Raw genomic sequence first — 57,671 nt, 5'->3', positions numbered from 1 at the left:
CGCCGCCGCCCTCCAGACGGCCGACAGCGGGTCACCGGTCCACTGAGCACCGCAGGACCGCACCGGCGCCCACCACGTACGGCGCCGGCACCCCGACGAAAGGATGGGTCATGCTCGTAAAAGAGGCGGCCGTCTCCCGCTGCCCCTTCCGCCCCCCGACGACGGACCTGGTCGATCCGGTCCTCTACAGCAGCGGCGCCGCCCCCGCCGTCTGGCGCGACATGAGCACCTTGGACCGACTTCACTGGCAGCAGGTGGACGCAGACCGGGGCTTCTGGTCGGTCGTCACCTACGCCGAGGCCGACCAGGTCCTGCGGGACACAGACACGTTCACGTCCGAGCGCGGCACTCTGATCGACCTGCTCGGCACCGACGACCCGGCCGGCGGCCAGCAACTGGCCGTCACCGACCCACCGCTGCACACCCGCCGGCAGGCCCGGCTGAAGCGTGCGTTGACCAACAAGGCGGTGGACCAGCAGCGCGAGACGATCCGCTCGTTGGTGTTGGAACTGCTTGAACCGCTGGGCGAGGGCGGGGTGTTCGACTTCGGCCGAGCCATGATGGCCATGCCCATGTGGGTCACCGGCACCATGATGGGTCTGCCGCGCTCCGACTGGGAGTGGCTGACCCGTATCACCACTATGTGCATCGCCGCCGACGATCCGGAGTACCAGGATCCTGACGGCAAGGACGCCACCCTGAAGAAGGCACATCTGGAGCTGTTCTGCTACTTCCAGGACGTGGTCGGCCACCGCCGCGATCATCTCGGCGATGACCTGCTGAGCGTGCTGATGTCGACCCGGTTCGAGGGCCGCACGATGTCGCCGGGCGAGGTCATCTCCAACTGCTACAGCCTCCTGCTGGGTGCCAACGTCACCACGCCGCACGCACCGACCTTCGTCATGGCCGAACTGCCGGGCAGCGGAGTGCTGGAGGACTGGGCCCGCCATCCGGAGCTGAACAAGAGCGCGTACGAGGAGGCGCTGCGCTGGGCGTCGCCGGTCAATCACGTCATGCGCTACGCGACGAGCGACACCGTCCTGCGCGGCACACCGGTCGCAGCGGGCGAAGCCGTCGTGGTGTGGCTGGGCGGTGCGAACCGGGACGAGCGGGTCTTCGCCGACGCGCACACCTTCGACATCCGCCGCCGACCCAACAAGCACCTGGCCTTCGGCATCGGACCGCACTACTGCGTGGGCCACAGCGTCGCCCGGGTGACCCTGGGCATCCTCTTCGAGGAACTGCTCGGGCGCTACGAGAACTTCGCACTCGCCGCACGGCCCGAGCGGCTGATCTCCACATTCGCCTCCGGGTACAAGCACGTCCCCGTTACCGCGCGTCGTCGGTCGAACCCGGCGCGCTGATCGGCGCGACCCACTGGCGCCGTGGCCCACCCCTCATTCCCTCACGTCCCCTGCTCGGCCGCCCCGCCCGGCGCGGGAACGGCCCGTTCCCCTTGGAGGAAACCCATGCCGGACAACACCCTCACCGCCCCGGCCGACCTCGAACTGCTTCGCTCGCTGTGGCGGGAGGTTCTGGAGATCGAGGAGATGGCCGACGACCTCAACTTCTTCGACGCGGGAGGCGACTCCCTGCGCCTGGTGGCGCTCGTGGAACGCATCCGGCAGGAGACCGGACTGCGGGTACGCACCATGGACGTTCTCCAGGCCGCGACTGTCCGCGGACAGGCGGACCTGCTCGCGGGCCTGGCGAGGAGCTGACCCATGGCTCCCCACGACGACAGCGCCGAGCCACTGCTGCGAGTGTCCTTCAGCCTTGGCCCGGACACCGGCGCCCTACTGGAAGAACGTGCCGGCAAGCTCGGCGTCCGACCGCTCGCTCCGCTGCTGGCCGCCGCCGCCCTCACCCTCGGCCGGTGGACGGGCGCCACCGTTCTGCGGGCTCAGGTGTCGGCCGACGGCGCGCAGGAGCCGGCGGCAGGGCCGGACGAGGCGCTCGACATCGAGACAACCGGCTTCCTGAACACGGATGACTTCCTGTTGTCTCTGGACGCGGCGGCCGTCCGTCTTCCCGACCCGGCGGGCGGTCCCGTCCGCCTGGCGTTCGCGCCACAAGGCGGAGTCGTCCTCTGCCTGGCCGTCGACCTGTCCGACCCGGCGTTTCCCGGCACCGCAGAGGGCAGCGGACCGCAGTGGAGCGACGAGGACCTGGCCGACCTCGTAGCGGACATCCGCTGCGCAGCCGCCGACCTGGCGGTCTCCTCCGGCCGGCTGGAGGACATACGGTGTGTCGCGCCCGCACGGCGTGGCCGGCCGGCCGCCGGCCGACCGCTCCGGTATGCGGTTCCCGAGAGCCTCCCTCGACGCGCTCTTCCGTGAGGTGGCGGCACGCACTCCGGACGCCCCGGCCGTGCGGGACGAGACGGCGCAGCTGACATACGCTCAGCTCGCCGCAGCCGCTGCCCAGCAGGCGCGGCGATTGCGCGAGGCGGGGGTCGGTCCGGGGGACCGGGTGCTGATCGGTCTGGACCGGTCGGTCGCCGAGGTGGTGGCTGTCCTGGGCACCGTTTGGGCGGGCGCCGCGTATGTGGGCGTCGACCTAGGTGTACCCGCCGCGCATCTGGCCCGTATCACGGGCCGGTGCGCACCCGCCGCCGTGCTGGCGGGGCACAGGGCCGCCGCGCACCCGGCCCTCGAGGATGTGCCGGCGGTGGAGACCTGGAGCCCGCTGTGGGAGTCCTCGCCAGTTCCCGGGACCGAACCCGCCGCCTCCGATCCGGAACGGCTCGCCTATGTCGCCTTCACGTCCGGCTCCACCGGTGAACCGAAGGGGGTGTGCGTCCCTCATCGTGCGGTGACCCGCCTCGTCCACGGCGGGGAGGTCGCGCTCCTCGGCTCGGGCGACCGGATGCTGCGGCTGGCGCCGCTGGCCTTCGATGCCTCCACCTTGGAATTGTGGGCCGCGCTCCTGTCGGGGGCTGCTCTGGAGGTCTACCCCCCGGGCATTCCCGCACCGTCCGACCTGGGCGACTTCCTGCTGGAGCGGGACGTGACGGTCGCCTGGCTGACCGCCGGGCTCTTCCGGCTGGTCGTCGAGTTCGCCCCCGGGAGTCTGGGCGGCCTGCGACAGTTGCTGACCGGCGGGGACGTGGTGCCGCACGAACATGTGGCCCGCCTGCTGGCCAAGTACCCGGGCCTGACCGTCACCAATGGCTACGGGCCGACCGAGAACACCACCTTCACCACCACCTTCTCGTTGACCGGGCCGCAGGATGTCGCGGGACCGCTGCCGATCGGTGCCCCGGTGCCCGGCACCAGCGTCCATGTGCTCGGCCCGGATGGAAAGCGGGTGCCGCCGGGCGCCGTCGGCGAACTGCACACAGGCGGTGAGGGACTGGCTGTCGGGTACTTGGAAGACGAGGCGGAGACGGCCCGCCGCTTCGGGTACTTCTGTCCCGAGCTTCCCGAGCGCCTCTACCGCACCGGGGATCTGGTTCGCCTCGACCCGCACGGCCGCCTGCTGTTCCTGGGCCGAAGCGACGATCAGGTGAAACTGCGGGGCTATCGGGTCGAGCCCGCAGAGGTCGGTGCGGTCGCGGCAGCCCACCCCGGGGTGCAGGACGCGTTCGTTTTCGCCACCGCGACCGCCACCGACGGTGCGAACCGGCGTCTGGTCGCCGCCCTGGTGCCCGCGGACGGCGCCAGGGTGGACCCCCGCCAGGTGCAGGCCGCGCTCGCGGAACGGCTGCCCGGTTACATGGTCCCGGCGCTGTGGGCAGTGGTGGACCGACTGCCGGTGACACCCAACGGAAAGGTGGACCGGGCTGCCCTTACGGCGCACGCCGTACCGGTGTGATGACCTCGCTCCTGGCGCCGACGCCTGTTGATACCGGCGCGCGAGTTTGGCGGTGGCGGTTGCTCACCCCGGCAGCCGTCCATCGCCTGTTCCGCGAAGCCGGGCCTCCGGTTGCCGCAGGCCCCTGAGGGTATGGTTGCCGCACTGTGAAGGGCATGAGTATTGTTTCGCAGTTGAATTGTTGAGGGATCATGCGCGGAAGGCCAGCGGCGACGGGGAGGGGATGAACGATTCTTCGGTTCAATGTCCTCGGCCCTCTGGAGGTATGGGCGGGTGACGCTCGGCTCGACCTGGCCGGACTGATCCAACGCCGTGTCCTTGGCACCCTTCTGCTGGAGGCCGGCAAGGTCATTTCCGTCTCCCGACTGGTCGAGGCCGGTTGGCCCGGGGACCCACCGGCGACAGCGGCGCACCAGATACGAAAGGCCGTCGCCGACTTGCGCCGCCGTATCCCTGGCATCGGCCCGCTTCTGGCCACCGACGGCCCGGGCTATGCGCTGGTCATTGACGAGGACCAACTCGATCTGGGGCGTTTCGACGCCCAGGTGCGAAAGGCCAGGACGGCGCACGAGACACAGGGGCCGCGCGAAGCGGTGGAACTGCTGCACGCCGCGTTGGAATTGTGGCGCGGTCCGGTCCTGTCCGGTTTGGAAGGTTCCGTCATCGACGGCGCCGTCATGGCCGTCGAGGACCGTCGGCTCACCGCCCTGGAGAAGTACTACGACCTGCGACTCGATCTCGGTGAGGCCGCCGAGCTTGTCAGTGACCTGCGCGGATATGTAGGCCTGCACCCTTACCAGGAGGGCTTCTGGGGGCAGTTGATGCTCGCGCTGTACCGTTCCGGGCGGCGCGCCGAGGCGCTGGCGGAGTACGGCAGGGTACGCGAGCAACTCGCCGAGGAACTCGGCATCGATCCCGGACCGCAGTTGATACGTGTCTATGAGGCGATCCTCGTCGAGACCCCGGAAGCGGCCGGTCCCGCATTCGCCAGGCCAGCCGTGCCCGTGCCGCCGGCCCCCGAGCCAGTGGCCGCGCCGGGCGTCCCCCGCACCCTGCCGTGCGACGTCGCCGACTTCGTCGGCCGGGACTCGGAGCTCCAGTTACTGCTTGCCGACGCCAGGCGCAGGGACCGGGGCACCCGCGTTGTCGCCATCGACGGCATGGGCGGTGTCGGCAAGACCTCTCTGGCGGTACGCGCCGCTTACCAGCTGTGCGCGGACTACCCGGACGGACAGCTCTACATCGACCTGCGCGGCTACTCCCCGCAGGAGCGTCCCATCGGCATCGACACCGCCTTGGAAGTCCTCCTGTGCGCGCTCGGCGTGCCCCGCGACCGCATCCCAGACGACGTGGCCGAACGCACCGCCCTGTGGCACGCCACCCTGGCCGGGAAGCAGGTACTCCTCCTGCTCGACAATGCCGTCGACCAGTCAGTGGTCAGCCGGTTGCTGCCCAACTCTCACGGCTGTCTGGTGTTGGTCACCAGCCGGGCCCGGCTGACGGATCTTGACGGCGCCGAGTGGGTGCATGTCGACGTGATGCCACCCGGCGAGAGTGAGGCCCTCGTCGCGGAACTCCTGGGCGCTCAACGCATCGACACCGAACCGGAGGCCGCCGGTGAATTGGCCAGACTCTGCGGCCACCTGCCGCTGGCGATCCGCATAGCCACAGCCCGCCTGAGCAACCGTCCCCGCTGGTCGGTGCGTTACCTGGTGGAACGGCTGTCAGACGAGGGCCGCAAACTCGACGAGCTCAGCTCCGGCGAGCGAGGCGTCGCCGGTACCCTCCGGCTGTCTTACCAGGTGCTGTCCGCCGACTGCCGCGCGACGTTCCGGGCGCTCTCCCTGCACCCGGGCCGCGACGTCGACGTCCACTCCACGGCGGCTCTGCTCGGTCTGAGCACCCGGGAGGCCGAGACCCACCTGGAGAAGTTGCTCGATGCCCATCTCGTACAGCAGCCCGACGTGGATCTGTATGCATTCCACGATCTCGTGCGTAGCTACGCGCGCAGCATGTGCGGCCAACAGCCCAGGGAGAGCAGGGGCGCCGCAGTGGAACGGCTGCTCTCCTACTACCTGACGGCCACGGAGACCGCCTGCGAAACGATCTTCCCCGGACGGAGTTCTCGTATCACCGGACTGCACGCTTCCCCCGCCCTCCTGCCACGCCTTACAGGGGTCGACGAGGCACACGCCTGGTTCTCCCGTGAGCTGATCACACTCCTGTCCACCGTCGAACTGGCCGCGGACATGGGCTATGACCGGCACGCGGTGTGGCTGGCCCGCAATGTCGCCTTCTATTCCAATGCCCAAGGGAACCTGCACGAGTTCGCAGCACTGGGCCGTGTCGCGGTCGCCGCCGCTCGTCGTCTGGACGACCCCAAGCTGCTCGGCATGAGCCTGTCCAACCTCAGCGTGGCCTGCTGGAAGCTCGGCCTGCAGGACGAGGGCATTGCAGCGGTCGAGGAGGCGCTGGAATTGGCCGTAGCGCATGCCGACCGGCACACCCAGGCACACGGCGAAGCCACGCTGGGTCTCTATGCCAGCCTGCAGGGACGCTTCGAGAAGGCCCTGGCCCATCTGCGGGCGGCCATCGCCCTCGAACGCGACCTGGGCTCCCCGCGTGCCGAGGCCGAGAGCCTCACTGTCCTCAGCGCCCTCTATGAGAAGTGGGGGATGTTCACGGAGGCTGCGGAGAGCGCCGAGCGGGCCGTGTCACTGGTACGCAGGCTGGGCCAACACGAGACGGCTCTGGTGGCGCTGACCGACCTTGCCCTGGCCCACACCGGTCTGGGGCGGTACGCCACCGCTGAGCAACACCTCGCCGAGGCACGCGACCTATGCGGCGATGACAGAGAACCGGGCCAGGTCGCGGTCACTCTGGCCCTGTCCGCGGAGCTGGCCTACCGACGTGGCGAAACCGAACGCGCCTCAGCCTTCGCCGACCGGGCGTTGGCCCTGAGCGGACTGAGTGCTTCACCGCTGCGCCGGGCCAGGGTGGAGAGCATGCTGGGCGCGGTGTGGGAGCACAGGCAGGACTACACCACAGCCCTGCAGCTGCACACCCGGGCCCTCGAGACCGCTCGCTCCTTCGGATATCGAGTGGAGGAGGCGTACGCGCTGGCCGGCATGGCGCGGGTCGCCGTACTTCTCGGCGACGCTGAGGTCGCCGCCGGTCACCGGTCGGCCGCCGACGGACTGTTCGCGGAACTGAAGATACCGGTGGCCCGACGCCCCGCCACCGAACCAGTCGTGGTTCATGCCCTGAGCACGGTGTCGTCGTTCTCCCCGGCGCCACCCGCATGCGACGCACTGGCCGGCTCCGGTGCCGTTGTCGGTTACGACACCGTGCGGGACGCCGCTCGTGAGACAGGAGCTGTACCGCGGTAGCCGAGTCACCCCTCCTACTGCTCGCCGAGGCCGGAGTCCTCGCCTCCCTGCACTCGACAGGCCATGATCCGGGGCCCGGCAGCGGTCAGGGCAATCTCGGTGGTGGTGCTCCCGGACTCGTGCCCCATCAGGTCCAGCAGGGCGCGCACGGCCGAGCGTACGCAGGCCGCTTGCTCCTCGGAGTACGCCGACAGCCCATTCCGGCCTCGTACGGCGGTGATGGCGGTCACCTCGTGGATGCCGTTGATGGTCTGGGTGTTGACACGCAGCGGCGCTGCCGCGAGGAAGTGATCAGTGTTGTGCGTCGGGGACTGTCCAGGCCAGTCGGCGACGGCGTGCACTTCCTCAAGAAGGCTGTGCCATGTTTCCGCTTCGCTCATGGGATCGAAGGGAGTTCCCACCGGGTGCTGCTCCTCACTGGTGACGGGATGTGCCCACCGGGGCGGTCCAAGACGCGCCGGGCGGCGGCGAGTAAGGCGTCGGGGTCGACGTGCGGGAAGGAATGCCCACCCGGCAGCATCGTTACCGTGAACTCACCAGTGGTACAGCGCGCCCAGAGTGGCAACTGGTCCGGCGGGGGTGATCTCGTCCTCGGCTCCGCCGAAGACGTGCAGAGGACAGGTCAGCGGCACAGGCTCCGACACGTGGTACGACTCGGCCCAGCGCAGATCCATACGGACGACACGCAGGATCTCGCCGAGGAACCACTCGTCGTCGAGCAGCGCATGCGGCAACCCGCCGTTCCTGGCCAGCCAAGCGATCAGGGCGTCGTCGTCGCGTTCGGACATGGTCCGCAACGAGGGCGTCTGGGGGGCGCGGGAGCCGGAGATCAGCGTGGCGAGGGGGGCGCGCAGCCGGTGCTGCTGCACCCGGACGGCCAGCTCATAAGCGAGTGCGCCTCCGAAGCTGTGGCCGAACAGCACGTACGGCATGGTGAGTTCGGAGCGCACGGCCTGGAACAGGGCGTCAGCTACGGCATGCACGTTCACCGGTGTCGGTTCGTGCGCACGGGTGCCGCGTCCCGGCAACTGCACCGGTGCCAGTTCGACACCGGCGGGGAGCCTCCCCCGCCAGCTTGCGAACGCGCCGGCCCCGGCGCCCGCCTGGGGCAGGGCGATCAGTCGCACCTCGGGGGTGCCCACGGCGTGACGACCCGTGATCCACCCGTTGCCGGATGACACCATGCCTCCACCTTCTGCCGCGTTTGCCGCCCAGCGGCGGCCGTTGTCGTGCTCGAGCCTGTCAGCTATGACTTCTTCGGGCCAGGCACCAGCAGCGGCGCCTTTCCGGCGGTTCACCGGCAGGGGGACACCCGCTCATGATCCTCATGCGGTCTGCAGGAAAGTCCCACACACGTCATGCTCCGTGCGGGCGTCGCCGGGTAGCGTTAGCGACCTTGGGTCTCGCCTGTGCTTCTTCTCGGGTTCCGGTGCTGGGATGGTGCTGGGATGACGCGGCGTTTCCACAGGTCACAGGCTTGTGGCAGAGTTCCGCTTCAACGTGTAGTAGCTGACGTGTCACCACGTCGCTGATCTGGCAGACATGCAGGTCAGAAGGGGTCCGACTCTTCGGGGGCGGGCCCTTGGCTTTTTACCGCATCTCGGGCCGCGAGTGCCTTTGCGGTCCGGGCGACGGTGATCTGCGAGCCTGGCGGCCACGTGGGCCAGAACTGATCCACGGCTGAACCCACCGGTGCCCCGAGGCCGAAGGGCCCCTCAGCCGCCCGTCACCGCCCGGCACGCCTCTGCGTACCCCCGCACCAGCGGGCGCCCCCCGTCCTCCTTGCGCCAGGCCAGGACGTATCTGCTCGGGGCGATCCCGTGCACCGGCCGGGTGACCACTCCGCCCAGGGTGATCAGGGGGGCGTTGCCGGCGGCCACGAGGCAGATGCCGAGGCCCGCGACGAGGGCCTCGTACGTCTCCTCCGTGCCCGCGATCTCCGCGCCGATGCGGGGCGGGCGGCCGGACCGTTCGTCGAGGGCGAGCCAGAAGTCGCGCAGGGGGCCCGCGCTCGGTGGCAGGGCGAGGAACGGTTCGTCGGCCAGGTCGGCGAAGTCGACCTCCTTGCGGGCGGCGAGCGGGTGGCTGTCGGGGAGGGCGACCAGACGGGACTCCTCGGCGACCACGGTCCATCCGTAGCGCTCCTCGTCGGGCAGCGGCAGCCACACGAACGCGACCTCGGTCTCGCCGTCCGCCAGACCCGCGGTCGGGTCCTGCCAGCCCATCTGCCGCAGCCGTACGACCGCCTCCGGATGCGCGGCCGTGAAGCGGGAGCGGATCGCCGGGAGCAGACCGCCGCGGCCGGGGCTGGTGCTCATGCCCACCAGCAGCGTGCCGCGCCCCGCCGCCCGGGCCGTCGCCATCGAGGCGTCCGCCGCCGCCCAGGCCGCCAGTACCTGCCGGGCGTACGGCAGCAGTGCCTGACCCGCCTCGGTGAGCGATACGCCCCGAGGATCCCGCCGTAACAGCTCCACACCCAACTGCCGCTCCAGCGCCCGGATCTGCTTGCTCAGCGCGGGCTGTGACACGTACAGCCGCTCGGCCGCGCGAGTGAAGTGCAGTTCCTCGGCCACCGCCACGAAGTAACGCAGGTCCCGTACATGTACGTCGGTCGTCATAGCCATCGGTTATCACCGTGGGTCTTGGACGGGCAACCGACTTCGGCAGCAGTCTGGTCCGTGGAACAACCCGAGAACCCGAGAAGAGGAGTCGTGATGAACAAGGTCTGGCTGATCACGGGTGCGAGCAGCGGATTCGGGCGGGCGATCGCCGAGGCGGCCCTGGCCGACGGCGATGTCGTGGTGGGCGCGGCCCGCAGGCCCGAGGCGCTGGACGACCTCGTGGCCGCCCACCCCGACCAGGTGGAGGCGGTGCGTCTGGACGTGACCGACATGTCCGCGGCGGAGGCCGTCGTACGGGATGTGGTGGCCCGGCACGGACGGATCGACGTCCTGGTCAACAACGCGGGCCGGACCCATGTCGGTGCCTTCGAGGAGACCACCGACGACGAACTGCGCGAGCTGTTCGACGTGCATGTCTTCGGCCCTGCGGCGCTCACGAGGGCGGTGCTGCCGGCCATGCGCGAGCGGCGGTCGGGCGCGATCGTGCAGATGAGCAGCATGGGCGGGCAGATGTCCTTCGCGGGCTTCTCGGCGTACAGCGGGACGAAGTTCGCGCTGGAGGGCATGTCCGAGGGGCTCGCCGACGAGGTGCGGGAGTTCGGCATCAAGGTGCTGATCGTGGAGCCGGGGGCCTTCCGCACCTCGCTGTTCGACGCGAGCCGCGCGGGGGCCAGCGCCGACAGCGGCGTCTACGCCAAGGTGAGCGAGACCCGCGGATTCGTCTCCGGCGGCGACGGCACCCAGGCCGGCGACCCCGCGAAGGCGGCGGCGGTGATCCGCGCCGCGCTCGACGCCGAGGAGACCCCGCTGCGGCTGCCCCTCGGCGACGACGCGGTGACCGCCGTACTCGACCACCTCGACGCCGTACGGACCGACGTGGCCACCTGGGAGAAGACCACCCGGGCAACCGCCTTCGACGACTGAGGCCGCAGGCGGGCCAACGAGCGTCGCCGGCTCTGCCCCCCTGTCCCATCACCGCCTTCGGCGACCGAGACCACCGGCCACCGAGCGGCGCCCGTTCCGTCGCCCAAGCCGCAGCGCGGCTACCCGAGCGGTGCCGGTTCCGTCACCCAGCCCGCCGTCAGCGCCAGGCGGGTCTCCCGGTGTACGGCGAGGAAGGCGAAGGGGCGGTCGAAGGTGGCCGTGACCACGGTCGACGTGTGGCGGGGGGTGGGCGGCGGCCCACCCGGCGCCGCCGCGACCGCCGTCACCGCGGCCGCCTCGAAGCCGAGCGCGTCGAAGCGGGCCAGGACGGACTGCCGGGCGGAGCCGACGGCCAGGGGCGTGGCGCTGATGCCGGCGAAGTGCCCCTGCCGCGCGTCCCGAGCCGCGGTGAGGCCGAACAGTCCGTGCAGGTCCAGCAGATCGTGGTGCGCCCGCACCTCGAACGCCGCCGTGGTCACCTCCAGCGTCGGATGACGAGGCTCGGCACACGGCCGCTCCTCGACCCGCAGTCCCGGCCCCGCGGGCCCGTGCGGAAGCAACGACCCCCGTACGACCGGACACGTGCCGTCGAGCACGTCCGCCCCCGCCGCCATCACCTGACCCGGCGTCATGTGCTCGTCCCCGAGCAGGAGATGGACGTCGATGCCGTTGTCGCCGAGCACCTTCACCTCGGTGACCCGGCCCTCGGGTGCGGTCACGACGCCGACCCGGTCCAGCCGGACGCTCCGGCGGTTGAGCCCGCGCAGGGTCCGGCCCCGCCAGGGGCCCGCGGACGGCCGTACCGGACGCACCTCGAAGGGCCGCAGCCACGTGGTCCGCAGAGCCAACGCACTCGCCACCACCAGCTCGGTGTCGTCCCGTACCTCCACCGGCATCCGCTCGATCAGCCCACCCGTCCGCTTCGCGGCCCAGGCGTCCATCTCCCGCTGATCGAGAGCGGGATCGCCGGTGAGGGCCCCGAGCGCGTCGGTGGGCAGCCCTGCCTCCCACTCCTCGCGCAGCTCCAGCGTCCGCCTGGTCCACAGTCCGAGAGCCGAGTCCAGCGCCTCCGATCCGGCCAGTCCCGCGAGCAACTCCCGCGCCGCCGCGGCCGCTTGCTCCGCGGGCACCCCGAGCGCCCGCGCCAGCTCGGCCCGTGCCGGACCCCGCGCCCCGTCGGCCAGGAAGGCCAGCAGCGGCCACACCCCGGCGGCCGAGAACACGGTCCCCCCGGAAGACACCCCCGCCCACCGTGCCGTCAGCCCGTTCACCGCCTGGGTCGTCGCACCCGTGATCGGCATTCCACCCCCGCCCGCCCCGCGCATACCATGCGCCCTGTCGTACGTCAGTTCCCCGCCACTGCTGAACCAGGAGCACGGTACCCGTGTCCATACCCCCGCCCCCTGGGCCCCACCAGCCCGACCCCGCCCGGGGGCCGTCCCCCGCCCCGGACCCGTTCGGGCCGCCGCCGCAGGGACAACAGCCGTATGGGCAGCAGCCGTACGGGCAGCAGCCGTACGGACAGCCGTACGGGCAACCCTATGGCCCGCCGTACCAGACCTGGGGACAGGGCTACAGCCCCTACGCCCGCCCGTCGTCGGTCAACGGTCTCGCCGTCGCCTCCCTGGTGCTCGGCGTCCTGTGCTGCTTCCCGGCGGTGGGACTGGTGCTGGGTGTGATCGCGCTGGTGCAGATCAAGAAGAAGGGTCAGTCCGGCAAGGCCCTGGCGATCACGGGGTCGATCCTGTCGTCGCTCGGACTCGCCCTGTGGGTGACGGTGCTCGCCACCGGCGGGCTCTCCGACGCCTGGGACGAGTTCAAGAAGGGCGCGAGCGAGGGCACGACCTTCTCGGTGGTGAAGGGCCAGTGCTTCGATGCGCCGGGGGAGTCCCTCGAAGGCCTCACCTACGACGTCGATCAGGTGCCCTGCGCGGGTGAGCACGACGGCGAGGTGTTCGGCGAGTTCAAGATGACCGGCGGCGACGCCTTCCCGGGGGACCGCGCGGTCTCCGACGCCGCCGACGAGAAGTGCTACCCCCTCCAGGACGCCTACGTCATGGACACCTGGTCGCTCCCCGGCGACGTCGACGTGTACTACTTCGGCCCCACCCGGCAGAGCTGGCGCCTCGGCGACCGAGAGGTCAGCTGCATCTTCGGCAACACCGACGAGAAGGCCACCCTGACCGGCTCGCTGCGTGCCGACGAGACCACCCTCGACACGTACCAGATCACCCTCCTGAAGTCCCTCAACGCCATGGACACCGTGCTGTGGGAGGAGCCCGAGGACTACCCCGAGGACGACCTGCCCGGCTATCGGAAGTGGTCGCGGGACGTCCACGACAGCCTCAACAAGCAGATCAAGGCCCTGCGCGCGCAGTCCTGGCCCGCCGGTGCCGACAAGCCGGTCGCGGCCCTCGTGAAGGACATGGAGGACGCGCGCGACGAGTGGGCGAAGGCGGTCACCGCGGCCGAGGACGACGACGTGGACACCTTCTACCTCCACTACGACAAGGGCTACGCGTACGTCGACGGCCCCAGCACGGTCACCGCACGCAAGGCTCTGGGGCTCGCCACCAAGCGGCCGACGTACGACGAGGAGGGTGACGACGGCAGCGGTGAGCCGAGTGGCGGCGAACTCAATGTGTGAGCGCGGCCATAGCGGAGAGAAAGTGCCTGCGTAAAGACCCCCACCGGAACATGTCATCACATCGAGTGATTCTCTGGCCTTTGCTTGCATGGCCCAACCCACGGTTGCCAGGCTGTTGCTGTCTGTACAACCTGATGGGAGCGGCCAGTGACATTCGGTGAGCAGCCGGCGTACCTGCGTGTCGCGGGTGATCTCCGCAAGAAGATCGTCGACGGTTCGCTGCCACCGCACACCCGCCTGCCGTCCCAGGCCAGGATCCGCGAGGAGTACGGCGTCTCGGACACCGTCGCGCTGGAGGCCCGCAAAGTATTGATGGCCGAGGGCCTGGTCGAGGGCCGCTCCGGCTCCGGGACGTACGTCCGGGAGCAGCCCGTGCCCCGCCGTATCGCCCGCTCCGGCTACCGCCCGGCCTCCGGCGCCACGCCCTTCCGGCAGGAGCAGGCCGACGGGGAGGGGCGCGGCACCTGGGAGTCCAGCAGCGCGCAGACCGAGGCGTCGGGCGCCATCGCCGAGCGGCTCGACATCCGGCCCGGCGACCGCGTGATGTGCACGAAGTACGTCTTCCGGGAGGCCGGTGAGCCGATCATGCTCTCCACCTCCTGGGAGCCCCTCGCGGTCACCGGCCGCACTCCCGTGATGCTCCCCGAGGAGGGCCCCCTCGGCGGCATGGGCGTGGTCGAGCGCATGGCCGCCATCGACGTCGTCGTGGACAACGTCACCGAGGAGGTGGGCGCCCGTCCCGGCCTGGCCGAGGAACTGCTCGCCCTGGGCGGCGTCCCCGGCCATGTAGTCCTCGTGGTCCACCGCACCTACTACGCCTCGGGCCGCCCGGTGGAGACGGCCGACGTGGTCATTCCGGCCGACCGCTACCAGGTCGCGTACCACCTCCCGGTGAAGTAGCGCACGCCCCGGGGAAGTTGCCCCGGGCGAGCACTCAACGCGCCCGCAGGCGAACGCCGTTCGAATTCGGCCGTTCTCGCAGGTCGACACCGCTGTTCCAGAGGTGCCCCTGAGCGGAGGCATCGCCGCCCACCGGGGGCGCGTTCACGGCTGCGCGCCCCTGTCGGAGGAGTCCGTCCTGGCTGGTTGCGTACCTCTTTGTGAAAACGCGTATTCGCTGCGTAAAGGTTGGGCGTAGGCTCGGGCATATGCGGAGTGCGGTTTCCTTATCGGGTGGGGCTCGACGCAGGTCGGGAAGGAGCGGTGGGGCGCAATGAACGACGGCACGATCACTCTTCCCTGGCTCGTCATACGACAGGACGACAACGGCAATCGCTACCGCGTGGGCAGGTACGCGACCCGGGCGGAGGCCCAGAAGATCGCCGACAGCCTCGACGCCCGCGGCCACAAGCAGCTCTACTGGGTCGAGCGCATCAGCCAGAACGGCGCGAGTTCGGCCGACTGAGGAGCCTCCCGTAGGCTCCGGCGCATGACGGAACGGATCGTGGTGGTGGCGGCCGCCCTGTACGACGGCGACCGCCTCCTCGCAGCCCGCCGCAGCGCACCTCCTGTTCTGGCCGGCCGTTGGGAACTGCCCGGAGGCAAGGTGGAGGAGGGGGAGTCGCCCGAGGCGGCCCTCGTGCGCGAGCTCCGGGAGGAGCTGGGCGTAGAGGTGGAGATCGCGGCGCGCATCCCCGGCGAGTGGCCCCTCAAGTCGCCGTACGTCCTCCATGCATGGACGGCCCGCCTCGTCCCGACCTCCCCGGATCCCAAGCCTTTGCAGGATCACGACGAACTGCGCTGGCTCGCCCCGGACGAGATCTGGGACGTGAACTGGCTCGACCAGGACGTGGAAGCGATCCGCTCACTGGAGACGCTCAGGGGCCCGGGCTCCTAGGCGCTCCGTGTTAAGCCATTCGGCACGGTACCGCGCCCCGGATATCGGGTATGTGCCCCTTAACCCCACGAAAGCGGACATGGGCTGGCCCGGGATGTGATCGGCGTGATCGACACCGAAGGCGACTGCGCCGCGTGGACGTTCCCGGCGGATCCGGGCGCCGTACGCGCTGCCCGGACGGCTGTCCGGAACCGGCTGGCCGCCTGGAATCTCGACGGCCTCGCCGACATCGCCGCCCTCCTGGTCAGTGAGCTGGTGACCAACGCCCTGCGGCACGCCACCGGCCCCATCGGCGTTCGCCTGGTCCGCCCCGAGGCCGTCGACGGTGTCCTCCTGGTCGAGGTCTCCGACCCGCTGCCCGACCCGCCCCGCGAACGCATCGCCGCCCTCGATGACGAGAGCGGCCGCGGTCTGCAACTGGTCGCCCACGCGGCCCGCCGCTGGGGCACCCGTCCCGGCGTGACGGGCAAGACGGTCTGGTTCGAACTCTCGGTGACGGGATGAACAGGACCTGATCGCGGTGAAGAGCGCCTGTACGGCACCCCAGCCCCTGTCCATCGACTGGTTCAGGCCAGTGGCGGTTGTCGGCAGACGTGATTCGAGGAGGTGTCCGCTGGTTAGAAGACTGGAAGTGTTGTCGCAGCCCGGACCGAAAACCGTCGGGATCGTGCTGTGATCGTGAACACCGTGTTGTGCGGCGCCGTAGTGCTGGATACTGCGGGCAGCCGCCCCCGGTGACCGGTACCGGACGCGGTGAGCTGGAGGGGACGGTTCGCGTGAGCGAGATACCAGCGAAGGCCACGGAGTCGAAGGACCCGTTGGACGGCGCGAGGGCGGAGGCCGCGGATGATGCCGTGGCGCATGTCCGTCCCGGCGAGCCGCCGTCCGGTGACGCCATGTGGCAGAGCAGCCCGCCCGGCTCGATCTACGACTACATCAAGGTCGCGTCCTTCTCCATAGGCCCCGACGGTCTGGTCGAGCAGTGGAGCCTGCGCGCCGAGCAGCTCTTCGGCATCCCCGCCCAGCACGCCGTCGGCATGGACCCCATCGAGGCCTTCATCGACCCGGACCTGCGCGCGCAGGGCCAGCGCAAGATGGCGGAGATCCTGGACGGCCGCGAATGGACCGGTGTGGTGCCCTTCCGGGTGCCCCCGTCGGCGGCCGACGGCGAGTGCGGCCGGGAGGGCCTCGCCGAGGTCTATGTGATGCCGACGCGGACCGAGGAGGGCGAGAAGGCCGCCGTCTGCATCGTCGTCGACGTGCGCACACTGCGCAGCATCGAGACCGACCTCGCCGCCTCGCAGGCGATTTTCGGTCAATCTCCCTTCGGATTCGTGCTGATCGACCCCGACCTGAGGGTTCGCCGCGTCAACTACCGTTTCGCATCCCTCTTCGGCGGCAGCCCGGACGACCACCGGGGCAAGGGCGTCCACGACTATCTGCCGCGCCCCGAGGCCGAGCGGGTCACCGCGACCCTGCGCCGGGTCCTGGAGACCGGCGACTCCATCACCGACATGCACGTCACGGGCTTTCTGCCGGGCTCCGACGAGCGCCGCCACTGGTCCATCAACCTGTACCGGGTGCGCAGCGGATCCGGCCGGCCCATCGGCATCGCCTGGCTCGGAACCGACATCACCGCCCGCCGCGCCGCCGCCCGCGAAGCAGCCGCCGCCCGACGCAATCTCGCCCTCCTGAACGAGGCCGGCGCCCGCATAGGCAACTCCCTCGACCTGGAGACCACGGCCCGCGAACTCCTCGACGTCGTCGTCCCCGGCTTCTGCGACCTGGCCACCGTCGACCTCTACCAGGGCCTCCTGGCCGGCGACGAGACCCCGCCGGGCCTCGCCGACGGCAGCGCGGAACTGCGCCGGGTCGCCTTCGCCAGTGCGGTCTCCGACGCCCCCTTCATCGGCTCCGGCGACCCCGTCTCGGTCGGCGCCGTCCACCACTACCCCTTCAACTCGCCCTGCGCGGACGCCCTGCGCACCGCGCGCCCGCAGTACATCCCGGCCGAGGAGGGCGGCCTCGTGCAGTCCACGCTCGCCGTGCCGATGGTCGCCCACGACACCGTCGTAGGCCTCGCGCAGTTCGCCCGGACCAAGGGCAGCGAGCCGTTCGGGGACCGGGACCGGGATCTCGCGGTGGAGCTGGCGGCGCGGGCGGCGGTCTGTATCGACAACGCTCGCCTGTACCGGCGGGAGCACGAAAGGGCGCTGATACTGCAGCGGTCCCTGCTGCCCCCCGGCGACCCGGTCGCCTCCGGTCTGGACATCGCCTGCCGCTATCTGCCCGGCAACTCCTCCGCGGACCGGCCCAGCGAGGTCGGCGGTGACTGGTTCGACGTCATCGAACTGCCGGGACACCGCACGGCGTTGGTGGTCGGTGACGTGATGGGCCGTGGCCTGCGGGCGGCGGTGGCGATGGGGGAACTGCGGTCCGCCGTGCGGACACTGGCCCTTCTGGACCTCGAACCGGCGGAGGTGCTCAGCGCGTTGGACGAGATCGCCCGCGGTCTCGGCGCGCCCGGCGGTGTCCAGCAGGCCACCCGAGCGGCCCGCCGCCCCCGGGAGGCGGACCTGTCCGAGGTGTACCTGGCGACCTGCGTCTACGCCGTCTACGACTCGGTGACCCGCCGCTGCACCTTCGCCAACGCGGGGCACCTCCCGCCCGTCCTGGTGGAACCCGGCGAGGACGCGCTGATGCTCGACGTGCCGCCCGGCATGCCGCTCGGCGTCGGGGGCGAGCCCTTCGAGGAGGTCGAGGTCGAACTACCCGAAGGCGCCCTGCTCGCGCTCTACACGGATGGACTGGTCGAAAGCCGCGATCACCCCCTCGACGAAGGCCTCCAGGCCTTCGTCGGAGCGCTCACCGACCCCTCTGCCCCCCTGGAGGACGTCTGCGACCACGTCCTCAACACCCTCGACACCCACCACGGCGAGGACGACATCGCGCTGCTGATGGCACGTGTCCAGGGCCTGCCCGTCGACTCGGTCGGCGACTGGACCCTGCCGCGCGAGCCCCGCAGCGTGGGCCGGGCCCGGGAGTACGCACGCGGCCAGCTGCTGAGCTGGGACCTGGAACCCCTGGTCGACACCACGGAACTCCTGGTCAGCGAGCTCGTCACCAACGCCCTGCGGTACGGCGAGGGTGACATCCGGCTACGGCTCCTGCTGGACCGCACCCTGGTCTGCGAGGTCTGGGACTCCGGACTCGTCCAGCCGCGCCGCCGTCGCGCCCGCGACACCGACGAGGGCGGCCGGGGCCTGCAACTGGTCGGCCTCCTCAGCGCGGCCTGGGGCTCCCGCCGTACGCCGCGCGGCAAGACCGTGTGGTTCGAACTGCCGTTGCCCGACGGGAAGAACGGCATGGTGGACCCGGCGGAGGCGTTGCTCAGCCTGTTCTGAGAGTCCCGAGCCTGTTTCTAGGCGGGGTGCCCGCGCAGGCGTACGTCCTGTTCGGCGAGGTCGCGCGCCTCGCGGGCCAGGGCGTCCGCCTGCGGGAGATCGTCGGCCTGCCGAGCCCGCGACAGCAGGACGCGGGGCGCGGCACCGACGGCCTCGCGGTGGACGGTGACGTAGTCGTCCGCCGCGGCCACCGACTCCCGGGCGACCAGCAGCGCGGCCACCGCGAGCACCCCGGACCGGCCGGTCGCCAGGGGCGCGGTCGCCTGCACGATCCGACGCAGGACGCCGAGGGGGTCGTACGGCTGTCCGGACGTCGTCTCCTGTCGTACGGCGGTCAGGACCGCGTCGGCGTGCAGGAGCCGGGCGTAGGTCTCGCCCTCGTACGCGGTGCTGTCGCGGAAGGGGGCCAGCTCCGCCTCCGCGCCCGTGAGCGTGGGCGGGATCAGCCGGGCGGCCTCGGTGCGCGCCGAGCGCAGCCGGGCCACGGCGGTCACCAGCACGTCCGCCCGGGAGATCGCGGTCTCCGCCGCGTGGAGGTGGTGGGCCGCCTCGTCCGGCCGGCCGGAGGCGGTGGCCTGGTGGGTCTGGTTGAGGTGCACGGTGGCGGTGACCAGGCTGTCCTTGGCCAGCTCGACGTACCCGGTGACCGAGTCGCCCACCGGCGTCGCCTCCGCCCCGGCCGTGCGTGCGGTCAGCTCACGGAAGCGGGCCTCGGCCGACGCCAGGGCCGCGGCGGGATCGCGGTCCAGCGCCCGCAGGGTGCGCAGGCTCCCCCCGGCGGCGGTCAGCCGCCGCTCGGCCTCCTCGCAGCGGCCCACGACTCCGGCGAGGGCGGCTGCCTCCTCCGGTACGCCTTCCTCGTACCGCGCCCGTATCGCGCCCGCGGCCGACAGCTCGGCCTGCGCCGCCTCGGCCGCCACCGCGAACGGGGACACCGCCTCGGGGCCGGACACGGCCTCGGCGAAGGGGAGTTCCTCCCGGAAGGAACGCAGGCGGTTGTCGGCGTCGACCAGCGCTGTCTGGGAGCGGTCGTCGAGGTCGGCGAGCGGGGGCTGGGTCCCGGGGGAGGGATACGCGCCGACGTGGGTGGTGCCGGCGGCCGCCGCTGTCGTACGGCTGCGGGTGCGGCGTATCCGGCGAACGGAGCCGTAGGCGGCGAGGGCGAGCACCACGGCGAGCGCGGCCACCGGCAGGACGAGGTCGGTGCCGGAGGACTCGTCCTCGGCCGGGGCGGCGGCACTCACCCGCTCGCCTGCAACCGGAGCGTCGTCGTTGATCGTCATCCACGGCAACACCAGCCACACGACCCCGGCGACCACGCCCAGCAGGGAATGCGCCACCCGCGCGGATATCTGCGAGCGGCTCCGCCGCGGTCGGCCGCGTGTCAAGGATGGCGTCACGTTTCGGAGCGTATGGGCCGGAATGCGGGGGCGCGAGCGGGGTGGGACGGGCGGGGGTACGCGAGGGGAGTGGGGGAGCGGATGTCAGAGGTGCGGGACGTACAGGTCGACGGGGGCGGGGACGGCGAGGCGGAGAAGGAGGCACCGGCGCCGAAGCGGGGACGCCGCCGCCGGCTCCGCCGGGGCCTGATCGCGCTCGCGCTCGTCGTCCTCCTTCCCTTCCTCGGCGTCGCCGTCGCCCTGCGTCTCAACTACGCCGGCGACCCCGCGGACGGCACCCGCACCCGGGGCAAGGACGCGATCTGGCTCGGGCACGCCTGGGTGGACGGCCGCAAGACCGACGCCGACGTCACCGCCCTGGCCCGGCGCCTGCGGGACACCGGGATCCGGGACCTGTACGTCCACGCGGGGCCCCTGGAACACGACGGGACACTGCCCCGGTCGGCGTACCCGAGGGCGCGGTGGCTGATCGGCGCCGTGCACAAGGCGGCCCCCGGCATCCGTGTGCAGGCCTGGCTCGGCGACAAGCTCGCCACCGAGAGCCCGGACGGACTGCGCCTCACCGACAAGGACACCCGTGCCGCCGTCGTACGGTCCACCCGTCAGATCCTCGACACCGGGTTCGACGGCGCTCACTTCGACCTGGAGCCCCTGCACTCCGGCGACGAGAACTATCTCGACCTCCTCGACGCCCTCCACCGGGTCACCCGCGCCCACGGTGTGCCCCTGTCCGTCGCCGCCCACCAGATCGATCCGCTGCCCGCACTGCACTCCGTCGCGGGCACGCTCACCGGGCACCCCAAATGGTGGTCGCAGGCGTACTTCGGCCAGGTCGCGCGCCGGGTCGACCAGATCGCGGTGATGTCGTACGACACGGCCACGCCCCTGGAGAGCCTGTACGGCGGCTATGTCGCCCAGCAGACCTCGCTGGCCCTTGAGGTCACCCCCGAGTCCACCGACCTGCTGATGGGCCTGCCCTTCTACCAGGAGAACAACTTCGCCCACTGGTCCTTCGCCGAGACCGTCCCCGCGGCCGTCCGCGGCGTCCGCCTCGGTCTCTCCCGCACCGACGCGGACCGCGCGAACTTCGGCGTGGCGCTGTACGTCGACTTCGCGGCCACGGAGGCGGACTGGACGGCGTACGAGCAGGACTGGGTCCACTAGAAAACCACCTGCGGTCCGGCGCACCGCACTGCGACGATCTACCGGATGACCACCACCCGCAGGCACCTCACCCGCGACGACCTCGCCCCCCTCGCCCGCGCCGCGACCGGCCGCGCCCTCACCGGCGTCACCCGGCTCCGCGGTGGCAGCAGGAAGGGTGTCTACCGGCTCGCCCTCGACGACGGCGCGACGGTCGTCGCCTACGTCTGGTCGCCGGACGAGGACTACTGGGACGCAGGCCCCTCCGACCCCCGCGACCCCTTCTCCGCGGGGACCGGTCCCGACGTGTTCACGGCCGCCCACGACCGGCTGGTCGCGGCCGGCGTGCGCACCCCCCGCCTCCTGTACGCCGACACCACCATGGACGCCGTGGTCGTCGAGGACATGCGGGGCGGCAGTCTGGAGGAGGCCCTGGAGCGGGACCCGGTCGCCGGTCGCGCCGCGCTGGAACTGCTGGCCGCCGAACTCGGGACCCTGCACGCGCAGGAGGGCCCCGGACTCGGCAAGGTCGGCCTCGTCGACAACGGCGGTACCTCGTCGTCGGGTTCGGCCGCCCGCCGTATCACCGAGGGCGCCCTGCGCCACATCGAGCAGGCCGCCGTACGGGACGAACGGATCGCCGCCGTACGGGAGGAGCTCGAGGAGACCGTACGCCGGCTCGCCGCAGCCGTCCGGCCCCGCGCCCGGCACACCCTCGTCCACGGCGAACTCGGCGCCGACCACGTCCTGTTGGACGACCGGGGCAGGCCCGCCCTCATCGACGTCGAAGGGCTCATGTACTTCGACGTCGAGTGGGAGCACGTATTCCTGCGCATCCGCTTCGGACCGCGGCACTACGACGCCCTGCGCGCTCCCGGCCTCGACGAGGACCGGATGCGCCTCTACCGCCTCGCCATGCACGTGTCCCTGGTCGCCGGCCCCCTCCGCCTGATCGAGGGCGACTTCCCCAACCCGGACGGGATGCGGGAGATCGCGGAATCCAACCTGGTCAGGGTGCTGGAGCTCATGGGACGATGATCGGTATGCGCGACGTACTGGACATCCTGGCGGCCCTGGTCCTGGCGATCGGAGCGGTGCTCTCCGTCGCCGCGATCACCACCGGGTGGATCGCGCCGGGCCGCGGGCGTGCCAAGGTGCTGCGGCCCCGCGTGTGGGGCTACGGCACCCTGGTCGCCATGGCCGGGATCGGCACGTATCTGTTCGTCGGCCCGCTCCAGGGACCGGACATGGGCAACTTCCCGGTCGCGATGAGCGGCATGGCCGTGTTCGCCGCGGGGCTGTACATCCAGCGGCAGGCCATGAAACCGGCTAGGAAGGCCTCCTCCTGATCTTCGATCCCAGCCACACCAGCGGGTCGTACTTGCGGTCGACGGCCCGTTCCTTCAGCGGGATCAGCGCGTTGTCCGTGATCTTGATGCCCTCGGGGCAGACCTCCGTGCAGCACTTGGTGATGTTGCAGTAGCCGAGACCGTGCTCGTCCTGGGCCGTCTTCTTGCGGTCCAGGCCGGACTCCTCGGCCGCGTCCAGCGGGTGCATGTCGAGTTCGGCGACCCGCATCAAGAAGCGCGGGCCCGCGAACGCCGTCTTGTTCTCCTCGTGGTCGCGGACGACATGGCAGGTGTCCTGGCACAGGAAGCACTCGATGCACTTGCGGAACTCCTGCGAGCGGTCCACGTCCTCCTGCATCATCCGGTACTCGCCCGGCCCGAGGTCCGACGGTGGCACGAACGCCGGGACCTCGCGCGCCTTCTGGTAGTTGAAGCCGACGTTCGTGACCAGGTCCCGGACGACGGGAAAGGCCCGCAGCGGGGTGACCGTGATCGTCTCGTCCTGGGTGAACACCGACATGCGGGTCATGCACATCAGCCGGGGCCGCCCGTTGATCTCCGCGGAGCAGGAACCGCACTTGCCCGCCTTGCAGTTCCAGCGGACGGCGAGATCGGGCGCCTGGGTGGCCTGGAGGCGGTGGATGATGTCCAGCACCACTTCGCCGTCGTTGACCTCGACCTTGAAGTCCTCCAGGTCCCCGCCCTTCACATCGCCCCGCCACACCTTGAAGTGGGCCGTGTAGCCGCTCATTCGTACAACTCCTCTTCGGCGAGGTACTTGACCAGCTCCTCCTTGTCGAAGAGGGCGAGCAGGTCGGCGCGGATGGGGTCGGTGGTCTCGCGGGTGAGGTCGATCTGGCCCCGGACGGGGTCGGTCGCCGCCAACCCGCCCGTGGGATCGGTCAGTTGGCACAGCAGGTTGATCCGGCGCCACTCGCGGTCCATCGCCGGATGGTCCTCGCGGGTGTGGCCGCCGCGCGACTCGGTCCGCTCCAGCGCGGCCCGCGCCACGCACTCGCTGACCAGCAGCATGTTCCTGAGGTCCAGCGCGAGGTGCCAGCCCGGGTTGAACTGCCGGTGCCCCTCGACCCCGGCCCGCCGGGCCCGTACCCGAAGATCCCCCAGTTTCTCCAGGGCCTGCTCCATCTCGCCCTCGCGGCGGATGATGCCGACCAGGTCGTTCATCGCCTGCTGGAGCTCCTGGTGCAGGGTGTACGGGTTCTCCGGAGGGCCTACGGCGGGCTCCGCGCCCTCGGCCGAGAACGGCCGCAGCGCCTCGGCCGCCGCCGCGTCGACCTGGACCTCGTCCACGGGAGGGCGGTCCGCCGCGAGCCCGGTCGCGTACTCGGCCGCGTGCCAGCCCGCCCGGCGTCCGAACACCAGCAGGTCGGAGAGGGAGTTGCCGCCGAGCCGGTTCGAGCCGTGCATGCCGCCGGCCACCTCACCGGCCGCGAACAGTCCCGGCACCCCGCGCGCCGCCGCCGTGTCCGACTCGACCGCGATACCGCCCATCACGTAGTGACAGGTCGGCCCGACCTCCATCGGCTCGGCCGTGATGTCGACGTCGGCCAGCTCCTTGAACTGGTGGTACATGGACGGCAGCCGGCGCCGGATGACCTCGGCGGGCATCCGCGTCGAGACGTCGAGGAAGACCCCGCCGTGCGGGGAGCCCCGGCCGGCCTTCACCTCGGAGTTGATCGCGCGGGCCACCTCGTCGCGGGGGAGCAGCTCGGGCGGGCGCCGGTTGTTGTCCGGGTCCTCGTACCAGCGGTCGCCCTCCTCCTCCGACTGGGCGTACTTCTCCTTGAAGACGTCGGGGATGTAGTCGAACATGAACCGCTTGCCCTCGGAGTTCCTGAGCACCCCGCCGTCACCGCGCACCGACTCGGTGACGAGGATGCCCTTCACCGACGGCGGCCAGACCATGCCGGTCGGGTGGAACTGCACGAACTCCATGTTCAGCAGGGGCGCGCCGGCGAGCAGCGCCAGCGCGTGGCCGTCGCCGGTGTACTCCCACGAGTTCGACGTCACCTTGAAGGACTTTCCGATGCCACCGGTCGCGATCACGACGGCCGGGGCTTCGAGGACGAAGAAACGGCCGGTCTCGCGGTCGTAGGCGAAGACCCCGGAGACGCGGCTCCCGTCCTTGAGGACCCTCGTGACCGTGCACTCCTGGTAGACCTTCAGGCGGGACTCGTAGTCGCCGGTCTCCTTGTGGTCCTCCTGCTGGAGCGAGACGATCTTCTGCTGGAGCGTGCGGATCAGTTCGAGGCCCGTGCGGTCGCCGACGTGGGCGAGGCGTGGGTACTCATGGCCGCCGAAGTTGCGCTGCGAGATCCGGCCGTCCTTCGTACGGTCGAACAGGGCGCCCCAGGTCTCCAGCTCCCAGACCCGGTCCGGGGCCTCCTGGGCGTGCAGTTCGGCCATCCGCCACTGGTTGAGGAACTTGCCGCCGCGCATGGTGTCGCGGAAGTGGACCTGCCAGTTGTCGTTCGAGTTGGCGTTGCCCATGCTGGCCGCGATGCCGCCCTCGGCCATCACCGTGTGCGCCTTGCCGAACAGCGACTTGCAGATCACGGCCGTACGGGCACCGCGCTCGCGGGCCTCGATGGCGGCACGCAATCCGGCCCCTCCGGCGCCGACCACGACGACGTCCCATTCCTGCCGGTCGACCACGGACATCAGAAGAACCTCGGATCGTCGAAGACACCGGACGCGACGAGATACACGTAGAAGTCGGCGAGCGCCACGCTCACCAACGACGCCCAGGCGAGCTGCATGTGCCTGGCGTTGAGCTTCCCGACCCACTGCCACATGCGATAGCGCACGGGATGCTTGGAGAAGTGCCTGAGCTTGCCGCCGACGATGTGCCGGCAGGAGTGGCACGAGATCGTGTACGCCCAGATCAGCACGATGTTGATCAGGAAGACGAGGGTGCCGAGGCCCATGTGGCCCCACGCGTAGTGCTCGTCGCGGAAGGCGAGCACGGTGTCGTAGGTCAGGATCCCGGCGACCACGATCGCGGCGTAGAAGAAGTACCGGTGGATGTTCTGCAGGATCAGCGGGAAGCGGGTCTCACCTGTGTACTTCTTGTGCGGCTCGGCCACCGCGCAGGCCGGCGGGGACGCCCAGAAGCCCCGGTAGTAGGCCTTGCGGTAGTAGTAGCAGGTCAGGCGGAAGCCGAGCGGGAAGATCAGGATGATGATCGCGGGGGAGATGCCCCACCAGCCGCCGAAGATCTCCCAGTTGGGGCCGTGCCGCATGGGTTCGCAGCGCTCGGCGAGACAGGGTGAGTAGAACGGCGAGACATACGGGGCCGCGTAGTAGTCCGTGTCGGCGAAGGCCCGCCAGGTCGAGTACACGATGAAGGCGAGCAGCCCGGCGGCGGTGACCGCCGGTGCCAGCCACCAGCGGTCGGTGCGCAGGTGCGGGGCGTCGATCGCGGCGCGTGTACCCGTGTGTACGCCGCCGCGGGGGCTATGGGATTCGGTGTCGGGAGGTTCCGTACCAGTGGCCAACGCTTGACTCCGGTCGGGTTCAGGGGGCTCGGCGGTCGCGGGCGCCGAGTCCCTCGTCGTCCGAGTCCGTCCACAGGGTGTTGTCGTACGGGGTGTCGGAGATGGAGACGAGATCCGGGCGGCGCGCCTTGGCGAGGGCCGGGTCGGTCTCCTTCAGCAGCGCGAGGCTCTCGCGCAGCCGGTCGGCGTCGATCCGCACACGGCGCATCTCCAGACCGCTGCTGCCCAGCTGCTGCTCAAGGCGCTTGACGTACCTGAGCACGTCGTCGAGCGAGCGCTGCGCCGCTGCCAGTTCGTCGTTCACGGACATGACGTGACCTCACTTCCGTGGGCGGGGATGCCCTGGACGGGAACGGTCATGCGCCTGCGAGTGTTGCGCGTCACACCAGCCGGTGTGAAGGGACGTGCACGGATTGGCGGATCGTGAGCCTCCGTGCGCGCCCCTCGTGCGCCGTCGATTGCGCCGCACGGGTGGGCTTCCCGGTCGTTGTCGCCGTGTCGCCGTCCGTTGCCGAACCCTTTCCTCTTCAGTGGCCGCATACATGTGATCAGCACCATATACCGCCAAAAGTGATCATAACGCCCGCGGCTCCCGGAGGTAAGCAGAGATGTCCAACGACGGCGTCGGATCGCGCGCGGTCACGCGCTCGGTCGCCTTCCTGACCGCGGGCGTGCTCGCGGTGACCGCGCTCTCCGGGTGCAGCTCCGAGGAGAAGCAGAGCAAGCCCCTCGCCGCGCAGGACATCGCGCCCGCCGCCCGCAACCAGGTCGCCGACGGCGGCACCCTGCACTGGGCCGTGGACGCCGTACCGGAGACCCTGAACACCTTCCAGTCGGACGCGGACGCGACCACCACCACCGTCGCCCAGGCGGTCCTGCCGTCGATGTACCGGCTCGACGCGAACGGGCGGCCGCAGGTCCACCCCGACTACCTGGAGTCGGCGAAGGTCGTGGAGACCGGGCCGAAGCAGGTCGTGCTGTACAAGCTGAACCAGCAGGCCGTGTGGAGCGACGGCCGGGAGATCGGGGCCGCCGACTTCGCCGCCCAGTGGCGCGCCCTGTCCGGCAAGGACTCCGCGTACTGGACCGCCCGCAACGCCGGCTACGACCGCATCGAGAAGATCGAACGCGGGGCCAACGACCTGGAGGTCCGGGTCACCTTCGCGCGGCCGTACGCCGACTGGCGCTCGCTGTTCTCACCGCTGTACCCGAAGGACGTCATGGGCACGCCGGACTCCTTCAACGACTCCGCCCGGAAGAAGCTCAAGGTCACCGCCGGCCCCTTCGCACTGAAGAAGGTCGACCGCAAGCAGGACGAGGTCATCCTCACCCGCAGTACGCGCTGGTGGGGCCACCCGGCCAAGCTGGACCGGATCGTGCTCCGCGCCGTGCCGCGCGACAAGCGGGCCGCCGCCCTGGCCGCCGGTGAGCTCGAGCTCGCCGACGTCGACCCCGAGGCCCTCGGCCGCATCGGCCTGGCCGCCCGCGCGGGAGCCACACCCGGCAGCAGCCCGCTCGCGGGCCCGGGCGGACTTCCCGCGCACGGCACCGGCGGCAACCTGGCCGCCGCCGACGCGCTGCGCTCCTGGGCCGTCGCCCACGGCGACGACGAGGAGGCCGCCGACGAGGAGCTCAGCGCCCGGCAGAAGAAGCGCAGGGCGCTCGCCGCCTACGCGCGTGAGCAGGCGGCCCTGAAGGGCTTCGAGGTCCGCAGGTCCCTGGAACCCGCCTACACCCAGCTCGCCCTCAACGGCGCCTCCGGCCCGCTCGCCGACGAGCGGGTCCGCCGGGCCGTGGCCCGCGCCATCGACCGCAAGGCGCTGGCCGGCGTCGTCCTCTCCCCGCTCGGGCTGCCCGCCGTGCCGGTCGGCAGCCACCTCGCGCTCTCCGGCCAGGACGCCTACGCCGACAACAGCGGCGCGCTCGGCGGCCAGGACGCCGAGGAGGCCCAGGCGCTCCTCGCGGACGCCGGGTGGGTGGCCGGCGGCAAGATCGAGAAGGAGAAGAAGAAGGGCGGGAAGGCCGCGGGGGCCGAGGGGAAGAAGACCGGGCGGGACTCCGAGAAGGACGACGACGGGACGTACGTCGTCGGCGAGGACGACAAGGGCGACGGCAAGGACCCCGAGGACCGCCACGAGGGCGGGGACGGTCCGCGGCATCTCGCTCAGGACGGCAAGCAGTACGCGAACAAGCTGAGGCAGGGCGGCGCTCCCGGGGCCTACGCCCCCAAGGGCACGGCGGCTCCGGCGGACACGGTGACGAAGCTGCTGGCCAAGAACGGCAAGGCGCTCACCCTGCGGTTCGTGCTGCCGTCGGGGCCCGGGTCCGGGACGCTGCGGACGGTTGCCGGGCGGATCTCCTCGATGCTGGAGAAGGTCGGTATCCGGACGGAGATCTCCAAGGTCTCCGACGAGAGCTACTTCAAGGACCACATCGCGTCCGGGCAGTACGACCTCGCGTTGTACTCCTGGCCGACGTCCGCGTTCCCCGCCACCGACGCCCGCCCGATCTTCGCGAAGCCGGTGCCGGCCGCGGACGGTTCGCTGAACGTCGAGCAGAACTACACGCGGGTCGGCACCGACCAGGTGGACCAGCTCTTCGACCAGGCCGTCGCCACGCTCGACGAGGGCAGGAGCCGGGACCTGATCCGCAAGGCGGATTCACGGATCTGGGCCGCCGCCGGGTCCATCCCGCTGTATCAGCGGCCCCAGCTGACAGCCGCCAAGAAGGCCGTGGTCAACGCCGGTGCCTTCGGATTCCAGACGCCCGTCTACGAGGACATGGGCTTCCACAAGAAGGCCGTGAAAGCCCCCGCCCGGCCGTCCGCGGACTGAGCCCGGCGAGCCCCCGCCCGGGAGGCAACGTACGATGGGGTGAGGCCGTGGCGTGTCAAGCCCGGCAGGCCCGCGTCACACGGACGTTCGTAGCAGGGCCTTCTCACCACTTGGGAGTACGCCGCAATATGGCCACGCGCCACGACATCCGCAATGTCGCCATCGTCGCCCACGTCGACCACGGCAAGACGACTCTTGTCGACGCCATGCTCAAGCAGGCCGGCGCCTTCGCCGCGCACGCCGCCGAGTCGCTCGACGACCGCATGATGGACTCGAACGACCTGGAGCGTGAGAAGGGCATCACGATCCTGGCCAAGAACACGGCCGTGAAGTACCACCCCAAGGATGGCGGCGACGTCATCACCATCAACATCATCGACACCCCGGGCCACGCCGACTTCGGTGGCGAGGTCGAGCGCGGTCTGTCGATGGTGGACGCGGTGGTCCTGCTGGTCGACGCCTCCGAGGGGCCGCTGCCGCAGACCCGCTTCGTGCTGCGCAAGGCGCTTCAGCAGCGCCTGCCGGTCATCCTGTGCATCAACAAGACCGACCGCCCGGACTCCCGGATCGACGAGGTCGTCAACGAGACGTACGACCTCTTCCTGGACCTGGACGCGGACGAGGAGCAGATCGAGTTCCCCATCGTCTACGCGTGTGCGCGTGACGGTGTCGCCTCGCTGACCAAGCCGGAGAACGGCACGGTCCCGGCGGACAGCGACAGCCTGGAGCCGTTCTTCACCACGATCCTCTCGCACGTCCCGGCTCCCGAGTACGACGAGGAGGCCCCGCTCCAGGCGCACGTCACGAACCTGGACGCCGACAACTTCCTCGGCCGTATCGCGCTGCTCCGCGTCGAGCAGGGCGAGCTGCGCAAGGGCCAGACCGTCACGTGGATCAAGCGCGACGGCACGATGTCCAACGTCCGCATCACCGAGCTGCTGATGACCGAGGCACTCACCCGCAAGCCCGCCGAGATGGCCGGCCCCGGTGACATCTGTGCCGTCGCCGGTATCCCGGACATCATGATCGGTGAGACCCTCGCGGACCCCGAGAACCCGATCCCGCTGCCGCTCATCACGGTCGACGAGCCGGCGATCTCCATGACCATCGGTACGAACACCTCGCCGCTGGTCGGCCGGGGTGGCACCGGCAAGGGCGCCTCGGCCAAGGCCGCGGTCAAGGACCGCAAGGTGACCGCCCGTCAGGTCAAGGACCGCCTCGACCGCGAGCTGATCGGTAACGTCTCCCTCCGGGTGCTCGACACCGAGCGCCCGGACGCCTGGGAGGTCCAGGGCCGTGGGGAGCTCGCGCTGGCCATCCTGGTCGAGCAGATGCGCCGTGAGGGCTTCGAGCTGACGATCGGCAAGCCGCAGGTCGTCACCAAGATCGTCGACGGCAAGGTGTACGAGCCCGTCGAGCGCATGACGATCGACGTCCCCGAGGAGCACATGGGCGCGGTCACGCAGCTCATGGGCGTCCGCAAGGGCCGTATGGACAACATGTCGAACCATGGCTCCGGTTGGGTCCGTATGGAGTTCGTCGTGCCGTCCCGCGGCCTGATCGGCTTCCGTACGGAGTTCCTGACCGGTACCCGTGGCACGGGCATCGCCCACTCCATCCACGAGGGCCACGAGCCGTGGTTCGGCACCCTGACGACCCGTAACAACGGCTCGCTGGTCGCCGACCGCGCCGGTGCCGTCACCGCCTTCGCGATGACGAACCTCCAGGAGCGCGGTGTGCTGTTCACCGACCCGGGCACCGAGGTGTACGAGGGCATGATCGTCGGCGAGAACTCGCGCTCCGACGACATGGACGTGAACATCACCAAGGAGAAGAAGCTCACGAACATGCGGTCGGCCTCGGCCGACTCGTTCGAGGCGATCGTCCCGCCGCGCAAGCTCTCCCTGGAGCAGTCCCTGGAGTTCTGCCGCGACGACGAGTGCGTCGAGGTGACTCCGGAAGCGGTCCGCATCCGTAAGGTCAACCTGGACGCCCGCGAGCGCGCCCGCGCCGCGAGCCGCGCCAAGCACGGCTGATCCCACCGCCGGCGAACGTCGGCAGCCCGGTTCTCCGACACTCGGGGAACCGGGCCTCAGGCGTGCCTGCCGATACCTGTCCGTGACCTATGAGAGACCGTCCGGATATCGGTATCCCGCCCAGGTGTTTCGGACATGTGAACTGAAATCCGTTGCGGTATGTCCGTTTTGACGGTCTGTCGATTCACGTGTCAAGCGCGCGCAGGTGTCAATCTTTGCAATTTTTCCTCAAAATATGGCCGGTAGGGAGATCCCTATGCCTTCCGCCCTTGACGCGCGTTGAACACTTTGGCGAAAGTTCCCCCAAACCACAGAACCTGCCGGTATCTGTGCTGCGCTCAACTCTCCAACCCCCCGGGGGAAGTACACACATGACCAGTCCAGTCGCCTTGGACCCCGAGCTCGAGACGGACGCCGAGCCTGTCAAGGGCGAGCAGAAGCTCGAGGGTCGTTCTCCCGGCCAGTTGATGTGGCAGCGCTTCAAGCGTGACCGTACCGGTGTCATCTGCGCCGTGGTAGTGATTTTGTACTTCGTGGTCTCGCTGGCCGCGCCGCTGCTGGTCAAGCTGAGCGGGACCGACCCGTACACGCTGTACGGGCAGGACCCGACCTACGCCGACAAGCCGATCCTGGACCAGTTCGGGCTTCCCCTGGGCTACTTCGGCGGCGTCTCCGGCGACCACTGGTTCGGGGTGGAGCCGCAATACGGCCGTGACCTGTTCGCCATGCTCGTGTACGGCATGCGGACATCGCTGTTCATGGCCCTCGGCGTGACGGTCCTGCTGATGGTCACCGGCGTGATCATCGGTCTGATCGGCGGCTACTTCGGTGGTCGCACCGACTACTGGATCGGTCGGGTCACCGACTTCTTCCTGTCCTTCCCCCAGCAGCTGTTCTTCATCGCCTTCATGCCCGTGGTCACCGCGTTCTTCGTCGACCCGCGGGAGGAGACCCCCACGTACTTCCGCGCACTGGCGATGCTGATCGTGCTGTGGCTGCTGGGCTGGATGGGTATGGCGCGTCTGGTCCGCTCCACCGTTCTGTCCCTGCGTGAGAGGGAGTTCGTCGAGGCCGCCAAGGTCTCCGGCGCCTCCCCCTGGCGGATCGTCCGCAAGGAGATCCTGCCGAACGTGGTGACGCCGATCCTGGTGCAGTTCACGTACTCGCTGCCCAGCACCATCCTCACCATCGCCTTCCTTTCCTTCGCCGGAGTCGGGTTCGTCGAGCCGACTCCGGACTGGGGACGACTGTTCGCCGCAGCTGCCAACTACACCGAGCAGGACCCGGCGTTCCTCTTCTTCCCCGGCCTGGCGCTGGTGATCTTCGTTCTGGCCTTCAACCTCCTCGGAGACTCGGTCCGGGACGCTTTCGACCCCAAGTCCGGGCGGTAACTCGTCCATTGGTGGGGGGTGGCTGCCGCCCCCGCGTCGGCCTACCAGCCGCGTCAGGCAGTACTCATGGATAACAACCGACAGGTAGGTATTCGCCTCATGAAGCCCATCAGCTCGCGCAGAGCGCGCGCCGTAATCGTCGCCCTTGCAGCCGGTTCGCTGGCTCTCACGGCCTGCTCCAAGAACGAGGGCGGCGACTCCGGTACCGACTCGAAGAAGGACCAGGGCGAAGCCTCGGTCCAGTCGAAGGCGGTCACCTACGCCGACGCCGCGGGGTCGACGGGTCCTGCCGAGGAGGTCCCCGGCGCCAAGCCCGGTGGCACGATCAACGTGTACCAGGAGGCGGGCGTCTCGCACCTGGACCCGGGGCAGATCTACGTCTCGGACGCCGGCCAGGTCGCCAACCTGCTGTTCCGTCGCCTGACCCAGTTCAAGGAGGACGGCAAGGGCGGCGTCTCGGTCGTGGGTGACCTCGCGACCGACTCGGGCAAGTCCTCGGACGGCGGCAAGACCTGGACCTTCACGCTGAAGGACGGCATCAAGGACCAGAACGGCAACGCCATCACGTCCGCCGACGTCCGCCACACCGTCGAGCGTCAGTACGCGAGCTTCATCTTCGACGGCCCGACCTACCTGCAGACCTGGCTGAGCGGCGCGGACTACCGCAAGGCGCTCCCGGACGGCGGCTTCGGCAAGAAGCACCTGCCTGCGTCGGTGCTTGACACCCCGGACGACAAGACGGTCGTCTTCCACTTCGACACCGCGCGCCCGGACCTGCCGCAGACCCTGGCCATGGCCGGCTACGCCATCGTCCCGGAGAAGACGGACACGAAGGCGGCGTACGACAAGGCCCCGGTCGCCACCGGCCCGTACAAGATCGCCTCGAACAAGGTCGGCAAGGAGCTCGTCCTCACCAAGAACACCAACTGGGACCCGAAGACCGACTCCGTGCGCCACCAGTACGCGAACGGTTTCGACTTCCAGTTCGGCATCACCGAGTCGACCCAGACCAAGCGTCTGATCGCCGACCAGGGCGAGGACAAGAACGCCATCCAGTTCACCGGCGGCGTCGAGTCCACGCAGATCCAGGACGTCATCGGCAACCCGGCCGTCAGCAAGCGCACGGTCAAGGGCTACCAGCCCTACGTCATGCAGCTGACCTTCAACCTGGACCGCGTGAAGGACCTCAAGGTCCGTCAGGCCATCACCTACGCGGTCAACTCGAAGTCGCTCATCGCCGGTGAGGGCGGTGCCTACGGCGGCGACGTGGCCCCGAACTACTTCGCCCCGACCCTTCCGGGCTACGAGGCCAACTACGACCCCTACGGCCGTCTGAAGACGCCGCAGGGCAACATCGCGAAGGCCAAGGAGATCCTCAAGGGCGTTCCGGCGGCCGAGAAGAAGGTCGTCTTCGCCTACGCCAACAGCGAGGCGGGCCAGAAGCGCAAGGTCGCCATCGAGGACGCGCTCACCAAGGTCGGCTTCGACGTGGTGGCCAAGGAAGTCGACGCGGCGAGCTACTACGAGCAGATCGGCAAGCTCAAGAACCCGTACGACATCTACATCACGGGTTGGGGCCAGGACTGGCCGTCCGCGGCCACGGTGATCACGCCCATCTACGACGGCACCCAGGTCGCCGACGGTTCCTCGAACTACTCGCACGTCAAGGACCCGAAGGTCGACGCCCTGATCAAGCAGGCCCTCTCCGAGGACCCGACCGCGGCCGCCAAGACCTGGAAGGAAGCCCAGCACTACCTGCTGGAGAAGGTCGTCCCGGCTGCCCCGCTCTGGTACACCAAGCAGTTCCAGCTCTCCGGGTCGAACATCGGTGGCGCCCGCTACGGCTCGGTGTCCAGCCTGATCGACATCACCCGTCTGTACGTCAAGTCGTAACTCTCTACGGCTGAACGCGGGGGCGCGCACCAGGCGGAGCGCGCCCCCGCACCTCCGTGAAACCTCCCACCGTCTCCGCAGAGAGCAGCCCTCCCGCCATGTTTCAGTTCATCATCCGGCGCACAGTCGGTGCCCTGGTCACCCTGTTCCTCATCGGCGCCGCCACGTTCTTCCTGTTCGTCGCCGCGCCCTCCGACTACGCCTCTCTGGCCTGTGGCAAGGACTGCTCGCCCGCGAGACTGGAGGACATCCGCCAGGCTCTCGGCCTCAACCTGCCGATCCACCAGCAGTTCTGGGACTTCATGTCCGGCATCGTGGTCGGTCGTGACTTCCCGACCGGTCACTGCAGCGCGCCCTGCCTGGGTCAGTCGTTCTACTCGGGCGACATGGTCTGGTCGACGATCATGGACCGCTTCCCGACGACCCTCACGCTCACCGCGGGCGGTGCGGTCGTCTTCGTCATCGTCGGTGTCGGCGCCGGCATGATCGCCGCCTACCGGCGGGGCACCCTGGTCGACAAGATCGCCACCGGTGTGTCCATGGTGCTCAGTTCGTTCCAGATCTACGTGCTCGGACCGATCGTCCTGCTGATCTTCGTCTACAGCACCGGCTGGATGGACAACCCGCAGTACCACCCGATCACCCAGGACCCGTGGACCTGGTTCACCGGCATGCTGCTGCCCGTGCTGGTGATGGCCACGATCTTCACCGCGCAGTACACGCGTATGGCCCGCTCCTCGATGATCGAGCAGCTCGCGGAGGAGCACGTGCGCACCGCCCGCGCCAAGGGCATGTCGCAGAAGTACGTGTTCTTCCGCTACGCCTGGCGCGGTTCGATGATCCCGATCGTCACCGTCCTCGGCATCGACATCAGCTCGATGCTCGGCGGCGCCGTGGTCACCGAGCTGACCTTCTCGCTCCAGGGGATCGGCCGCCTCGCCGTGGACGGCGCGGTCCACAAGGACCTGCCGCTCACCATGGGCGTCATGCTGTTCGGTGCCTTCTTCATCCTGATCGTCAACATCCTCACCGACATCGCGTACGCCTACATCGACCCGCGCGTCCGGCTCTCCTAGGAAGAACGAACCACCGTGACCACACTGACCAAGACCGAGGACGCGCCGGCCCCGACCGGTCCGGAGAGCTTCCTCTCGGTGCGTGATCTGAAGGTGCAGTTCTCCACCGAGGACGGCATCGTCAAGGCGGTCGACGGCCTCTCCTTCGACGTCGAGCGCGGCAAGACCCTGGGCATCGTCGGCGAGTCCGGCTCCGGCAAGTCCGTCACCAACCTGACGATCCTGGGCCTGCACAACCCGCGTTCCAGCTCCGTCGACGGCGAGATCGTCCTCGACGGCAAGGAACTCGTCACCGCCACCGAGCGGGAGCTGGAGCAGCTCCGCGGCAACAAGATGGCGATGATCTTCCAGGACCCGCTGACCGCCCTGTCGCCGTTCTACACGGTGGGCCGGCAGCTGGCCGAGCCGTTCATGAAGCACCGGGGCGCCTCCAAGAAGGAGGCCAGGGACCGTGCCGTCCAGATGCTGGAGAAGGTCGGCATCCCGCAGCCCAAGCAGCGTTACGACGACTACCCGCACCAGTTCTCCGGCGGTATGCGCCAGCGCGCGATGATCGCCATGGCGCTGATGTGCGACCCCGACCTGCTGATCGCCGACGAGCCGACCACCGCGCTGGACGTCACCGTGCAGGCCCAGATCCTGGACCTGCTCAAGGACCTCCAGCAGGAGTTCGGCTCCGCGATCATCTTCATCACGCACGACCTCGGCGTCATCTCGAACATGGCCGACGACCTGCTGGTGATGTACGCGGGCCGGGCCGTGGAGCGCGGCTCCGTCCGGGAGGTCCTGGGCGCGCCCAAGCACCCCTACACCTGGGGCCTGCTGAGCTCGATGCCCCGCCTGGACGGCGACATCAACGAGGCGCTGGAGCCGATCCCCGGCTCGCCGCCTTCGCTGCTCAACCCGCCCTCCGGCTGCCCGTTCCACCCGCGGTGCGCCTTCAAGGACGAGGTGCCGGGCACGCTGTGCACCGACTCCCGCCCGCCGCTGGGCGAGGGGCGCGCCTCCGCGTGCCACCTGACGGCCGAGCAGAAGCAGACCATCTTCATCGACAAGATCCAGCCCCGGCTGCGCTAGGGAGATCCGAGACATGAGCGACAACCTCACCCTCCCCGCCCAGCAGGGTTCCACCGGTACCTCGACCGAGGAACTCCTCAAGGTCGAGGGCCTGACCAAGCACTTCCCGATCTACGGCGGCTTCCCGATCAAACGCAAAGTCGGCGCCGTTCAGGCCGTCGACGGGGTCGACCTGACGGTCGGCGTCGGCGAGAGCGTCGGCCTGGTCGGCGAGTCCGGCTGCGGCAAGTCGACGACGGGCCGGCTGATCACGCGGCTCCTGGAGCCGACGGCCGGCAAGATCACGTATTCCGGTCAGGACATCACGCACGCCTCGCGCCGTCAGCTGGCGCCGGTGCGGTCCGAGATCCAGATGATCTTCCAGGACCCGTACTCCTCGCTGAACCCCCGGCAGACCGTCGGCTCGATCATCAAGTCGCCGATGGAGGTCAACGGGATCGAGCCGGAGGGCGGCCGGGAGACGAAGGTCCGCGAGCTCCTCGAGCTGGTCGGCCTCAACCCCGAGCACTACAACCGCTTCCCGCACGAGTTCTCCGGCGGTCAGCGCCAGCGCATCGGTGTGGCCCGCGCGCTGGCCCTCCAGCCCAAGCTGATCGTGGCGGACGAGCCGGTCTCCGCGCTGGACGTGTCGATCCAGGCGCAGGTCGTCAACCTGCTCAAGAAGGTCCAGGACGAGCTGGGCATCGCCTTCCTGTTCATCGCCCACGACCTGGCCGTCGTACGGCACTTCTCGCAGCGCGTCGCGGTCATGTACCTCGGCAAGATCGTCGAGGTCGGCGACCGGGAGTCGATCTACAACCGGCCCCGGCACCCGTACACGCACGCCCTGCTCTCCGCGGTGCCGGAGGTCGACATCGACGGCACGGGTGCGAGCCGCGAGCGGATCCGCCTGTCCGGCGACGTCCCCTCGCCGATCCTCCCGCCGTCCGGCTGCCGCTTCCGCACCCGGTGCTGGAAGGCGCAGGACAAGTGCGCCACGGACGAGCCCCCGCTGGTCCAGATCTCCGGCAACCTGGCCGGCCACCTCACGGCCTGTCACTTCCCGGAGGACCCGACCACCGAGGCCCGTGACGAGGACGTGATCTTGGACCCGGCGCTGAAGGCGCTGGAGGACGTGACGGACACGGCCGACGAGGCGCCGGCCAAGGACTGACGCGCCCTGCACAACCCCCGGCCGGGGGCGGAGACGCTACGCCTCCGCCCCCGGCCGCGGTTTTCCCCCTGCTCTGCCGCCGAGCCGATGCCGGTGGAGGTGACCGGAGGCCGGGACCCCAGGTGGACCTGGCGACACGTCGAGCTGCCGGCGGCGTGGTCTGCCGGCGCCGCGGCACGGCCTGCCGCCACCTTGGGTTGGCGGCCCCCCTGACCATCGCCAACCGGGTCTGGCGGCACCTCGACCTGCTGGCGGCCCGGCCCGGAGGCCCCCAACCCCTGGTTCCCGGCCCCCTGACCTGTCCGCGCCTGACGCAGGGGCAGAGCTGGGTCTGGTGGCGCCTCGGCCTGTTGGCGGCCCGGCCTGGGGCCCCGACCCCTGGTCCCAGGTCCCATTATCTGTCCGCGTCTGACGCAGGGGCAGAGCTGGGTCTGGCGGCGCCTCGGGCTGTTGGCGGCCCGGCCCGGAGGCCCCAACCCCTGGTCCCCGGCCCCCTGACCTATCCGCGCCTGACGCAGGGGCAGAGCTGGGTCTGGTGGCGCCTCGGGCTGTTGGCGGCCTCGCCTGACGGCCCCCTGACCCCCCGGCCCCTTGACGTGGCCCCCGTCGCCTCCGTGCCCCCACCTGTCGCCCCCCACCCCCCAAAGGCCTACCCAGGCATGCGAAATGCCCCTCTTCGTTTGATATTGGCCGGTAACGGATCATTCTTGAGGAGGCACTCCATGCGTGGAGCCACGCGCGCCAAATGGGCCGCTTGCGCGGCGGCGGTAGCCCTCGCGGCGGCGGCCTGTGGCGGGGACAGCGGCAGCGACAGCGGCGGCAGCAGTGACGGCGGCGCCGTGCTGAGCTCCTCCTGGGGTGACCCGCAGAACCCGCTGGAGCCCGCCAACACCAACGAGGTGCAGGGCGGCAAGGTCCTCGACATGATCTTCCGGAGCCTGAAGAAGTACAACCCGGAGACCGGCAAGGCCGAGGACATGCTCGCCGAGAAGATCGACACGAGCGACTCGCAGAACTTCACCATCACGGTCAAGAGCGGCTGGACCTTCAGCAACGGCGAGAAGGTCACCGCCAAGTCGTTCGTGGACGCCTGGAACTACGGAGCCTCCCTCAAGAACAACCAGAAGAACGCCTACTTCTTCGGCTACATCGACGGATACGACAAGACGCACCCGGAGGACGGCAGCAAGCAGAGCGCCGACACCCTCTCCGGACTGAAGGTCACCGGCGAGCAGACCTTCACCGTCAAGCTCAGCCAGAAGTTCTCGACCTTCCCCGACACCCTCGGCTACCCCGCCTACGCCCCGCTCCCGCAGGCGTTCTTCAACGACCACGCGGCCTGGCTGCAGAAGCCCGTCGGGAACGGGCCCTACACCATCGACTCGTACACCAAGGGCTCGCAGATGGCCCTGAAGAAGTGGGACGCCTACCCCGGCCCGGACAAGGCCCAGAACGGCGGCGTGACCCTCAAGGTCTACACCGACAACAACACCGCCTACACCGACCTGCTGGCCGGCAACCTCGACCTGGTGGACGACGTCCCGGCCGCCCAGCTCAAGAACGCCAAGAACGACCTCGGCGACCGCTACATCAACACCCCGGCCGGCATCATCCAGACCCTCGCCTTCCCGTTCTACGACAAGAGGTGGAACACGGCCGGGATGGAGAAGGTCCGCACCGGCCTCTCCCGGGCGATCAACCGCGACCAGATCACCGAGACGATCTTCCAGAAGACCCGCACCCCCGCCACCGACTGGACCTCCCCGGTCCTCGGCAAGGAGGGCGGCTTCCAGGACGGACTGTGCGGGGACGCCTGCGACTACGACCCCGACGCGGCCAAGAAGCTCATCGAGGACGGCGGCGGACTCCCCGGCGGTCAGATCAAGATCACGTACAACGCGGACACCGGCTCCCACAAGCAGTGGGTCGACGCCGTCTGCAACTCCATCAACAACGCGCTCGACAACGACAAGGCCTGCGTCGGCAACCCCGTGGGCACCTTCGCCGACTTCCGCAGCCAGATCACCGCGAAGAAGATGAGCGGCCCCTTCCGGGCGGGCTGGCAGATGGACTACCCGCTCATCCAGAACTTCCTCCAGCCGCTCTACTACACCAACGCCTCCTCCAACGACGGCAAGTGGACCAACAAGGACTTCGACAAGCTCGTCAACGAGGCCAACGCCGAGACCGACACCACCAAGGCGGTGGAGAAGTTCCAGGAGGCCGAGAAGGTCGTACGGGACAACATGGCCGCCATCCCGCTCTGGTACCAGAACGGCAGCGCCGGCTACTCGGAGCGGCTCTCGAACGTGAAGCTCAACCCGTTCAGCGTCCCCGTCTACAACGAGATCAAGGTCGGCTGACCCCGCCATGGGACGGTACGTCGTCCGGCGTCTGCTCCAGATGATCCCGGTGTTCATCGGGTCGACCCTGCTGATCTTCCTCATGGTGAACGTGATGGGCGACCCCATCGCGGGCCTGTGCGGCGACAAGCAGTGCGACGCGGCGACGGCCGCCCAGCTCAAGAAGGAGTTCGGCCTCGACAAGCCGGTCTGGCAGCAGTACCTGACCTACATGGGGAACGTCTTCACCGGCGACTTCGGCACCGCGTTCAACGGCCAGAAGGTCACCGAGCTGATGGCGACGGCGTTCCCCGTGACCATCCGGCTGACGATCGTCGCGATCCTCATCGAGATCGTCATCGGCATCACCCTGGGCGTGATCACCGGACTCAAGCGCGGCCGCCCCGTCGACACCTCGGTCCTCCTGCTCACCCTCGTCGTGATCTCCATCCCCACCTTCGTCACCGGTCTGCTGCTCCAGCTCCTCCTCGGCGTCGAGTGGGGCTGGATCAAACCCTCGGTGTCCACGGACGCCACCTTCGGCGAACTGCTCGTGCCGGGCCTGGTCCTCGCCTCCGTGTCACTGGCGTACGTGACCCGGCTGACCCGCACGTCGATCGCGGAGAACCGGCGCTCGGACTACGTCCGTACGGCGGTGGCCAAGGGTCTGCCGAGACAGCGGGTCATCGTGAGGCATCTGCTCCGCAACTCGCTCATTCCCGTGGTCACCTTCATCGGCACCGACATCGGCGCCCTGATGGGCGGTGCGATCGTCACCGAGCGCATCTTCAACATCCACGGCGTCGGCTACCAGCTCTACCAGGGCATCCTGCGCCAGAACACCCAGACCGTGGTCGGTTTCGTCACCGTGCTCGTCCTGGTCTTCCTGGTCGCCAACCTGCTCGTCGACCTCCTGTACGCCGTCCTCGACCCCAGGATCCGCTATGCCTGAACCCCAGGAACAAGAGGGAGCCATCGCCGGGACCGGAGCGGGCGGTGCCATGGATCTCGCGGTGAGCGAGGCGACCACCCTGGAGAAGGGCCCCGACGACACGACCCCTCTGGACAGACCCCGCTCCCTCTGGTCCGACGCCTGGCGCGACCTGCGCCGCAACCCCGTCTTCATCATCTCCGCCCTGGTGATCCTCTTCCTGGTCGTCATCTCCCTGTGGCCCTCGCTGATCACCTCGGGCAACCCCCTCAAGTGCGACCTCTCCAAGGCCCAGGAGGGCTCCCAGCCGGGCCATCCCTTCGGCTACGACGGCCAGGGCTGCGACGTCTACACGCGCACGGTCTACGGCGCCCGTACGTCGGTGACGGTGGGCGTCTGTGCCACGCTGGGCGTCGCGATCCTCGGGTCGGTCCTCGGCGGCCTCGCCGGGTTCTTCGGAGGCTTCCCGGACTCGATCCTGTCCCGCACCACGGACATCTTCTTCGCGATCCCGGTGGTCCTCGGCGGCCTGGTGCTCCTGTCGGTCGTCACCAGCAGCACGGTGTGGCCGGTCATCGGGTTCATGGTGCTGCTGGGCTGGCCGCAGATCTCCCGCATCGCGCGCGGCTCGGTCATCACCGCCAGACAGAACGACTACGTACAGGCGGCCAGGGCGCTCGGCGCCTCCAACTCCCGCCTGCTGCTGCGCCACATCGCCCCGAACGCGGTCGCCCCGGTGATCGTGGTCGCGACCATCGCGCTCGGCACCTACATCGCCCTGGAAGCGACCCTGTCGTACCTCGGCGTGGGCCTCAAACCCCCCACGGTCAGCTGGGGCATCGACATCTCCGCGGCCTCCGCCTACATCCGCAACGCCCCGCACATGCTCCTCTGGCCGGCCGGAGCCCTCGCGATCACGGTCCTCGCCTTCATCATGCTCGGCGACGCGGTCCGCGACGCCCTCGACCCGAAGCTGAGGTGAGCGGACGTGGTGCTGAGCGCGCGCGAGAGGTGCGGCAGTGCGGGCCGGCGGACCCCGCGCTCCTTCCGCCCGCACCACGTCGTCCTGCCCGGTGGCGCCGCACCCGACGCGCACCCCGGAGCCGAGGCGCGGCGCGGTTCGGCCGCCGAAGACGTCGTCCCGACCCGAAGCCGAGGTGAGTCGCCGTGCTGCTCGAAGTGCGTGATCTGCATGTGGAGTTCAGGACCAGGGACGGGGTCGCCAAGGCGGTCAACGGGGTCGACTACGGGGTGGACGAGGGCGAGACCCTCGCCGTGCTCGGGGAGTCGGGGTCCGGGAAGTCGGTGACCGCGCAGGCGATCATGGGGATCCTCGACATTCCTCCGGGGCGGATCACCGGCGGCGAGATCGTCTTCCAGGGGCAGGACCTGCTGAAGCTGAAGGAGGACGAGCGGCGCAAGGTCCGTGGCGCACAGATGGCGATGATCTTCCAGGACGCGCTGTCGTCGCTGAATCCCGTACTGAGCGTCGGAGACCAGCTCGGCGAGATGTTCGTCGTGCACCGCGGGATGTCGAAGAAGGACGCCCGGGCCAGGGCCGTCGACCTGATGGACCGGGTGCGCATCCCGGCCGCCAAGGAGCGCGTGAAGGACTATCCGCACCAGTTCTCCGGCGGCATGCGCCAGCGCATCATGATCGCGATGGCGCTCGCCCTGGAACCCGCGCTGATCATCGCCGACGAACCGACGACCGCGCTCGACGTCACCGTCCAGGCCCAGGTGATGGACCTGCTCGCCGAACTCCAGCGCGAGTACAACATGGGGCTCATCCTCATCACCCACGACCTCGGTGTCGTCGCGGACGTGGCCGACCGGATCGCCGTCATGTACGCCGGACGGATCGTCGAGCAGGCCCCCGTCCACGACATCTACAAGGCACCGGCCCACCCCTACACGCGCGGACTCCTCGACTCCATCCCCCGTCTCGATCAGAAGGGTCAGGAGCTGTACGCCATCAAGGGACTGCCGCCCAACCTGATGAACATCCCGCCGGGTTGCGCGTTCAACCCCCGGTGCCCGATGGCCCGGGACGTCTGCCGCACGGACGTACCGCCTCTGTACGACGTCGACGACAGGCGGACGAGTGCCTGTCACTTCTGGACGGAGTGCCTCAATGGTTGAGCCGATCCTGGAAGTGGGTGGACTGGTCAAGCACTATCCCTTGACGCGGGGCATTCTGTTCAAGAAACACGTCGGTGCCGTCAAGGCCGTCGACGGTGTGGACTTCTCCCTCGACAAGGGAGAGACCCTCGGCATCGTCGGGGAGTCCGGCTGCGGCAAGTCGACCGTCGCCAAGATGCTCGTCCATCTCGAGCGGCCGACCGCAGGGGTGATCAAGTACAAGGGCGAGGACATCACCAAGCTCTCCGGCAAGGCGCTCAGGTCGGTCCGCCGCAACATCCAGATGGTCTTCCAGGACCCGTACACCTCGCTCAACCCCCGTATGACGGTCGGCGACATCATCGGGGAGCCGTACGACATCCACCCCGAGGTGGCCCCCAAGGGAGACCGGCGCAGGAAGGTCCAGGACCTGCTGGACGTCGTGGGCCTCAACCCCGAGTACATCAACCGCTATCCGCACCAGTTCTCCGGCGGTCAGCGCCAACGCATCGGCATCGCGCGCGGACTGGCCCTGCGCCCGGAGGTCATCGTCGCCGACGAACCGGTCTCCGCCCTCGACGTCTCCGTCCAGGCCCAGGTGATCAACCTCCTCGACCGGCTCCAGAGCGAGTTCGAGCTGTCGTACCTCTTCATCGCGCACGACCTGTCGATCGTCCGGCACATCTCGGACCGGGTCGGGGTGATGTACCTCGGGCGGATCGTCGAGATCGGCCGGGACGCCGAGATCTACGACCATCCGACCCACCCCTACACCCAGGCGCTGCTGTCCGCCGTGCCGGTGCCCGACCCGGAGGCCCGCGAGCGCCGGGAGCGGATCATCCTCACGGGTGACGTCCCGTCCCCGACGAACATCCCGTCCGGGTGCCGCTTCCGTACCCGTTGCTGGAAGGCCCAGGAGCGCTGCGCGCTGGAGGTCCCGGCGCTGGCGGTGCCCGCGGAGTTCCGGTTCGCGGGCGGGCCGGCGGCACACGACTCGGCGTGCCACTTCGCGGAGGAGAAGCAGGTCGTCACGACCAAGGAGCCGGAGTAACACGGAGGCAACTTGGCTGACCCGGTTCCGATATACGGACGCGTCAGTCTCTACGACGTACGGCCGTGCGGGTGCCGTAAGCGGGCCGGGACGCGCCATGTCGTCCCGGCCCGCTGCTGTTCCTACAGCATCCCCAACGACCGCTTCAGGAAGTCCAGCTGAAGCCGCAGCAGGTTCTCCGCGACCGTCTCCTGCGGGGTCATGTGGGTCACACCGGACAGCGGGAGCACCTCGTGCGGGCGGCCGGCGGCCAGCAGGGCCGAGGACAGGCGCAGGGAGTGGGCGACCACCACGTTGTCGTCCGCGAGGCCGTGGATGATCATCATCGGGCGGTGCGGCTCGGCCGCGTCGACCAGGCCCTCGTCGTCGACCAGTGAGTTGCGGCGGTAGACGGCCGGCTGCTCGTCCGGGTGACCGAGGTAGCGCTCCTGGTAGTGGGTGTCGTACAGGCGCAGATCGCTGACCGGGGCGCCGACCACCGCCGCGTGGAAGACGTCGGGCCGGCGCAGCACCGCGAGGGCCGCCAGATAGCCGCCGAAGGACCAGCCGCGGATCCCGACCCGGGAGAGGTCGAGAGGGAAGCCCTCGGCGAGCGCCTGGAGGGCGTCGACCTGGTCCTGGAGGACGACCGCCGCGAGGTCGTCCCGGACCGCCTTCTCCCAGGCGGGGGAGCGGCCCGGGGTGCCCCGGCCGTCGGCCACGACCACCGCGAAGCCCTGGTCGGCGAACCACTGCGAGGTCAGGTGCGGATGGTGCGCGGCGACCACCCGCTGCCCGTGCGGACCCCCGTACGGGTCCAGCAAAACCGGAAGGGGGCTGTCACCGGCGTAGTCCTGCGGCATAAGCACGGCGCACGGGATCTTTCGTGCGCCCCCCTCGACGAGTGTCACGCGCGGGGTCAAACCGGGATCTTCTGCGTACGAGGTGACAGTCGCCATCTCCTTGCCGTCGCGCAGTACCCGCGCGCGGGCGCCCGGCCGGTCGAGGGCCGCCGACACCAGCACGGTCACGCCCCCGGCGCGCACCGCCGAGTGCACGCCGGGTTCCTGCGACACCCGCTCCACCCCGAGCTCGTTCACCCGGTAGACGTGCACCTCGCCGGTCTCCGGTGACTCGGCCTCCGTACCGGCCGACGCCGAGACCAGCACGTCGCCCTCGGCCACGTCCAGCACCGCGCGGACGTGCAACTGCGGTCCGGTCAGCGGGCGTTCACCCACCGCGAGCACCCGCGCGCCACCCTCGTCGGCGATCCGCACGAGCCGGCCCGAAGGGCTCCAACAGGGCACCCCAGGGAAAAGATCCAGCCAAATTGGATCTTCGTCCGCGTGCACCATCCGGGTCGCTCCGGACTCCGGGTCCACCGCGAGATACAGCTGACTGCGCTGGTCGCGCGCCTGTACGAGCAGCAGCGGAGCGCCCGCCGCTGACCAGTGCACATGGGCCAGATACGGATAGCGCCCCCGGTCCCAGGAGACCTCCGTGCGCGCCCCGTCCAGGGCCATCACGAACAGCCGTACGTCCGCGTTGGAAGTGCCCGCGGCCGGATACGGGACGTGGTGTGGATCACGCTCCGGGTGGGCCGGATCGGAGATCCACCAGCGTTGCACGGGCGTGTCGTCCACGCGCGCGACCAGCAGCCGGTCCGACTGCGGCGACCACCAGAAACCCCGTGACCGGCCCATCTCCTCGGCCGCGATGAACTCCGCGAGACCGTAGGTGACTTGATCCGACTCCGGGACGGCGAGCGCCCGGTCCTCCTCGCCCTCGGCGCCCACGACCCTCAGGGCACCCCGGGCCACGTACGCGATGTGCCGTCCGTCGGGGGCCGGGCGCGGGTCGATCACCGGCCCGGGGACGGGCAGTTCGCGTGCCGTACCGGCTCGCAGCTCCGCCGTGAAAAGCCGCCCTGACAAGGCGAAAGAGGCCAACTCGACGGCTGCGTCGGTGGCGTGGCCGACGATGCCGGCACCGCCCTCACGGCTGCGTTCGCGGCGCGCCCGCTCCTCGGGCGAGAGGTGCTCCTCGGCGCCGCCCAGAAGGGCGCGCGGGTCGGCCGCCACGCGCTCCCCGCCCTCCACCGTGTCGAGCACCCACAGTGAATTGGCCCGGTCCGTGCCGGAGTTCGAGCGCAGGAACACGACACGCGATCCGTCGGGCGCCACGGTGAACGCGCGCGGCGCGCCGAGCGTGAAGCGCTGGGTACGGGCGTGCCGGCGGGGAAAGGAGTCAGGCTCGGTCGTCATGCCCCGACCATATTGGCCATGCGCCCCCTTGTGCGGCAGTGCGCCGACGGATGCGCAGGCACGGATAGTTATGATCACTACCGCATAGTGGGTATGAATCCGCTGGCTGCTGTATGGATTTATCTGCCCCCATAGTTCCGTTCCCGTCCGACCCCCCACGTCCCTGGGTTCTTTGGAGGTGAGCCGCCGTGGCACTCTCGATTTCGGCGGTGGTGCTGCTGGCGATCATCGTCTTCTTGTTGGTCAAGAAGTCGGGCTTGAAGGGCGGTCACGCGGTCGTGTGCATCCTGCTCGGCTTCTATCTCGCGGCTTCCTCGATCGCACCGACGATCAGTGAGCTGACGACCAACATCGCGGGCATGATCGGCAGTATCAAGTTCTGAGACCGGCTGAGCGGGACTGTCCGTGGCGCCTCGTAGGGTGGGGCCATGACGGAACAGCCCGCTCGGCGTCTTCTCCTGGTGCACGCGCACCCGGACGACGAGTCGATCAACAACGGCGCGACCATGGCCAGGTACGCGGCCGAGGGCGTCCGGGTGACCCTGGTCACCTGCACCCTCGGCGAGCGTGGCGAGGTCATTCCCCCGGAACTCCGGCATCTGACCGGCGCCGACCTCGCTCAGGAGCGTGAGCGCGAGCTGGCCGCGGCCATGGAGCGACTGGGCGTCGAGGACTTCGGTTTCCTCGGCGGCCGCGGCCGGTACCAGGACTCCGGGATGATGGGCACCGCCGACAACGACGATCCGCACTGCTTCTGGCGGGCCGACGTCGACGAGGCGGCCCGCCATCTCGTCGAGGTGATCCTGCAGGTGCGTCCCCAGGTCCTCGTCACCTACGACGACAACGGCGGATACGGCCACCCCGACCACATCCAGGCCCACCGGGTCGCCATGCGCGCGGTGGAGCTCGCCGCCGAGGCGGGCTGGACGATCGAGAAGGTCTACTGGAACCGCGTACCGCTCACGGTCGGCGAGCAGGCCTTCGCCCGGCTCCACGACTACCTGCCCGGCCTCCCCTTCACCAAGGCCGCCGTCCTCGACGACGTACCGGGTGTGGTGGACGACGAGCGGATCACCACGGAGATCGACGGCACGGCGTACGCCGCCGCCAAGAGCGCCGCGATGGCCGCGCACGCGACCCAGATCGATGTGTCGGGGGCGTACTTCGCCCTCTCCAACGAACTCGCGCAACCTCTCTTCACCACCGAGTACTACCAATTGGTGAGAGGGGAACACGGGGAGAACAAGGAGAGCGACCTGTTCTCCGGGATCGAGGGCGCGTCATGAGCGACCGAACGTCGATGCTGGCCCAGCCCCTGCAGCGCCCCTCCGCCGGACGGGCCGCCGCCTACCTCGGTCTTTTCGTGCTCGGCGCGGTCGTGGGGCTCGCCGGAGCGCTGGTGCAGGGCGGCTGGTTCCCGGGCGGACTGCTGCTCGCGCTGCTCGGCGAGGCCGGACTGCTGCTCGGCGGAGCGCGCGCCGCCGACAGCCGCGCCGGAGCCGTCGCGCCCGCGGGCGGCTGGATGATCGCCGTCATCTTCCTCACCGCCAGCCGTCCGGAAGGCGACTTCGTCTTCGCCGCAGGAAGCGGCTCCTATCTCTTCCTGCTCGGCGGCATGGCTGTGGCTGTGATCTGCGCCACCCTTGGGCGAGGGCGGCAACCGGGCGGAGACCCCGTCCGACTTGGCAAGTGACGTACCACTTCTCCGCATCGCGCGCGTGCGAGTCCCGTGTGGGTTTCCTCAGCGGTCGTGGGATACAGGCCAGAAGTGGCCAGTATGGTGGTGCGCGCCGCCGAGCCGCCCGAAGCACTGAGGTCGAAACGGGCGGTGGAGCCAACCAGGAGAACCTGCCTTGAGTCGTGAAACTGACAGTCCGTCCTCCGGGCCCAACGGGCGCGGCGGAGCCGCATACCCCTCGGGCACGCCGCCGTACGGGACACCCCAGGTGTCCGACGGCGGTCCGGACGCGGGCCGTTCGGCCGCGCAGCCGGAGGAACGCAAGACCGAGACCACGCTGACGACCCGGATCCGGATCAACATCCCCGGATCGCGGCCCATTCCGCCGGTCGTCGTGCGTCAGCCCGTCGGCGAGACGGAGAGCTCCGCCGACAGAGGCGTGGACACCGAGCCGTCGGCGCCGAGTCCCTCCTCGACCACGGGCACCGTCGAACTGCCCGCCGATCCCGCGCCGCCCGCCGCCGAGGAGAAGGCGAGCGACTGGTTCGCGCCCCGCAAGTCCGGCCCCGCCAAGGGCGGTCCGGGCGAGGGTGCCTCCAACGGGGCGGGTCTGCCGGGCGGTTCGGGAGCGGCTGCTCCTGTTGCCGGTGCGCCGGGTGGTGCGGGCCCGGGCGCCGGTGCGTCCGGCGGTGGGCGTCACGGGGCCGGTCGGCCCGGTGGTGTGGTCGGTTCCATGAGCGTGCCCGGCGGTTCCCGCTCCGGCGGGACGAACGGCGCCGGACTCCCGGGCGCCACCGGCGGCCCGGTGGCCCCCGGCCACGGCGGCGGCACGGGTTCCTTCGACGTCACCGAGGCCCTGAACGCCGGCCCGCGCGGCACCGAACCCCGCCGCGACGACCTCCCGTACTTCGCGGAGAACGGCTCCGGAGGTCAGGACAGCCCCAACGGCCAGGGCGGGTTCGGCGGTCAGAACGGCCAGAGCGGCCACGATGCGCTGAACGGTCATGGCGGGTTCGGCGGCCCCGGCGGTCAGGACAGCCCGAACGGCCAGGGCGGGTTCGGCGGTCAGAACGGCCAGAGCGGCCACGATGCGCTGAACGGTCATGGCGGGTTCGGCGGCCCCGGCGGTCACGACGGCCCGAACGGCCAGGGCGGGTTCGGCGGTCAGAACGGCCAGAGCGGGCACGATGCGCTGAACGGTCATGGCGGGTTCGGCGGTCACGACGGCCCGAACGGTCAGAGCGGCTTCGGCGCGCAGGGTGGTCCCGGCAGCGCCCCCGGCGGGCAGAACGGACAGATCGACTACGGCGGCCAGGGCGGCCAGATCGACTACGGCGGCGGGTTCGGCGGGCCGAAGGGTCCCGGCGGCCCGGGCGGACCCCAGGGCCCCGCGGGCCCGACCGGCGGCCCGGTCACCGGCGACGGCCCGGTCGTGCCGCCCGCAGGACCGGACCCCTTCGCCGGGGCCGAGTCCTTCGGCGGCGAGTCCTTCAACGGTCCCGACGGCTTCGGCGGTCAGGGCGGACCCGGTGGCCCGGGCGGTCCGGGCGCCGCACGCGGTCCCGGCGGCCCTGGCGCTTCCCGCGGTCCGGGTGGCACACGTGGCCCCGGTGCCCCGGGCGCTTCCGGCGGTCCCGGCACCCTCGGCGGCCCGGGAATCTCCGGCGGGATCGCCGGGCCCGGCGCCCCAGGCATCTCCGGCGGCCAGGCCGGCCCCGGCACCCTCGGTCGCCCGGGCGGCCCCGGCGCCCCCACCCCCGGTGGTGTCCCCGGCGCGGGCCTAGGCCCCGGTGGCGGTCTGAGCGACGACACCGCGATCCTCACCCCGCAGAAGCCGGCTCCCGAACGGGGTGCCCCCGGCTTCGGCAACCCCGACAACGTCTCCGGGCACACCGTCACCAGCGGCATCCCGGTCGTGCCGCCCGGCGCCCAGAAGGCCCCCTTCGGGCCGGGCACCGACGGCCGTACCCCCCCGAAGCCCGACACCGCGTCGCAGGAAGCTCCGGCCGCCGCGCCGAAGAAGAAGAAAAAGAAGGGCCGCAGCAAGGTGGCCCTGCTCGGCGGCACCGTGGTCCTCCTCGGCGTCGGTGCCTACGGCGCCGGCCTCCTGATGAACCGCTCCGACGTGCCCAAGGGCACCACCGTGCTCGGCGTGGACATCGGCGGCGGCACCCGCGACGACGCCGTCAAGAAGCTCGACGACGCCCTCGGTGGCCGGGTGAACGAGGCCCTGAAGCTCTCGGTCGGCGGCGACACCGTCTCGCTCAAGCCGGACCAGGCGGGGCTCCAGCTCGACGACCAGGCCACGGTCGCCGCGGCCGCGAAGAGCGACTACAACCCAATCTCCGTCATCGGCTCCCTGTTCGGCAACCACCGGGTCGTCGACCCGGTCATGCCGGTCGACGAGGAGAAGCTCCAGGCCGCTCTGCAGGACGCCTCGGGCGGCGCCGGCTCGGCGACCGACGGCACGATCAAGTTCGAGAACGGCAAGGCCGTCGCCGTCTACGGCAAGGCCGGCAAGGGCATCGACGTGGCCAGGTCGACCACCGCGGTCGAGGACGCGTACCGCACCCAGGTGGAGACCGGCACCGCCGGCTCGGTCACGCTGCCGACGACCACCAAGCAGCCGTCGGTCTCGAACGCCGAGGTCGACCGGATGATGAAGGAGTTCGCGGAGCCCGCGATGTCCAACGTCGTCACCGTCCAGACCGACGCGGCGCACAGCATCCCCTTCGGCGCCCTGTCCCTGCCGAAGATCCTCGGCTTCAAGGCCGTCGATGGCAAGCTCGTGGAGACGTACAACCTCGAGGCGCTCAAGGCCGCGTACGGCAACACCTTCGACGGCGTGCAGATCAATGGCGCGAGCGGGAAGCGTGACGTCCTGCCGCAGGACGTGGCCTCCGCGCTGGGCAAGGCCCTGCGTGGCAAGACGACGGCGGAGCGCACCGCGGTCATCGACACCAACCCGAGCTGACCGACCCGCGAGAACCGCACCGGAGTGCCGCCCGACATGACATCTGTCATGCGGCACTCCGGACGGCCGACACTGCCCGCGGCCGCACCCGTGAAGCCACCATGGCCGCATGACGACAACAGCCCCGGTGGTCGCGTTCGACCAGGTGAGCAAGGCCTACGGCGAGGTACGCGCCGTGGACGGACTGACCCTGACCCTGCGGCCGGGGGAGACCGTGGCGCTGCTCGGCCCGAACGGCGCCGGCAAGTCGACCTCCCTCGATCTGCTGCTCGGCCTCAAACAGCCCGACAGCGGCAGCGTCCGGCTCTTCGGCACCACCCCGCGTGAGGCGATCGTCGCCGGACGGGTGGGCGCGATGCTGCAGAGCGGCGGGCTGATGGACGAGGTCACGGTCGCCGAGCTGGTACGCCTCGCCTGCGATCTGCATCCCAAGCCGTACCAGGCGAACGACGTCCTCGCCCGCGCAGGCATCGCCCAGATCGCCGACCGCAAGGTCAACAAGCTCTCCGGCGGCCAGGCCCAGCGCGTCCGCTTCGCCCTCGCGACCGCGGGCGACAGCGACCTGATCGTCCTCGACGAACCCACGACCGGCATGGACGTCACCACCCGGCAGGCCTTCTGGGCCACCATGCGCGAACAGGCCGACCAGGGCCGTACGGTCCTCTTCGCCACTCACTACCTCGAAGAGGCCGACGCCATCGCCGACCGGGTGCTGGTGCTGCACCGGGGCCGCCTGCTGGCCGACGGCACGGCCGCCGAGATCAAGGCCAAGGCGGGAGCCCGGCGGATCGCCTTCGATCTGGAGGGCACGATCGACGAGGCGCCCCTGCGGGAGCTGCCGTTCCTCACCTCCGTCACCGTGTCGAAAAGCGGCTCCGCCGCGGGCAGCGGCCAGACGATCCGCATCCAGTCCACCGACGCCGACGCGACCGTCCACGCCCTCTACGGCCTCGGCGTCTACCCCCGCAACCTCGAAGTCGCCGGGCTCGGTCTGGAGCAGGCCTTCGTCGCCATCACCGCCGCCGAGGAGGCGAAGTCGAAGTGAACAGCCTCATCAAGCTGGAACTCACCCGCGCCCTGCGCAACCGCAAGTTCCTGTTCTTCTCGGTGATGTACCCGTCGCTGCTGTTCCTGATCATCGCGGGCAACGCCGACAGCACGACGAAGGTCGACGGCACGGGCCTGACCCTGCCGACCTACATGATGGTCTCGATGGCCTCCTTCGGCGCCCTGACCGCCGTCCTGATGGGCAACAGCGAGCGCATCGCCAAGGAGCGCGAGGGCGGCTGGGTACGGCAGTTGAGGCTGACCCCGCTGCCGGGACGCGGCTATGTGTTCGCGAAGACGGCGAGCGCGGCCGTGGTGAGCCTGCCCTCGATCGTGGTCGTGTTCGTCGTCGCCGCGAGCGTGAAGGACGTACGCCTGGACGCCTGGCAGTGGCTCGCCCTCACCGGCGCGATCTGGGCGGGAAGTCTCGTCTTCGCCGCGCTCGGCGTGGCCATCGGCTACCTCGCCACCGGCGACGCGGTCCGCCCGATCACGATGATCACCTACTTCGGACTGTCGATGCTGGGCGGCCTGTGGATGCCGACGACGACCTTCCCGCAGTGGCTCCAGGACATCGCCGAGTGGCTGCCCACGCACGCGTACGCTGCCCTCGGGCAGGCCATCGAACAGAGCCGCGCCCCGCACGCACAGGACATCGCCGTCCTGGCCGTCTCCTTCGTCCTGTTCGCGGGCGGAGCGGCCTGGCTGTACCGGAAGGACACGTTGAAGGCGTGAGCGGCACCGGCGTCGGGATCGGGCAGCGCCCGGAGACCCGCAAGCAGATGATGGTCAAGTTGCTGTGGACGGGCATCTGGCTGGTCTATCTGAGCGCGCCCGTCTCGGACCTCGTGCACGGCGGCCACGGGGTCGTGGCCGCGGTCCTCGGCTGGCTCGGCCTCGCGATCTTCGTCGCCTGGTACCTGGCCCTGCTGTTCAGGACCGGCCGCCGCAACGCCGTGGAATTCGTCCTCGTCTCCCTCGCGGTCCTCTCGGCCGAGTCGACCCTGCTCGTCCTCACCCTGGGCCGCGAGTGGCTCGTCCTCTTCGTGTACGTGTCGATCGCGTCCGGCGCGGCCCTGCCGCTGCGGCTCGCCCGCTGGACCATCCCGGTCGCGTCCGCCCTGATGGCGGGCCTCGCCCTGCTCGTCGCCGACGGCACCGAGTACATCGGCGCCCTCCTCATCCCGGCGCTGCTCGGCGGCTTCGCGATGACCGGCGTACGCGAACTGGTCCGCACGACCATCGAGTTGCGGGAGGCCAGGGCGCGGGTCGCCCAGCTCGCCGCGAACGAGGAACGCCTGCGCCTGGCCAGGGACCTGCACGACCTCCTCGGCCACTCCCTGTCCCTCATCACGCTGAAGAGCGAACTGGCGGGCCGGATGCTCCCCGCCCACCCCGACAAGGCGGCCCAGCAGGTCGCCGACATCGAACAGGTCAGCCGCCAGGCCCTGGTGGACGTCCGCGAGGCGGTCACCGGCTACCGGCGCGCCCGCCTGGCCGCGGAACTCGCGGGCGCCCAGGTGGCGTTGACGGCCGCGGGAGTCAGCGCCGCGCTGCCCGCCGACCCCGACCTCACCGGCGTCCCCGAGGAGAGCGAGTCGGCCCTGGCCTGGGCGCTGCGCGAGGCGGTCACCAATGTCGTACGGCACAGCGGCGCCCGCGGCTGCACGGTGGAGCTGCTGCACCGCCAGACCCTCGACGGGCCGCGGCTCGAACTCACCGTGGAGGACGACGGCTCGGGCGGTGCGGGCAACGGTCCGGGCAACGGTCCGGGCAACGGCCTGGCCGGTCTCACCGAGCGCCTGGAGAAGGCCGGCGGCACCCTGGAGGCCACCGGCTCCCGACACGGCTTCCGCCTGGTCGCCCGGGTGCCCGCCGGTTCCGGGCCGCACGTAGGATCCGCCTCATGACGAGCCGCACGATCAAGGTCCTGCTCGCCGAGGACCAGTCGATGGTCCGCGAGGCCCTGGCCGCCCTGCTCGGCCTGGAGGACGACATCGAGGTCGTCGCCCAAGTGGCCCGCGGCGACGAGGTCCTGGCGGCGGCCCGCGCCCACGACATCGACGTGGCCCTCATGGACATAGAGATGCCGGGCGCGACGGGCATCGAGGCGGCGGCTCAGCTCCACAGGGAACTCCCGGCGGTCAAGCTGGTCATCCTCACGACCTTCGGCCGCCCCGGCTATCTCCGCAGCGCGATGGAATCGGGCGCCGACGCCTTCCTCGTCAAGGACGCCCCCGCCTCCCAACTGGCTCAGGCGGTACGCAAGGTACTGGCGGGGGAGCGGGTCATCGACCCCACCCTGGCGGCAGCGGCGCTGGCGGAGGGCGCGAATCCGCTGACGGACAGGGAGCGAGAGGTCCTCCGCGCGGCGGCCGACGGCTCCACGAACGCGGAGTTGGCGCAGACCCTTCACCTGTCCCAGGGCACGGTCCGCAACTACCTCTCCACGGCCATCCAGAAGCTGGCCGTGCGGAACAGGGCGGAGGCAGTCCGGATCGCGAGGGAGAAGGGCTGGCTGTGACGCCCTAGTTCAACATCGCACGTGCGGCGTGAGCCTGCTGCCGCACGCGCGCCGCCGCCGGCTCGTCGACGGCCGCCACCACCTCGGCGTATGCGTCCAACTCGATGGCTCCCTGCACGAAGTCCCCCCGCTGGACGAACAACTGGGCCCGCTCGTACCGCAGTCGGGCCGAGTGGGACGGCAACAGCAGCGACAGCTCCACGGCCCACAGGGCCACGTCCGACCGTTCGGGCCTGGCCGCGGCCCAGGCCCGTACGTTGTTCAGGATCCGCTGTACGACGTCCAGCGGATCCGCCGGACTCAGCATCGACGGATCCAGCGGACTCCCCGTCGCCCCGGCGACCAGCAACTCGGCGTCGCCGCCGCTCAACACCCGCCCCCCGTCGAACGGATCGGCCAGCACCTGCTCCTCCGGCGGCCCGAACCCGACCACGAAATGCCCCGGCAGCGCCACCCCGTACACCGGAGCCCCCGCCCGCCGGGCCACCTCCATCCACACCACGCTCAGCAGGATCGGCAGCCCCCTGCGCCGCCGCAGCACCTCGTGCAGCAGCGAGGACTCCAGCCGCTGGTAGTCCACCGGCGCGCCACGGAACCCGCAGCGGTCCCCGAGCAGCTCCCGCAGTGACACCGCCCACGACCGCGGCCCACCCGGCCGGAACGGCAACTGTCCGGCCAGCCGGTCGAGTTCGATCTGGGCCGCGTCGATGCCGGTCTCGTCGAGCTCCCCGTCCGCCTGCGCCCCGACGAGCAGACACAGCGCGGACAGATCCGGCCGCTCGGACCGCGCCTCTTCGGCGAACCGCCTCCGGAGCTCGGCGGAACGTTCGGGCGGGGGCGGAAACGGGGGACGCATAGCTGGCTCGTGCCCTTTCGCGGCGATCGCTACTACCGCGCCTCGCCGGAGACGTCCGGCTCGCGGTAGTGGTGGTAGGCGTGGTGCGCGGCGAACCCCATGCCGTCGTACAGGGCCCGCGCACCGGCATTGTCCGACTCGACCTGCAGCCACGCGGCCGACGCCCCCTCGTCGAGCGCCCGCCGGGCCAGCGCCGCCATCACGGTGGAGGCCAGCCCCCGCCGCCGTAGCGAAGGATCCACCTCGACCGCGGCGAACCCGGCCCACCGCCCGTCGACGACACACCGCCCGATCGCGGCCGGCGCGTCCTCACCGGGGACGGTCGCGAACCACACCGACGGCCCGCTCCTCAGCACCCGCAGCGCCACCTCGCTCACCCCCTTGCGCTGATAGCGCGCCAGCCAGTCCGCGTCGGCCTCCCGGGACAGCGCGACACCCGAGGTCTCCCGGTCGGCGACCGGCGCCAGCGCCCCGGTCCACAGCTCCGCCGTCACCTCCCGCGTCCACCCGCGTGCCTCCAGCTCCGCGCACAGCGCCTCCTGGGTGCCCGCGGCACCGGTCGCGGTCTGTATGTACGCCGGCAGACCGCGGTCGCCGTACCACCGTCGTACGGCGGTCAGGGCCTCGTCGAGCGGCAGGCCGGGGTCGCCGAGCGGGAGGACTGAGTTGGCGCGGCGGGTGAACCCGGAGGCGGCCCGCAGCTCCCAGTCGCCGAGCCGCCGGCTCTCCACCGGCCGCCAGCCGCGAGCTGCGATCCGGGCCAGTTCCTCGTACGAGGCGGACGGGCCCCGGCGGCGGGCCGGCTCGGCGGGCACCACCTTGCCCGCCACCAGCGCGGATTCCGGAATGCGGACGCGCTCGCCGTCCCGGCGCGTGATCATCAGCACACCGTCGTCCCATGATGTGAGAACACCCACCGTGTCGGTGAAGTTCTGGCGCGGGCCGCCGGTTTCGTCCAGGCGCCGCACGGATACCCGTTTACCCACGTCAGCTGCGGAGATACGGACGACGAGACGCCCCGCGGCGGAGATTTCCACAGGTCAGTTCACCCCTCCTGTTCGGATCATGCCCAAGAACGGAGATACTAGGGGCGGGCATCGACGACGCCGCGCTCCCGCGCGCGAGGCGGCGGAGCCTGAAGAGGCCCGCCAGCATGGAGGAGGAACGACAGCGTGACCTACGTCATCGCGCAGCCTTGTGTCGACGTGAAGGACAAGGCCTGCATCGAGGAGTGCCCGGTCGACTGCATCTACGAGGGCTCCCGGTCCTTGTACATCCACCCGGACGAATGCGTCGACTGTGGTGCCTGTGAGCCGGTCTGCCCGGTCGAGGCGATCTTCTACGAGGACGACACCCCGGACGAGTGGAAGGACTACTACAAGGCGAACGTCGAGTTCTTCGACGAGCTCGGCTCGCCCGGCGGCGCCAGCAAGCTGGGGCTGATCGAGCGGGACCACCCGTTCATCGCCGCGCTGCCGCCGCAGGCATAGTCATCCGCACCGGCGGTCCGCACTTCGTGCCGCCTCGGTCCCGTACGGCCTGATCGCGGCCGTGCGGGGCCGAGGCGTTTGCCGTACGACCCGAAAGTGAGCCCGAAAGCCGTGTCCGCAGTCTCCGACCGCCTTCCCACCTTCCCCTGGGACAAGCTGGAGCCGTACAAGAAGACGGCGGCCGCGCACCCCGGAGGCATCGTCGACCTGTCGGTCGGCACCCCCGTCGACCCGGTCCCCGATCTCGTCCAGAAGGCCCTGATCGACGCGGCGGACTCCCCGGGCTACCCGACGGTCTGGGGCACCCCGGCGCTGCGTGACGCGATCACCGGCTGGGTCGAGCGGCGCCTGGGCGCCCGCGAGGTCACCCACCGCCACGTCCTGCCGATCGTCGGCTCCAAGGAACTCGTCGCCTGGCTCCCCACCCAGCTGGGCCTCGGCCCCGGCGACCGGGTCGCGTACCCGCGCCTGGCCTACCCGACGTACGAGGTCGGCGCGCGCCTCGCCCGGGCCGGCCACGAGGTCTACGACGACCCCACCGAGCTGGACCCGGCGGGCCTGAAGCTCCTGTGGCTCAACTCCCCGTCGAACCCGACCGGCAAGGTGCTGTCGAAGGAGGAGCTGACGAGGATCGTCGCCTGGGCCCGGTCCCACGGCATCCTGATCTTCTCCGACGAGTGCTACCTGGAGCTCGGCTGGGAGGCCGACCCGGTCTCGGTCCTGCACCCGGACGTCAACGGCGGCTCCTACGACGGCCTCGTGGCCGTGCACTCGCTGTCGAAGCGGTCCAACCTCGCGGGCTACCGCGCGGCCTTCCTGGCGGGCGACCCGGCCGTCCTGGCGCCCCTCCTGGAGATCCGCAAGCACGGCGGCATGATGACGCCGGCGCCGACCCAGGCCGCGGTC

The 57,671-nt window shown here is 70.2% G+C and carries 50 protein-coding genes (2 of these 50 only partly in view); 38 read left to right on the top strand and 12 right to left on the bottom strand.

The window, feature by feature from the left end; genetic code table 11:
• The 6 genes from M2157_RS17835 to M2157_RS17810 form a co-directional block, all read left to right on the top strand.
• Positions 1-46, top strand: the 3' end of a protein-coding gene (locus tag M2157_RS17835; protein WP_280862762.1) for an alpha/beta fold hydrolase. Its footprint begins 677 nt before the window's first position; 46 of the gene's 723 nt are visible here — the last part of the coding sequence; its start codon lies off the left edge, out of view; its stop codon occupies positions 44-46.
• Between the two features lie 64 nt (positions 47-110).
• Positions 111-1,364 carry a cytochrome P450 gene (locus tag M2157_RS17830; RefSeq protein WP_280862761.1) on the top strand — a complete coding sequence of 418 codons (1,254 nt, stop codon included), beginning with the start codon at positions 111-113 and terminating at the stop codon, positions 1,362-1,364.
• A 105-nt stretch (positions 1,365-1,469) separates the two neighbouring features.
• Entirely contained in the window at positions 1,470-1,721 is a 252-nt protein-coding gene (locus tag M2157_RS17825) for a phosphopantetheine-binding protein (protein ID WP_280862760.1), read from the top strand.
• 3 nt (positions 1,722-1,724) lie between these two features.
• Entirely contained in the window at positions 1,725-2,339 is a 615-nt protein-coding gene (locus M2157_RS17820) for a hypothetical protein (RefSeq protein WP_280865705.1), read from the top strand.
• Positions 2,299-3,816, top strand: a complete 1,518-nt coding sequence (locus M2157_RS17815) for an amino acid adenylation domain-containing protein (protein ID WP_280865704.1) — start codon at positions 2,299-2,301, stop codon at positions 3,814-3,816. The genes M2157_RS17820 and M2157_RS17815 overlap by 41 nt, the downstream gene beginning before the upstream one ends.
• 437 nt (positions 3,817-4,253) lie before the next feature.
• Positions 4,254-7,205, top strand: a complete 2,952-nt coding sequence (locus M2157_RS17810; RefSeq protein ID WP_280865703.1) for a BTAD domain-containing putative transcriptional regulator — start codon at positions 4,254-4,256, stop codon at positions 7,203-7,205.
• A 14-nt stretch (positions 7,206-7,219) separates the two neighbouring features.
• Here the strand turns inward: M2157_RS17810 and M2157_RS17805 are convergent, their stop codons facing one another.
• The 3 genes from M2157_RS17805 to M2157_RS17795 all read right to left on the bottom strand — a co-directional run bounded on the left by M2157_RS17805 (position 7,220) and on the right by M2157_RS17795 (position 9,829).
• Complete coding sequence (locus M2157_RS17805) at positions 7,220-7,585, bottom strand: hypothetical protein (RefSeq protein WP_280862757.1); 366 nt, start codon at positions 7,583-7,585, stop codon at positions 7,220-7,222.
• Between the two features lie 153 nt (positions 7,586-7,738).
• Complete coding sequence (locus tag M2157_RS17800; protein WP_280865702.1) at positions 7,739-8,389, bottom strand: alpha/beta fold hydrolase; 651 nt, start codon at positions 8,387-8,389, stop codon at positions 7,739-7,741.
• A 531-nt stretch (positions 8,390-8,920) separates the two neighbouring features.
• Positions 8,921-9,829 (bottom strand): LysR family transcriptional regulator, encoded by a 909-nt coding sequence (locus M2157_RS17795; protein ID WP_280865701.1) that lies wholly within the window; start codon positions 9,827-9,829, stop codon positions 8,921-8,923.
• 90 nt (positions 9,830-9,919) lie between these two features.
• Between M2157_RS17795 and M2157_RS17790 the strand changes: the two genes are divergently transcribed.
• The gene (locus M2157_RS17790; RefSeq protein ID WP_280865700.1) at positions 9,920-10,750 is read left to right on the top strand and encodes an oxidoreductase; all 831 of its coding nucleotides are present in this window, start codon (positions 9,920-9,922) and stop codon (positions 10,748-10,750) included.
• A 119-nt stretch (positions 10,751-10,869) separates the two neighbouring features.
• Here M2157_RS17790 and M2157_RS17785 read toward each other — a convergent pair whose 3' ends face one another.
• The gene (locus M2157_RS17785; RefSeq protein ID WP_280865699.1) at positions 10,870-12,051 is read right to left on the bottom strand and encodes a serpin family protein; all 1,182 of its coding nucleotides are present in this window, start codon (positions 12,049-12,051) and stop codon (positions 10,870-10,872) included.
• An 83-nt stretch (positions 12,052-12,134) separates the two neighbouring features.
• On the opposite strand from M2157_RS17785, the gene M2157_RS17780 reads away from it, so the two are divergent.
• The 6 genes from M2157_RS17780 to M2157_RS17755 all read left to right on the top strand — a co-directional run bounded on the left by M2157_RS17780 (position 12,135) and on the right by M2157_RS17755 (position 18,638).
• Positions 12,135-13,397, top strand: a complete 1,263-nt coding sequence (locus M2157_RS17780) for a DUF4190 domain-containing protein (RefSeq protein WP_280865698.1) — start codon at positions 12,135-12,137, stop codon at positions 13,395-13,397.
• 147 nt (positions 13,398-13,544) lie between these two features.
• A complete protein-coding gene (locus M2157_RS17775; protein ID WP_280865697.1) occupies positions 13,545-14,297 on the top strand; it encodes a GntR family transcriptional regulator in 753 nt (250 codons plus the stop codon).
• 313 nt (positions 14,298-14,610) lie between these two features.
• Complete coding sequence (locus tag M2157_RS17770) at positions 14,611-14,802, top strand: SPOR domain-containing protein (RefSeq protein ID WP_069763326.1); 192 nt, start codon at positions 14,611-14,613, stop codon at positions 14,800-14,802.
• A 24-nt stretch (positions 14,803-14,826) separates the two neighbouring features.
• On the top strand, positions 14,827-15,234 hold the full coding sequence (locus tag M2157_RS17765; protein ID WP_280862750.1) for a (deoxy)nucleoside triphosphate pyrophosphohydrolase: 408 nt from the start codon (positions 14,827-14,829) through the stop codon (positions 15,232-15,234).
• A gap of 96 nt (positions 15,235-15,330) precedes the next feature.
• Positions 15,331-15,738, top strand: a complete 408-nt coding sequence (locus M2157_RS17760; protein WP_280862749.1) for an ATP-binding protein — start codon at positions 15,331-15,333, stop codon at positions 15,736-15,738.
• Positions 15,739-16,010: 272 nt separating this feature from the next.
• The gene (locus M2157_RS17755) at positions 16,011-18,638 is read left to right on the top strand and encodes a SpoIIE family protein phosphatase (RefSeq protein WP_280865696.1); all 2,628 of its coding nucleotides are present in this window, start codon (positions 16,011-16,013) and stop codon (positions 18,636-18,638) included.
• 17 nt (positions 18,639-18,655) lie between these two features.
• Here the strand turns inward: M2157_RS17755 and M2157_RS17750 are convergent, their stop codons facing one another.
• Positions 18,656-20,038, bottom strand: a complete 1,383-nt coding sequence (locus M2157_RS17750; RefSeq protein WP_280865695.1) for a hypothetical protein — start codon at positions 20,036-20,038, stop codon at positions 18,656-18,658.
• Between the two features lie 81 nt (positions 20,039-20,119).
• Here M2157_RS17750 and M2157_RS17745 point away from each other — a divergent pair, with 81 nt between their 5' ends.
• From M2157_RS17745 to M2157_RS17735, 3 genes are read left to right on the top strand one after another with little or no spacing between them, the layout of a single operon-like run.
• Positions 20,120-21,202, top strand: a complete 1,083-nt coding sequence (locus tag M2157_RS17745; protein ID WP_280865694.1) for a glycosyl hydrolase family 18 protein — start codon at positions 20,120-20,122, stop codon at positions 21,200-21,202.
• Between the two features lie 45 nt (positions 21,203-21,247).
• Positions 21,248-22,219 carry a phosphotransferase gene (locus tag M2157_RS17740; protein WP_280865693.1) on the top strand — a complete coding sequence of 324 codons (972 nt, stop codon included), beginning with the start codon at positions 21,248-21,250 and terminating at the stop codon, positions 22,217-22,219.
• Positions 22,220-22,224: 5 nt separating this feature from the next.
• The gene (locus M2157_RS17735) at positions 22,225-22,530 is read left to right on the top strand and encodes a hypothetical protein (protein ID WP_280862745.1); all 306 of its coding nucleotides are present in this window, start codon (positions 22,225-22,227) and stop codon (positions 22,528-22,530) included.
• Here M2157_RS17735 and M2157_RS17730 read toward each other — a convergent pair.
• From M2157_RS17730 to M2157_RS17715, 4 genes are read right to left on the bottom strand one after another with little or no spacing between them, the layout of a single operon-like run.
• Positions 22,511-23,281, bottom strand: a complete 771-nt coding sequence (locus M2157_RS17730) for a succinate dehydrogenase/fumarate reductase iron-sulfur subunit (protein WP_280862744.1) — start codon at positions 23,279-23,281, stop codon at positions 22,511-22,513. The genes M2157_RS17735 and M2157_RS17730 overlap by 20 nt on opposite strands.
• Positions 23,278-25,212, bottom strand: a complete 1,935-nt coding sequence (locus M2157_RS17725) for a fumarate reductase/succinate dehydrogenase flavoprotein subunit (protein ID WP_280865692.1) — start codon at positions 25,210-25,212, stop codon at positions 23,278-23,280. Before M2157_RS17725 ends, M2157_RS17730 begins: the two co-directional genes overlap by 4 nt.
• Complete coding sequence (locus M2157_RS17720; protein ID WP_280862742.1) at positions 25,212-26,048, bottom strand: hypothetical protein; 837 nt, start codon at positions 26,046-26,048, stop codon at positions 25,212-25,214. The genes M2157_RS17725 and M2157_RS17720 overlap by 1 nt, the downstream gene beginning before the upstream one ends.
• A 19-nt stretch (positions 26,049-26,067) precedes the next feature.
• Complete coding sequence (locus tag M2157_RS17715) at positions 26,068-26,358, bottom strand: hypothetical protein (protein WP_280862741.1); 291 nt, start codon at positions 26,356-26,358, stop codon at positions 26,068-26,070.
• A gap of 298 nt (positions 26,359-26,656) precedes the next feature.
• Between M2157_RS17715 and M2157_RS17710 the strand changes: the two genes are divergently transcribed.
• From M2157_RS17710 to M2157_RS17655, 12 genes are all read left to right on the top strand, one after another.
• Positions 26,657-28,882: an ABC transporter family substrate-binding protein gene (locus M2157_RS17710; RefSeq protein WP_280862740.1), complete on the top strand. Its 2,226-nt coding sequence runs from the start codon at positions 26,657-26,659 to the stop codon at positions 28,880-28,882.
• A gap of 128 nt (positions 28,883-29,010) precedes the next feature.
• On the top strand, positions 29,011-30,918 hold the full coding sequence (typA, locus tag M2157_RS17705; RefSeq protein WP_280862739.1) for a translational GTPase TypA: 1,908 nt from the start codon (positions 29,011-29,013) through the stop codon (positions 30,916-30,918).
• Between the two features lie 371 nt (positions 30,919-31,289).
• Positions 31,290-32,309, top strand: coding sequence for an ABC transporter permease (locus M2157_RS17700; protein WP_280862738.1), 1,020 nt, complete (start codon positions 31,290-31,292; stop codon positions 32,307-32,309).
• 99 nt (positions 32,310-32,408) lie between these two features.
• Positions 32,409-34,202, top strand: coding sequence for an ABC transporter substrate-binding protein (locus M2157_RS17695; protein ID WP_280862737.1), 1,794 nt, complete (start codon positions 32,409-32,411; stop codon positions 34,200-34,202).
• A 98-nt stretch (positions 34,203-34,300) separates the two neighbouring features.
• On the top strand, positions 34,301-35,278 hold the full coding sequence (locus tag M2157_RS17690; RefSeq protein WP_280862736.1) for an ABC transporter permease: 978 nt from the start codon (positions 34,301-34,303) through the stop codon (positions 35,276-35,278).
• Positions 35,279-35,293: 15 nt separating this feature from the next.
• Positions 35,294-36,355, top strand: coding sequence for an ABC transporter ATP-binding protein (locus M2157_RS17685; protein WP_280862735.1), 1,062 nt, complete (start codon positions 35,294-35,296; stop codon positions 36,353-36,355).
• A gap of 13 nt (positions 36,356-36,368) precedes the next feature.
• Positions 36,369-37,508 carry a dipeptide ABC transporter ATP-binding protein gene (locus M2157_RS17680; RefSeq protein WP_280862734.1) on the top strand — a complete coding sequence of 380 codons (1,140 nt, stop codon included), beginning with the start codon at positions 36,369-36,371 and terminating at the stop codon, positions 37,506-37,508.
• Positions 37,509-38,230: 722 nt separating this feature from the next.
• Complete coding sequence (locus tag M2157_RS17675) at positions 38,231-39,871, top strand: ABC transporter substrate-binding protein (RefSeq protein ID WP_280865691.1); 1,641 nt, start codon at positions 38,231-38,233, stop codon at positions 39,869-39,871.
• A 7-nt stretch (positions 39,872-39,878) separates the two neighbouring features.
• Positions 39,879-40,802, top strand: a complete 924-nt coding sequence (locus M2157_RS17670) for an ABC transporter permease (RefSeq protein ID WP_280862732.1) — start codon at positions 39,879-39,881, stop codon at positions 40,800-40,802.
• On the top strand, positions 40,795-41,763 hold the full coding sequence (locus M2157_RS17665) for an ABC transporter permease (RefSeq protein ID WP_280862731.1): 969 nt from the start codon (positions 40,795-40,797) through the stop codon (positions 41,761-41,763). The genes M2157_RS17670 and M2157_RS17665 overlap by 8 nt, the downstream gene beginning before the upstream one ends.
• 185 nt (positions 41,764-41,948) lie before the next feature.
• Positions 41,949-42,923 (top strand): ABC transporter ATP-binding protein, encoded by a 975-nt coding sequence (locus tag M2157_RS17660; RefSeq protein WP_280862730.1) that lies wholly within the window; start codon positions 41,949-41,951, stop codon positions 42,921-42,923.
• A complete protein-coding gene (locus M2157_RS17655) occupies positions 42,916-43,953 on the top strand; it encodes a dipeptide ABC transporter ATP-binding protein (RefSeq protein ID WP_280865690.1) in 1,038 nt (345 codons plus the stop codon). The genes M2157_RS17660 and M2157_RS17655 overlap by 8 nt, the downstream gene beginning before the upstream one ends.
• Before the next feature lie 122 nt (positions 43,954-44,075).
• Here the strand turns inward: M2157_RS17655 and M2157_RS17650 are convergent, their stop codons facing one another.
• Positions 44,076-46,196: a prolyl oligopeptidase family serine peptidase gene (locus tag M2157_RS17650; protein WP_280865689.1), complete on the bottom strand. Its 2,121-nt coding sequence runs from the start codon at positions 46,194-46,196 to the stop codon at positions 44,076-44,078.
• A 188-nt stretch (positions 46,197-46,384) separates the two neighbouring features.
• On the opposite strand from M2157_RS17650, the gene M2157_RS17645 reads away from it, so the two are divergent.
• The 8 genes from M2157_RS17645 (at position 46,385) to M2157_RS17610 (ending at position 54,419) form a co-directional block, all read left to right on the top strand.
• Positions 46,385-46,579 (top strand): hypothetical protein, encoded by a 195-nt coding sequence (locus M2157_RS17645; RefSeq protein WP_007384493.1) that lies wholly within the window; start codon positions 46,385-46,387, stop codon positions 46,577-46,579.
• A 45-nt stretch (positions 46,580-46,624) separates the two neighbouring features.
• Positions 46,625-47,482: an N-acetyl-1-D-myo-inositol-2-amino-2-deoxy-alpha-D-glucopyranoside deacetylase gene (mshB, locus tag M2157_RS17640; RefSeq protein WP_280865688.1), complete on the top strand. Its 858-nt coding sequence runs from the start codon at positions 46,625-46,627 to the stop codon at positions 47,480-47,482.
• On the top strand, positions 47,479-47,889 hold the full coding sequence (locus M2157_RS17635) for a DUF6113 family protein (protein WP_266559866.1): 411 nt from the start codon (positions 47,479-47,481) through the stop codon (positions 47,887-47,889). Before mshB ends, M2157_RS17635 begins: the two co-directional genes overlap by 4 nt.
• 253 nt (positions 47,890-48,142) lie before the next feature.
• Complete coding sequence (locus M2157_RS17630) at positions 48,143-50,848, top strand: hypothetical protein (protein ID WP_280868221.1); 2,706 nt, start codon at positions 48,143-48,145, stop codon at positions 50,846-50,848.
• 109 nt (positions 50,849-50,957) lie between these two features.
• Positions 50,958-51,893: an ABC transporter ATP-binding protein gene (locus M2157_RS17625; protein ID WP_280862725.1), complete on the top strand. Its 936-nt coding sequence runs from the start codon at positions 50,958-50,960 to the stop codon at positions 51,891-51,893.
• Positions 51,890-52,630: an ABC transporter permease gene (locus tag M2157_RS17620; protein WP_280862724.1), complete on the top strand. Its 741-nt coding sequence runs from the start codon at positions 51,890-51,892 to the stop codon at positions 52,628-52,630. Before M2157_RS17625 ends, M2157_RS17620 begins: the two co-directional genes overlap by 4 nt.
• Positions 52,627-53,805, top strand: coding sequence for a histidine kinase (locus tag M2157_RS17615; RefSeq protein WP_280865687.1), 1,179 nt, complete (start codon positions 52,627-52,629; stop codon positions 53,803-53,805). Before M2157_RS17620 ends, M2157_RS17615 begins: the two co-directional genes overlap by 4 nt.
• Positions 53,802-54,419, top strand: coding sequence for a response regulator transcription factor (locus M2157_RS17610; RefSeq protein ID WP_280862722.1), 618 nt, complete (start codon positions 53,802-53,804; stop codon positions 54,417-54,419). The genes M2157_RS17615 and M2157_RS17610 overlap by 4 nt, the downstream gene beginning before the upstream one ends.
• A 4-nt stretch (positions 54,420-54,423) precedes the next feature.
• Here M2157_RS17610 and M2157_RS17605 read toward each other — a convergent pair whose 3' ends face one another.
• Both M2157_RS17605 and M2157_RS17600 read right to left on the bottom strand, forming a co-directional pair.
• Positions 54,424-55,275 (bottom strand): transglutaminase-like domain-containing protein, encoded by an 852-nt coding sequence (locus tag M2157_RS17605; RefSeq protein ID WP_280865686.1) that lies wholly within the window; start codon positions 55,273-55,275, stop codon positions 54,424-54,426.
• Positions 55,276-55,307: 32 nt separating this feature from the next.
• A complete protein-coding gene (locus M2157_RS17600) occupies positions 55,308-56,312 on the bottom strand; it encodes a GNAT family N-acetyltransferase (RefSeq protein ID WP_280862720.1) in 1,005 nt (334 codons plus the stop codon).
• A 135-nt stretch (positions 56,313-56,447) separates the two neighbouring features.
• Here M2157_RS17600 and fdxA point away from each other — a divergent pair, with 135 nt between their 5' ends.
• Together fdxA and M2157_RS17590 are read left to right on the top strand one after the other, a co-directional pair.
• A complete protein-coding gene (gene fdxA, locus M2157_RS17595; protein ID WP_007384503.1) occupies positions 56,448-56,765 on the top strand; it encodes a ferredoxin in 318 nt (105 codons plus the stop codon).
• 111 nt (positions 56,766-56,876) lie between these two features.
• Positions 56,877-57,671, top strand: partial view of a bifunctional succinyldiaminopimelate transaminase/glutamate-prephenate aminotransferase gene (locus M2157_RS17590; protein ID WP_280862719.1) — the 5' portion only. Its footprint extends 300 nt past the window's final position; only the first 795 of its 1,095 coding nucleotides appear in the window; the start codon lies at positions 56,877-56,879; the stop codon falls past the right edge of the window.

This window comes from Streptomyces sp. SAI-127 (genome assembly GCF_029894425.1).
Lineage (GTDB): Bacteria > Actinomycetota > Actinomycetes > Streptomycetales > Streptomycetaceae > Streptomyces.
Note: the sequence above shows the minus strand (reverse complement) of the source record. Positions and strands in the feature narration are given on the sequence as shown.

Coding starts and splice junctions, on each gene's coding strand:
- M2157_RS17830 (WP_280862761.1), top strand. CDS start 111: ATGCTCGTAAAAGAGGCGGCCGTCTCCCGCTGCCCCTTCCGCCCCCCG.
- M2157_RS17825 (WP_280862760.1), top strand. CDS start 1,470: ATGCCGGACAACACCCTCACCGCCCCGGCCGACCTCGAACTGCTTCGC.
- M2157_RS17820 (WP_280865705.1), top strand. CDS start 1,725: ATGGCTCCCCACGACGACAGCGCCGAGCCACTGCTGCGAGTGTCCTTC.
- M2157_RS17815 (WP_280865704.1), top strand. CDS start 2,299: ATGCGGTTCCCGAGAGCCTCCCTCGACGCGCTCTTCCGTGAGGTGGCG.
- M2157_RS17805 (WP_280862757.1), bottom strand. CDS start 7,585: ATGAGCGAAGCGGAAACATGGCACAGCCTTCTTGAGGAAGTGCACGCC.
- M2157_RS17800 (WP_280865702.1), bottom strand. CDS start 8,389: ATGGTGTCATCCGGCAACGGGTGGATCACGGGTCGTCACGCCGTGGGC.
- M2157_RS17795 (WP_280865701.1), bottom strand. CDS start 9,829: ATGGCTATGACGACCGACGTACATGTACGGGACCTGCGTTACTTCGTG.
- M2157_RS17790 (WP_280865700.1), top strand. CDS start 9,920: ATGAACAAGGTCTGGCTGATCACGGGTGCGAGCAGCGGATTCGGGCGG.
- M2157_RS17785 (WP_280865699.1), bottom strand. CDS start 12,051: ATGCCGATCACGGGTGCGACGACCCAGGCGGTGAACGGGCTGACGGCA.
- M2157_RS17770 (WP_069763326.1), top strand. CDS start 14,611: ATGAACGACGGCACGATCACTCTTCCCTGGCTCGTCATACGACAGGAC.
- M2157_RS17765 (WP_280862750.1), top strand. CDS start 14,827: ATGACGGAACGGATCGTGGTGGTGGCGGCCGCCCTGTACGACGGCGAC.
- M2157_RS17745 (WP_280865694.1), top strand. CDS start 20,120: ATGTCAGAGGTGCGGGACGTACAGGTCGACGGGGGCGGGGACGGCGAG.
- M2157_RS17740 (WP_280865693.1), top strand. CDS start 21,248: ATGACCACCACCCGCAGGCACCTCACCCGCGACGACCTCGCCCCCCTC.
- M2157_RS17735 (WP_280862745.1), top strand. CDS start 22,225: ATGCGCGACGTACTGGACATCCTGGCGGCCCTGGTCCTGGCGATCGGA.
- M2157_RS17730 (WP_280862744.1), bottom strand. CDS start 23,281: ATGAGCGGCTACACGGCCCACTTCAAGGTGTGGCGGGGCGATGTGAAG.
- M2157_RS17725 (WP_280865692.1), bottom strand. CDS start 25,212: ATGTCCGTGGTCGACCGGCAGGAATGGGACGTCGTCGTGGTCGGCGCC.
- M2157_RS17715 (WP_280862741.1), bottom strand. CDS start 26,358: ATGTCCGTGAACGACGAACTGGCAGCGGCGCAGCGCTCGCTCGACGAC.
- M2157_RS17710 (WP_280862740.1), top strand. CDS start 26,657: ATGTCCAACGACGGCGTCGGATCGCGCGCGGTCACGCGCTCGGTCGCC.
- typA (WP_280862739.1), top strand. CDS start 29,011: ATGGCCACGCGCCACGACATCCGCAATGTCGCCATCGTCGCCCACGTC.
- M2157_RS17700 (WP_280862738.1), top strand. CDS start 31,290: ATGACCAGTCCAGTCGCCTTGGACCCCGAGCTCGAGACGGACGCCGAG.
- M2157_RS17695 (WP_280862737.1), top strand. CDS start 32,409: ATGAAGCCCATCAGCTCGCGCAGAGCGCGCGCCGTAATCGTCGCCCTT.
- M2157_RS17690 (WP_280862736.1), top strand. CDS start 34,301: ATGTTTCAGTTCATCATCCGGCGCACAGTCGGTGCCCTGGTCACCCTG.
- M2157_RS17680 (WP_280862734.1), top strand. CDS start 36,369: ATGAGCGACAACCTCACCCTCCCCGCCCAGCAGGGTTCCACCGGTACC.
- M2157_RS17675 (WP_280865691.1), top strand. CDS start 38,231: ATGCGTGGAGCCACGCGCGCCAAATGGGCCGCTTGCGCGGCGGCGGTA.
- M2157_RS17670 (WP_280862732.1), top strand. CDS start 39,879: ATGGGACGGTACGTCGTCCGGCGTCTGCTCCAGATGATCCCGGTGTTC.
- M2157_RS17665 (WP_280862731.1), top strand. CDS start 40,795: ATGCCTGAACCCCAGGAACAAGAGGGAGCCATCGCCGGGACCGGAGCG.
- M2157_RS17655 (WP_280865690.1), top strand. CDS start 42,916: ATGGTTGAGCCGATCCTGGAAGTGGGTGGACTGGTCAAGCACTATCCC.
- M2157_RS17650 (WP_280865689.1), bottom strand. CDS start 46,196: ATGACGACCGAGCCTGACTCCTTTCCCCGCCGGCACGCCCGTACCCAG.
- mshB (WP_280865688.1), top strand. CDS start 46,625: ATGACGGAACAGCCCGCTCGGCGTCTTCTCCTGGTGCACGCGCACCCG.
- M2157_RS17635 (WP_266559866.1), top strand. CDS start 47,479: ATGAGCGACCGAACGTCGATGCTGGCCCAGCCCCTGCAGCGCCCCTCC.
- M2157_RS17625 (WP_280862725.1), top strand. CDS start 50,958: ATGACGACAACAGCCCCGGTGGTCGCGTTCGACCAGGTGAGCAAGGCC.
- M2157_RS17610 (WP_280862722.1), top strand. CDS start 53,802: ATGACGAGCCGCACGATCAAGGTCCTGCTCGCCGAGGACCAGTCGATG.
- M2157_RS17605 (WP_280865686.1), bottom strand. CDS start 55,275: ATGCGTCCCCCGTTTCCGCCCCCGCCCGAACGTTCCGCCGAGCTCCGG.